Source organism: Sediminispirochaeta bajacaliforniensis DSM 16054 (genome assembly GCF_000378205.1).
Taxonomy (GTDB): Bacteria; Spirochaetota; Spirochaetia; order DSM-16054; family Sediminispirochaetaceae; genus Sediminispirochaeta; species Sediminispirochaeta bajacaliforniensis.
Map to the genome: position 1 here is coordinate 1 of NZ_KB899408.1, position 56,810 is coordinate 56,810.

General features: G+C 49.6%; 56 protein-coding genes and 1 tRNA gene (1 of these 57 running past the window's edge). 36 read left to right on the forward strand and 21 right to left on the reverse strand.

The window, feature by feature from the left end; translation table 11 throughout:
• Positions 1-351: 351 nt before the first annotated feature.
• The 3 genes from F459_RS0103285 (at position 352) to F459_RS0103295 (ending at position 2,023) form a co-directional block, all read left to right on the forward strand.
• Positions 352-918 (forward strand): PadR family transcriptional regulator, encoded by a 567-nt coding sequence (locus F459_RS0103285; protein WP_020611309.1) that lies wholly within the window; start codon positions 352-354, stop codon positions 916-918.
• Positions 915-1,520 carry a GyrI-like domain-containing protein gene (locus tag F459_RS0103290; protein ID WP_020611310.1) on the forward strand — a complete coding sequence of 202 codons (606 nt, stop codon included), beginning with the start codon at positions 915-917 and terminating at the stop codon, positions 1,518-1,520. The genes F459_RS0103285 and F459_RS0103290 overlap by 4 nt, the downstream gene beginning before the upstream one ends.
• A gap of 224 nt (positions 1,521-1,744) precedes the next feature.
• Positions 1,745-2,023, forward strand: coding sequence for a hypothetical protein (locus F459_RS0103295; RefSeq protein ID WP_154651608.1), 279 nt, complete (start codon positions 1,745-1,747; stop codon positions 2,021-2,023).
• Positions 2,024-2,067: 44 nt separating this feature from the next.
• On the opposite strand, the gene F459_RS0103300 is transcribed toward F459_RS0103295, so the two are convergent.
• Positions 2,068-3,186: an IS3 family transposase gene (locus F459_RS0103300; protein WP_020611312.1), complete on the reverse strand. Its 1,119-nt coding sequence runs from the start codon at positions 3,184-3,186 to the stop codon at positions 2,068-2,070.
• 227 nt (positions 3,187-3,413) lie between these two features.
• Positions 3,414-3,487 (reverse strand) — tRNA-Arg (locus tag F459_RS0103305).
• Positions 3,488-3,610: 123 nt separating this feature from the next.
• Between F459_RS0103305 and F459_RS0103310 the strand changes: the two genes are divergently transcribed.
• Both F459_RS0103310 and F459_RS0103315 read left to right on the forward strand, forming a co-directional pair.
• On the forward strand, positions 3,611-4,966 hold the full coding sequence (locus F459_RS0103310) for an amidohydrolase family protein (RefSeq protein WP_020611313.1): 1,356 nt from the start codon (positions 3,611-3,613) through the stop codon (positions 4,964-4,966).
• 153 nt (positions 4,967-5,119) lie between these two features.
• Positions 5,120-5,503, forward strand: a complete 384-nt coding sequence (locus tag F459_RS0103315; protein ID WP_020611314.1) for a YjdF family protein — start codon at positions 5,120-5,122, stop codon at positions 5,501-5,503.
• 18 nt (positions 5,504-5,521) lie between these two features.
• Here F459_RS0103315 and F459_RS0103320 read toward each other — a convergent pair whose 3' ends face one another.
• On the reverse strand, positions 5,522-6,253 hold the full coding sequence (locus F459_RS0103320; RefSeq protein WP_020611315.1) for a GntR family transcriptional regulator: 732 nt from the start codon (positions 6,251-6,253) through the stop codon (positions 5,522-5,524).
• Positions 6,254-6,358: 105 nt separating this feature from the next.
• Between F459_RS0103320 and F459_RS0103325 the strand changes: the two genes are divergently transcribed.
• The 3 genes from F459_RS0103325 (at position 6,359) to F459_RS0103335 (ending at position 8,494) form a co-directional block, all read left to right on the forward strand.
• Complete coding sequence (locus F459_RS0103325; protein WP_245540064.1) at positions 6,359-7,240, forward strand: 4Fe-4S binding protein; 882 nt, start codon at positions 6,359-6,361, stop codon at positions 7,238-7,240.
• 154 nt (positions 7,241-7,394) lie between these two features.
• Positions 7,395-7,685, forward strand: coding sequence for a hypothetical protein (locus tag F459_RS0103330; protein ID WP_169517932.1), 291 nt, complete (start codon positions 7,395-7,397; stop codon positions 7,683-7,685).
• 56 nt (positions 7,686-7,741) lie between these two features.
• The gene (locus tag F459_RS0103335; RefSeq protein WP_020611318.1) at positions 7,742-8,494 is read left to right on the forward strand and encodes a SagB/ThcOx family dehydrogenase; all 753 of its coding nucleotides are present in this window, start codon (positions 7,742-7,744) and stop codon (positions 8,492-8,494) included.
• Here the strand turns inward: F459_RS0103335 and F459_RS0103340 are convergent.
• Entirely contained in the window at positions 8,460-8,678 is a 219-nt protein-coding gene (locus F459_RS0103340; protein ID WP_020611319.1) for a hypothetical protein, read from the reverse strand. The two genes, F459_RS0103335 and F459_RS0103340, sit on opposite strands and share 35 nt — an antisense overlap.
• 60 nt (positions 8,679-8,738) lie before the next feature.
• Between F459_RS0103340 and F459_RS0103345 the strand changes: the two genes are divergently transcribed.
• Together F459_RS0103345 and F459_RS0103350 are read left to right on the forward strand one after the other, a co-directional pair.
• Positions 8,739-10,022: a putative DNA modification/repair radical SAM protein gene (locus F459_RS0103345; protein WP_033301220.1), complete on the forward strand. Its 1,284-nt coding sequence runs from the start codon at positions 8,739-8,741 to the stop codon at positions 10,020-10,022.
• Entirely contained in the window at positions 10,022-10,816 is a 795-nt protein-coding gene (locus tag F459_RS0103350) for a DUF4130 domain-containing protein (protein ID WP_020611321.1), read from the forward strand. Before F459_RS0103345 ends, F459_RS0103350 begins: the two co-directional genes overlap by 1 nt.
• 16 nt (positions 10,817-10,832) lie before the next feature.
• Here F459_RS0103350 and F459_RS0103355 read toward each other — a convergent pair whose 3' ends face one another.
• The 3 genes from F459_RS0103355 to F459_RS0103365 are packed head-to-tail and all read right to left on the reverse strand — an operon-like array spanning position 10,833 to position 13,551.
• Positions 10,833-12,110: an L-serine ammonia-lyase gene (locus F459_RS0103355; RefSeq protein WP_020611322.1), complete on the reverse strand. Its 1,278-nt coding sequence runs from the start codon at positions 12,108-12,110 to the stop codon at positions 10,833-10,835.
• Between the two features lie 2 nt (positions 12,111-12,112).
• Positions 12,113-12,964 (reverse strand): histidinol-phosphatase, encoded by an 852-nt coding sequence (locus F459_RS0103360; protein ID WP_020611323.1) that lies wholly within the window; start codon positions 12,962-12,964, stop codon positions 12,113-12,115.
• A gap of 11 nt (positions 12,965-12,975) precedes the next feature.
• Positions 12,976-13,551 (reverse strand): nitroreductase family protein, encoded by a 576-nt coding sequence (locus F459_RS0103365; protein ID WP_020611324.1) that lies wholly within the window; start codon positions 13,549-13,551, stop codon positions 12,976-12,978.
• A 140-nt stretch (positions 13,552-13,691) separates the two neighbouring features.
• Here F459_RS0103365 and F459_RS0103370 point away from each other — a divergent pair, with 140 nt between their 5' ends.
• From F459_RS0103370 to F459_RS0103405, 8 genes are read left to right on the forward strand one after another with little or no spacing between them, the layout of a single operon-like run.
• Positions 13,692-14,669 carry an AAA family ATPase gene (locus F459_RS0103370; RefSeq protein ID WP_020611325.1) on the forward strand — a complete coding sequence of 326 codons (978 nt, stop codon included), beginning with the start codon at positions 13,692-13,694 and terminating at the stop codon, positions 14,667-14,669.
• A gap of 5 nt (positions 14,670-14,674) precedes the next feature.
• Positions 14,675-15,547 (forward strand): DUF58 domain-containing protein, encoded by an 873-nt coding sequence (locus tag F459_RS0103375; RefSeq protein WP_020611326.1) that lies wholly within the window; start codon positions 14,675-14,677, stop codon positions 15,545-15,547.
• Positions 15,544-16,458 (forward strand): hypothetical protein, encoded by a 915-nt coding sequence (locus F459_RS0103380; RefSeq protein ID WP_020611327.1) that lies wholly within the window; start codon positions 15,544-15,546, stop codon positions 16,456-16,458. Before F459_RS0103375 ends, F459_RS0103380 begins: the two co-directional genes overlap by 4 nt.
• Positions 16,455-17,456, forward strand: a complete 1,002-nt coding sequence (locus F459_RS0103385) for a vWA domain-containing protein (protein WP_020611328.1) — start codon at positions 16,455-16,457, stop codon at positions 17,454-17,456. The genes F459_RS0103380 and F459_RS0103385 overlap by 4 nt, the downstream gene beginning before the upstream one ends.
• Complete coding sequence (locus F459_RS0103390) at positions 17,456-18,430, forward strand: VWA domain-containing protein (RefSeq protein ID WP_020611329.1); 975 nt, start codon at positions 17,456-17,458, stop codon at positions 18,428-18,430. Before F459_RS0103385 ends, F459_RS0103390 begins: the two co-directional genes overlap by 1 nt.
• Positions 18,415-19,005, forward strand: coding sequence for a tetratricopeptide repeat protein (locus F459_RS0103395; protein WP_020611330.1), 591 nt, complete (start codon positions 18,415-18,417; stop codon positions 19,003-19,005). The genes F459_RS0103390 and F459_RS0103395 overlap by 16 nt, the downstream gene beginning before the upstream one ends.
• Positions 18,999-21,011: a tetratricopeptide repeat protein gene (locus tag F459_RS0103400; protein ID WP_020611331.1), complete on the forward strand. Its 2,013-nt coding sequence runs from the start codon at positions 18,999-19,001 to the stop codon at positions 21,009-21,011. Before F459_RS0103395 ends, F459_RS0103400 begins: the two co-directional genes overlap by 7 nt.
• Position 21,012: 1 nt before the next feature.
• Positions 21,013-21,486 carry a Smr/MutS family protein gene (locus F459_RS0103405; protein WP_020611332.1) on the forward strand — a complete coding sequence of 158 codons (474 nt, stop codon included), beginning with the start codon at positions 21,013-21,015 and terminating at the stop codon, positions 21,484-21,486.
• Positions 21,487-21,496: 10 nt separating this feature from the next.
• Here F459_RS0103405 and infA read toward each other — a convergent pair whose 3' ends face one another.
• Complete coding sequence (infA, locus tag F459_RS0103410) at positions 21,497-21,718, reverse strand: translation initiation factor IF-1 (protein WP_171814798.1); 222 nt, start codon at positions 21,716-21,718, stop codon at positions 21,497-21,499.
• Between the two features lie 133 nt (positions 21,719-21,851).
• On the opposite strand from infA, the gene F459_RS0103415 reads away from it, so the two are divergent.
• Both F459_RS0103415 and F459_RS0103420 read left to right on the forward strand, forming a co-directional pair.
• The gene (locus tag F459_RS0103415; RefSeq protein WP_020611333.1) at positions 21,852-22,208 is read left to right on the forward strand and encodes a TraR/DksA family transcriptional regulator; all 357 of its coding nucleotides are present in this window, start codon (positions 21,852-21,854) and stop codon (positions 22,206-22,208) included.
• A gap of 63 nt (positions 22,209-22,271) precedes the next feature.
• Positions 22,272-22,679: a hypothetical protein gene (locus F459_RS0103420; RefSeq protein ID WP_020611334.1), complete on the forward strand. Its 408-nt coding sequence runs from the start codon at positions 22,272-22,274 to the stop codon at positions 22,677-22,679.
• A gap of 6 nt (positions 22,680-22,685) precedes the next feature.
• Here the strand turns inward: F459_RS0103420 and F459_RS0103425 are convergent, their stop codons facing one another.
• Complete coding sequence (locus F459_RS0103425; protein WP_026294866.1) at positions 22,686-23,354, reverse strand: MBL fold metallo-hydrolase; 669 nt, start codon at positions 23,352-23,354, stop codon at positions 22,686-22,688.
• A gap of 24 nt (positions 23,355-23,378) precedes the next feature.
• Between F459_RS0103425 and F459_RS0103430 the strand changes: the two genes are divergently transcribed.
• Positions 23,379-24,347 carry a hypothetical protein gene (locus F459_RS0103430; RefSeq protein WP_020611336.1) on the forward strand — a complete coding sequence of 323 codons (969 nt, stop codon included), beginning with the start codon at positions 23,379-23,381 and terminating at the stop codon, positions 24,345-24,347.
• A 15-nt stretch (positions 24,348-24,362) separates the two neighbouring features.
• Here the strand turns inward: F459_RS0103430 and F459_RS0103435 are convergent, their stop codons facing one another.
• A complete protein-coding gene (locus F459_RS0103435) occupies positions 24,363-25,865 on the reverse strand; it encodes a DbpA RNA binding domain-containing protein (protein ID WP_020611337.1) in 1,503 nt (500 codons plus the stop codon).
• Positions 25,866-25,948: 83 nt separating this feature from the next.
• Here F459_RS0103435 and F459_RS0103440 point away from each other — a divergent pair, with 83 nt between their 5' ends.
• The 5 genes from F459_RS0103440 (at position 25,949) to F459_RS0103465 (ending at position 30,721) form a co-directional block, all read left to right on the forward strand.
• Positions 25,949-27,166 (forward strand): OmpA family protein, encoded by a 1,218-nt coding sequence (locus F459_RS0103440; protein WP_020611338.1) that lies wholly within the window; start codon positions 25,949-25,951, stop codon positions 27,164-27,166.
• A gap of 68 nt (positions 27,167-27,234) precedes the next feature.
• Positions 27,235-27,879 (forward strand): hypothetical protein, encoded by a 645-nt coding sequence (locus tag F459_RS0103450; RefSeq protein WP_020611339.1) that lies wholly within the window; start codon positions 27,235-27,237, stop codon positions 27,877-27,879.
• A gap of 27 nt (positions 27,880-27,906) precedes the next feature.
• Positions 27,907-28,293, forward strand: a complete 387-nt coding sequence (locus F459_RS0103455) for a hypothetical protein (protein WP_020611340.1) — start codon at positions 27,907-27,909, stop codon at positions 28,291-28,293.
• A gap of 11 nt (positions 28,294-28,304) precedes the next feature.
• The gene (locus tag F459_RS0103460; RefSeq protein WP_154651611.1) at positions 28,305-29,453 is read left to right on the forward strand and encodes a hypothetical protein; all 1,149 of its coding nucleotides are present in this window, start codon (positions 28,305-28,307) and stop codon (positions 29,451-29,453) included.
• A complete protein-coding gene (locus F459_RS0103465) occupies positions 29,450-30,721 on the forward strand; it encodes a cytosine permease (RefSeq protein WP_020611342.1) in 1,272 nt (423 codons plus the stop codon). Before F459_RS0103460 ends, F459_RS0103465 begins: the two co-directional genes overlap by 4 nt.
• A gap of 135 nt (positions 30,722-30,856) precedes the next feature.
• Here the strand turns inward: F459_RS0103465 and F459_RS0103470 are convergent, their stop codons facing one another.
• From F459_RS0103470 to F459_RS0103480, 3 genes are read right to left on the reverse strand one after another with little or no spacing between them, the layout of a single operon-like run.
• The gene (locus F459_RS0103470) at positions 30,857-32,647 is read right to left on the reverse strand and encodes an NADH-dependent [FeFe] hydrogenase, group A6 (RefSeq protein ID WP_020611343.1); all 1,791 of its coding nucleotides are present in this window, start codon (positions 32,645-32,647) and stop codon (positions 30,857-30,859) included.
• Positions 32,644-35,766 (reverse strand): NADH-quinone oxidoreductase subunit NuoF, encoded by a 3,123-nt coding sequence (nuoF, locus tag F459_RS0103475; RefSeq protein WP_020611344.1) that lies wholly within the window; start codon positions 35,764-35,766, stop codon positions 32,644-32,646. The genes F459_RS0103470 and nuoF overlap by 4 nt, the downstream gene beginning before the upstream one ends.
• Entirely contained in the window at positions 35,763-36,251 is a 489-nt protein-coding gene (locus F459_RS0103480) for an NADH-quinone oxidoreductase subunit NuoE family protein (RefSeq protein WP_020611345.1), read from the reverse strand. The genes nuoF and F459_RS0103480 overlap by 4 nt, the downstream gene beginning before the upstream one ends.
• 221 nt (positions 36,252-36,472) lie before the next feature.
• Between F459_RS0103480 and F459_RS0103485 the strand changes: the two genes are divergently transcribed.
• Positions 36,473-39,310 carry a response regulator gene (locus F459_RS0103485; RefSeq protein WP_020611346.1) on the forward strand — a complete coding sequence of 946 codons (2,838 nt, stop codon included), beginning with the start codon at positions 36,473-36,475 and terminating at the stop codon, positions 39,308-39,310.
• 1 nt (position 39,311) lies between these two features.
• On the opposite strand, the gene F459_RS0103490 is transcribed toward F459_RS0103485, so the two are convergent.
• Genes F459_RS0103490 through F459_RS0103500 form a run of 3 tightly spaced genes read right to left on the reverse strand, consistent with a single transcriptional unit; the run spans position 39,312 to position 42,056 of the window.
• Entirely contained in the window at positions 39,312-40,262 is a 951-nt protein-coding gene (locus F459_RS0103490) for a hypothetical protein (protein ID WP_020611347.1), read from the reverse strand.
• A 24-nt stretch (positions 40,263-40,286) separates the two neighbouring features.
• Positions 40,287-41,114, reverse strand: coding sequence for an aminotransferase class IV (locus F459_RS0103495; protein WP_020611348.1), 828 nt, complete (start codon positions 41,112-41,114; stop codon positions 40,287-40,289).
• A 3-nt stretch (positions 41,115-41,117) separates the two neighbouring features.
• Positions 41,118-42,056, reverse strand: a complete 939-nt coding sequence (locus F459_RS0103500) for a pyridoxal-phosphate dependent enzyme (protein ID WP_020611349.1) — start codon at positions 42,054-42,056, stop codon at positions 41,118-41,120.
• A gap of 235 nt (positions 42,057-42,291) precedes the next feature.
• Here F459_RS0103500 and F459_RS0103505 point away from each other — a divergent pair, with 235 nt between their 5' ends.
• The 4 genes from F459_RS0103505 to F459_RS0103520 are packed head-to-tail and all read left to right on the forward strand — an operon-like array spanning position 42,292 to position 45,072.
• The gene (locus tag F459_RS0103505; protein WP_020611350.1) at positions 42,292-43,008 is read left to right on the forward strand and encodes a YeeE/YedE thiosulfate transporter family protein; all 717 of its coding nucleotides are present in this window, start codon (positions 42,292-42,294) and stop codon (positions 43,006-43,008) included.
• A 19-nt stretch (positions 43,009-43,027) separates the two neighbouring features.
• The gene (locus F459_RS0103510; RefSeq protein ID WP_020611351.1) at positions 43,028-43,255 is read left to right on the forward strand and encodes a sulfurtransferase TusA family protein; all 228 of its coding nucleotides are present in this window, start codon (positions 43,028-43,030) and stop codon (positions 43,253-43,255) included.
• 19 nt (positions 43,256-43,274) lie between these two features.
• Positions 43,275-43,808 carry a YeeE/YedE thiosulfate transporter family protein gene (locus F459_RS0103515; RefSeq protein WP_020611352.1) on the forward strand — a complete coding sequence of 178 codons (534 nt, stop codon included), beginning with the start codon at positions 43,275-43,277 and terminating at the stop codon, positions 43,806-43,808.
• A gap of 25 nt (positions 43,809-43,833) precedes the next feature.
• Positions 43,834-45,072 carry an FAD-dependent oxidoreductase gene (locus tag F459_RS0103520; RefSeq protein ID WP_020611353.1) on the forward strand — a complete coding sequence of 413 codons (1,239 nt, stop codon included), beginning with the start codon at positions 43,834-43,836 and terminating at the stop codon, positions 45,070-45,072.
• Positions 45,073-45,156: 84 nt separating this feature from the next.
• On the opposite strand, the gene F459_RS0103525 is transcribed toward F459_RS0103520, so the two are convergent.
• Together F459_RS0103525 and F459_RS0103530 are read right to left on the reverse strand one after the other, a co-directional pair.
• Positions 45,157-45,591 (reverse strand): Hsp20/alpha crystallin family protein, encoded by a 435-nt coding sequence (locus tag F459_RS0103525; protein WP_020611354.1) that lies wholly within the window; start codon positions 45,589-45,591, stop codon positions 45,157-45,159.
• A 240-nt stretch (positions 45,592-45,831) separates the two neighbouring features.
• Positions 45,832-46,758 (reverse strand): ketopantoate reductase family protein, encoded by a 927-nt coding sequence (locus tag F459_RS0103530; protein ID WP_020611355.1) that lies wholly within the window; start codon positions 46,756-46,758, stop codon positions 45,832-45,834.
• Positions 46,759-46,931: 173 nt separating this feature from the next.
• Here F459_RS0103530 and F459_RS0103535 point away from each other — a divergent pair, with 173 nt between their 5' ends.
• Positions 46,932-48,755, forward strand: a complete 1,824-nt coding sequence (locus F459_RS0103535) for a methyl-accepting chemotaxis protein (protein WP_020611356.1) — start codon at positions 46,932-46,934, stop codon at positions 48,753-48,755.
• Between the two features lie 70 nt (positions 48,756-48,825).
• Here F459_RS0103535 and F459_RS0103540 read toward each other — a convergent pair whose 3' ends face one another.
• Positions 48,826-49,938, reverse strand: coding sequence for a lysophospholipid acyltransferase family protein (locus F459_RS0103540; protein WP_020611357.1), 1,113 nt, complete (start codon positions 49,936-49,938; stop codon positions 48,826-48,828).
• Between the two features lie 148 nt (positions 49,939-50,086).
• On the opposite strand from F459_RS0103540, the gene F459_RS0103545 reads away from it, so the two are divergent.
• A complete protein-coding gene (locus tag F459_RS0103545) occupies positions 50,087-51,505 on the forward strand; it encodes an MFS transporter (protein ID WP_026294868.1) in 1,419 nt (472 codons plus the stop codon).
• Positions 51,506-51,512: 7 nt separating this feature from the next.
• Here the strand turns inward: F459_RS0103545 and F459_RS0103550 are convergent, their stop codons facing one another.
• Positions 51,513-52,097 (reverse strand): hypothetical protein, encoded by a 585-nt coding sequence (locus F459_RS0103550; protein ID WP_020611359.1) that lies wholly within the window; start codon positions 52,095-52,097, stop codon positions 51,513-51,515.
• Between the two features lie 72 nt (positions 52,098-52,169).
• Here F459_RS0103550 and F459_RS0103555 point away from each other — a divergent pair, with 72 nt between their 5' ends.
• From F459_RS0103555 to F459_RS0103565, 3 genes are all read left to right on the forward strand, one after another.
• Entirely contained in the window at positions 52,170-52,895 is a 726-nt protein-coding gene (locus F459_RS0103555) for a metallophosphoesterase family protein (RefSeq protein WP_020611360.1), read from the forward strand.
• Positions 52,896-53,100: 205 nt separating this feature from the next.
• Positions 53,101-55,002 (forward strand): methyl-accepting chemotaxis protein, encoded by a 1,902-nt coding sequence (locus F459_RS0103560; RefSeq protein WP_245540065.1) that lies wholly within the window; start codon positions 53,101-53,103, stop codon positions 55,000-55,002.
• 28 nt (positions 55,003-55,030) lie between these two features.
• Entirely contained in the window at positions 55,031-56,239 is a 1,209-nt protein-coding gene (locus F459_RS0103565; RefSeq protein WP_020611362.1) for an MFS transporter, read from the forward strand.
• Here F459_RS0103565 and F459_RS0103570 read toward each other — a convergent pair.
• On the reverse strand, positions 56,208-56,810 hold the end of the coding sequence (locus F459_RS0103570) for a sigma-54-dependent transcriptional regulator (RefSeq protein WP_020611363.1). 711 nt of this gene lie beyond the right edge of the window; only the last 603 of its 1,314 coding nucleotides appear in the window; its start codon lies beyond the right edge, outside the window; its stop codon occupies positions 56,208-56,210. The two genes, F459_RS0103565 and F459_RS0103570, sit on opposite strands and share 32 nt — an antisense overlap.

The following is a 56,810-nucleotide window of genomic DNA, read 5'->3' on the forward strand; positions in this document are numbered from 1 at the left end:
AATTGCTCGGCTTCAGCTTCCAGCATGGCATTCAATGTTTCCTCTACCGTTTCTCTAACAAAATTCCCTAAATGGTTTTTGACTTCTTCCTCATTTATCTCGATAATCTTACTGTTCATATAGTCCTCTTTCTGACTTGGTTTTGGTCGTACTTAATCAATCGTCAGATTGAGGACTTTCTTTTTATCAAAATTAGAATTTGCGCAAGATATTGTACGTCATCAAGGTTTTCGGATGCGCTTGCCGAATAGTCAGGGAGTCCCTGAACCATATTGTACCTATAGATCTTCGCTTCATCTCTTGACAAAAGTTATTCCAGTGTTAGAATAGTAGTTATTCTATGGGTAGAATATGAACGATACTACATTGACCGATAGTGAGTTCCTGATTCTCGGGTTGGTTGCAGAAATGCCTCGTCACGGATACGAACTCGAACAGGTTATTGAACGGCGGCAAATGCGTGAATGGACACAGATCGGCTTTTCGTCGATTTACTATGTTCTCGGGAAACTCGAAAAGCGAGGATACATCGCAGCGGGCGAACAAGCGTCGGCGAAAGCGAAGAAAGAGTACGCGATAACCGATTCGGGACTCCAGATTCTCGTGCAACGTACGGCTACTGCATTAGCCGAGGTTCGACCGTCTTACCCCGCCGTTCTTCTCGGGATGCTCCATTGGGATGTCCTCACGAGAGATCAAGCGCTTAGCGGGCTCAAATCCAGACTCGAAGGAATTTCGAAGAAACTAGAACGAATCAACGAGATTCGATTTGAGCAGCAACCAATTCCTGATTTCGTTGACGCCGTCTTCGAATACTCGGCGAGGCAGCTCGAAGCCGAACGAATCTGGATCAGAAATACCTACGATTATATGCGAGCAAAACCGGGACTTCCGCAGACAAAAGGAGAAAACGAATGAATGTCGAATTGTTCCACGAGCGTATTCGAGAACTATACCTGCCTCCCAGTGAGACCTTTTCTGTGGTAGAAGTGCCATCAATTCGGTATGCAGCTATAGAGGGGAGTGGCGATCCGGCTTCTACGAACGGGAAAGAGGCATCAAAATGGTTGTTTTCGATGGCTCATGTTGTGAAACCGTTTATCAAGGAACGGATGGGCAGCAGGTTTGTTGAGCCGCCGATAGAGTGGCAGATTACGGTACATACACCGAGAGATTGGGTATCGAAAGAACGTAACGGATGGCGCTGGCGCGCAATGATCGTGTTCGTCGACTGGATCAATCAGGAGATGTTTGAGGACGCGAAAACCGAAGTAGCAGCTCGCCTCGGTGAACCGCCGAGATCGCTTCGACTGATGGAGATACATGAGGGGAAGTGTGTTCAGATAATGCATGTCGGTGATTATGACGGCGTACGTGATACGTGTGAAAAACTCTATAAACAGTTTCTTCCCGAGAATGATCTTCAACCACGAGATCACTACCATGAGATTTATTTGAACGATCCAGACCGAACGGCGCCCAAGAACCGGAAGATGGTCATCCGGCAACCAGTGCAGTAGTCGAACGGATCTTACGGAAGGATCGGGTTCGATTTTGCGATTCAGATTATCTTATATCCAGGATTCCCGACTGGATGCGAGGATTTTCGGAAATGCCGTCTAACATTCCGCTGCAGTTGACCTGGCTATTGTCATGAATCCTGCTGTCGCTAACGCTCGGCAAGATTCACGCCAATGTACGCCAGGCAACTGAGCTTGGCGTTATGTTCAAAAAGGGAGATGAAATGAAAAAAGCATCATGTATTATAGTCTTATTACATTTAATTGCTATTGCAGTGTTTGCGTTACCAGACTCTCTGCCTCGTAATATGGATTACTCATTTTTTGAAAATGAAAATGTGACTAAAATTGATGGTATTGGAATCACTTACACAACACAAGATTTATCAGTTAACGCATTTAGGCCTGGTGTTGTATATGATCTACAAAAAGACGATGATCCTGTGTTCGGAAAATATGTAATTCTATTAGAAGAAGAAACCGTCTATATCGAAAAAGTATAGTGGACCCCTTCGTCAAGACAGCATTTAGAAAATCTTAATGAGATTTATGCTGCCACTCCAAATACTTCATCCGGCGTGGAAATACCATGCTTGGTATGCGGACGCCTGCTGTTATACTTTTCAATGAACGCTTTTATACCGTCTTTTGCCTCCCTAACTGATTCATATTCTTTGAGGTACACTTCTCCATATTTCAGGGTTCGCCAGAACCTTTCTATTGCAATATTGTCCAATGCTCTTCCTTTGCCATCCATGCTGAATGTAGCCCCGGAACCCAAAACTAATTTTCTGTATTCTTTTGAGGTAAATTGGCTCCCCTGATCGGAGTTCAAGATTTCCGGATTACCATATTGAGTTACCGCCCTTCGATATGCAGAGATACAGAACTCTTGATCCATAGTGGTAGAGATTTCATGACTGAGGATTTTCCGGCTATACCAGTCAATGATCGCTACCAGATAGACAAAACCATGAGCAAGCCGGATATAGGTAATATCTGTAGCCCACACTTGGTTTGGTCGGCTGATACTCAGCTTTCTCAAGAGGTACGGATAGACTTTATGCTCTGACCCTATACCGGGTTTTGAAAGGTTTCTTCCAGGAAAAATCGCCATAATTCCCATGTCGCGCATCAATCGCTGCACTCTTTTTCTGTTGATTTTCCTTCCTTCTCGACGCAGACTGTTGCGTATTTGGCGACTACCAAAGTCGGGATTATCGGTATATAGTTCATCAATCCTTTTCATGAGTTCTATGTTCTTGCCTTTAACAGGCATGCTCTTGTAATAGAGGGAGCTGCGATTCAGAGACACCAGCTTGCACTGCCGTGATATCGATAGCTTTTCATCAGGTGATATCATTTCTCTTTTCTCCAGGACTCCACAAGTTTCAAGTTTTTTTAACCACTCGATCTCGTATTGCTGCTGGCCAATTTTCTTGAAAAGATCTTCCTGTGTTTCTTCCAGAATCTTCTTGGAATCATCTGCCTTTGTAGTAAAAACAGTTGCTCCCTTTTCAAGAAATTGCTTCTTCCAGTTGCTGATCTGGTTGGGATGAACCTGATACTGTGCGGCGATTTCAGAGATTTGCCGTTCGCCTTTGATTGCTTCTATTACAATCTGGAACTTTTGTTCACTGGTAAATTTTCTTCTTCGCTTGGACACTTCATGCTCCGTGTTTCATGGTACAACAAACTTAATCTGTTGTCCAAAATCACGGGTCCATTATATGTAGTACCAGTAACCACGAACCCTCTTTACCGTCCAAGGATCAGAATGCCGTGGCATAACCATAACCTCGTTTTGGGTGCAATATAGGGTGCAATTGATAATATGGAAGTGTAAGCTAATTGGAAACTTTTGTAAATCCTTATTAAGGAATGAAATAATATTACCCCCGACGCGATTCGAACGCGTGACCTACTGCTTAGGAGGCAGTCGCTCTATCCTGCTGAGCTACGGGAGCACAATAATACCTTATTTGTACACGGTTTTTCTCCTGAGTGTCAATGTTTGCTCTTATATCCTTCGTTGACATCTTCTTATAATCATGTAAAGATTGAGTCATCTGATGACTATGGAGGCAGATATGGCAACGACATTAATCGAAAACGGAACAATTCTTACCGTTGACGATTTTAACACGGTCCATAAGAGTGGCTATGTTTTGGTGGAAGATGATCATATTGTGAAGGTCGGGGAGGGGGATGCCGACGAAAGGACCAGGGATGAGGCTTCGAAAATCATCGACGCAAGTCTTATGGCCGTGATGCCTGGAATGATTAATGCGCATACCCACCTTTTCCAATCCTTTTTGCGGGGTTTGGCCGATGACAAACCGTTGCTCAAATGGCTTGAAACGGCGATTTGGCCGGTGGCAAAATCCATGGATAGCGGGAATGCAGGGATGGCTGCCCGGCTTGGCATTCTCGAGAATATTCGTGGCGGTGCAACATCGGTTATCGACCATCAGTATATTCATACCGAACCTGGGGTTGACGATGCGGTATTCTCGGCGGCGGAAGACTTGGGGATTCGCTTCAGGCATGCCTATGGATGGGCCGATATGAACTATCATCCGACTCTTCAGCTTACTGGTGATTATATTATTTCGGAATTGGAACGCTTGTATCATGGATGGCATGGTAAGGCGAATGGTCGGCTTACCTTTGAGCCTGCTCCGCTTATTCCCTGGGGTTGCAGCGATGAAACGATGTTGAAGACATGGGAGCTTGTAAAGGCGTGGAAGGTTGGAAACCATATTCATGTGGCAGAGACCAGGGAAGAGATCGAGATGAACCTCAAGGATCGTGGAAATCGGCATATTGAATGGCTTGATTCCCTTGGTGTCCTCGGCCCTGAAATGCAACTTGTCCACAGCGTTTGGCTTGAGGACAATGAGCTTGAACTGGTGAAAAAGAGCGGGGCCACGGTGGTGCATTGTCCGGTTTCTAACATGTACCTTGCCTCGGGTGCCGCACGGATACCGGAGATGAAGGATCTTGGCATCCATATTGCCCTCGCAACAGACGGCCCCGGCAGCAACAATAATCAGGATATGATGGAAACACTGAAAACCACGGCGCTTCTGGCCAAGTTGTCCACCCTCAATGCCATGGCCTTACTTCCTAAGGATGTTATTCGTTTTGCCTGTCGTGGTGGTTCCCACGCCTTCGGCCAGCCGCAGGCTATCGGCTCTCTTGAGGTAGGAAAAAAAGCCGATATTGTTTTGATCGATTTGGACAGCCCCTTTGCCATGCCGGTCCATCATGCTGATTCGGCGATTGTCTATAACCTTGGTAGTGCAAGTGTGGATACCGTTATGGTAGACGGCCGAATCTTGCTTGAGAAAAAAGAGTTTACCGATATCGATGAGGAAAAGCTTCTCTCGGATGCACGTCAGAGCTGCAGCGAACTTTTCCGCAGGGCAGGGGTTGCAGTATAGGTGGTATGGAAGATAAGATAGGGCACAATCTCAAATAGCATTGGCAAAGAAAAAACACGGCCCTGTAGGTAGTCAGGGCGGTCCTTTCCGGATCCCGTAACCATCCTTGGATGTCCGTCTTTGCCTCTGGAGTGATATATCCGGAGGTAAAGTATGGATACTGTTGTTTCGACGATTTTCTTTAACGGTCAATTCTGGGTCGCACTTGTTGAAAAACGCGGAGAAGATGGAACCCTTTCCGTGGCCAAGCATACCTTTGGCCCCGAACCGACAAATAACGACATCCTTGATTTTTATTTCAATAGCTATCTCTATCTGCGATTTTATGCATGCCAAAGAATTGTGCGGGCAAAAAAGCGGCTTTCTGGGAAAGAGGAAAAGCGAAGTCTAAAGAAATCGCTTGACGTGCATAAAGAGGAGCAGCGGGAAGTTTTGCTTGCTCGCAAAAAGGAGCAAAAAGTGAGGTGCCGGGCCGATGCGAATGAACAGTATCGTAGACAGTGTGAAAAAAGGAAAGAAAAACGGCGCGGACATTGAGATAAGACGTTGAGATGATTAGAGCCACTTTTGGAGAAGCTGCATTTTTACGATAAGGGGATTAAAGGCTACCCGAACGTAACCAACCGGCCGATCCTGGTAGCTGAAAAAACGTTGATACCACACGATGATCGGTAGCGCGTTGCTGGCATCGAAGGCCTCAAGGTCGGCTTCTTCGGCAAGCTGCGGCTCCATGCATACGTTGGCATGAGAAATCATTTGGCCGGCATATTTCCAAAGAAAGTTAAGGATATTACCATCTGCTTCCTCTGTTTCCGGCGGGTTCGTGATGATACATGCGGGAATAAGATTGGCGGTGAGGATAGCAGGGTGTCCGTCGGCAAGGTAGAGCCAGTGATAGCACAGGTACTCGCCTTCGATCCCAAACCACTTTCGTTCCTCCTTGTCCGGGGCCCTTTTCACGACCCTATCGCCGCGCTGGCCGACTTCATATCCTCCTGCCTGGAGCAATTCTGTAAATTCCAGATTCGTATCGATGCGCATGGATAGGTCCAATGCACTGCTGTGGTAGAAATTACCGGCACCGTGGCGTTTGGAGACAATGCCCTCCCTTTCGAGCATCCGCAAGGCCTCCCGCACCGTTGCCACACTTACACCCAGTTTTCTGGCAAGTTCCCCTTCCGGGGGCAGGCGGTTGGGTTGGTTACCATTTGAAGGAGGGAGGGTTTGTATCAATTCCAAAAGGGCCTGTCTCACCAGAAGGAGACGGGAGTAACGATTGGTAATCATTTTGCTTACTGTATCATGGGAGACGAGCGACTGAAAAGCCTAGGAAACGTTACCTTTCCTTCTGCCAGCTGGAATCGATGCTCCGAACATGATATGATTGCCCCTATGAAGGTATTTGTTGTCTACAGCTCTCCTGCAGGCTCGACGGCGAGAATTGCCCGAAGAATTGCCGACTTTTTCAGGAAAGGAGGGACGGAAGAATTTTCTGTCTCTCTCTACGATCTTGGAGCTCTGAAATTTTACAATGAAGGCAACAAGATTTCTCCGCTTCTGAAAGAAATTGATGCAGCTGGTGAGAATGGCCTTCTGTTTCTCGGATCACCGGTATATGTAGGCCACGCTGTTCCCCCTGTTAATAACTTTATTGATCTGTTGCCTTCCGATACTGGTACTGTCTTTGTCCCCTTTGTTACGTGGGGGGGAGTCTCTTCCGGAGTTGCCCTGCAGGAGATGGCAGAAGGTGCCTTATCGCATGGGGTGCGGGTGGGTGGAGGGATTTCCATGGTTGCCCCTCATTCGCATATGTGGAGGGATGATAATCCCCTCGGCAAGGCCCGGCCGAATAAAAACGATATGGAGATGCTTGATCGCTGGCTATTCGATTTTGTACATCGACTTGCCACTTCGGCCCTTTCACCTGAAAGTTCAATAGAGGCGCTTATCCACCCCGACCCTGCCGTTCGGGATAGCTTTTCCAGGGTTGATCTTGCCTCTGCGGCGGGGGAAATGCCCGACAGAACGGTTCGGACCGAAGGGGAGAATGCCTGTACCCACTGCCGAAGCTGCTATGCGGTCTGTCCCACCTCGGCAATTCAATTTGCCCCGCATCCGGTCTTTACCGATCGATGTATCTACTGCTTTAATTGCGTTAAATTGTGTCCGAACGGTTCGATAGTTGCCGATCTTGTTTCCAAGGAGCGTTTTCTTCACAAAACTTCGCTTCTCAGAAACGAACCGGCTTCTCCTCGTTTGGTGCTCCTTTCCTGACCCTTTGATCGGATTTCCGGTGGGATTTCCGGCGGACGATGTCCTCAACGATCTTCGCAGCTTCCCAATATCTTTTCAAATATTACAATGGGCTTTTCTTGCGATACGGCAGTTCTGCTACTATAATAATATGGTACTGGGGGAGGGACTCTGCGTGAATGATCATGATAAACGCATCTTGGAATTTATATTGTCGCACGGTCTGGTCAGCGCTGAACGTCTGCAATTGTGTTTTGAAAGGCGATTGTGCGAAACCTTATCACTTTTTGATTCATCGAAACATCTCATCATGCTTTCCCGTCAGGACATTATGCGGGAAGCGGGGCACTTTTTTATTCGTTCGCTGGAGTCTGTCAGATCGCCGTCCCACTGGCATCTGTATGAGAAAAAAGACTTTCCCGATTATGCTTCGGAAGCTTCCGATCTTCTTGCTTTAAGGAATTAAAAGCGGCACACTGGAGATCGACACAAGGCGTGTTAATTTATTCCAGGAGTGTTGCCATGAAAGATAATTCCTTTGCTGCGGGCCGATCCCTGCTGAAAAGTCGGTGGCCCGAACTTTCCACCATAAAAACCGCTAAAGCGAACGGTCTCCCTTCTCCTCCCCTTCAGGATCCGGCATCGCAGGGCGAGGGGCTGATCAGGCTTCCGATCATGCCGGGAGGTATGGCGAGCGATATCACACTTGTGGAGGCAATGGCAGCACGCCAAAGTCGGCGTCATTTCCCCGGTGGGGGGCTTTCGCTTGATGAGCTTTCCTTCCTGCTTTGGGCGACCCAGGGAGTGCGAAAGGTTTCCTCCCAGTTTAGTCTCAGAAGCGTTCCCAGCGGAGGTGCCAGGCATCCCCTTGAAACCTATCTTTTTATCAAAGCGGTTCATGGCCTTGATCCCGGACTGTATCGGTATCTTCCCCTTGATCACGCTCTCATTCTGCTCCGCAAGGCGGCTGATCCTGATGGCGAGGAAAAAGAGCTTGATGAGGCGTTATTGAAGCATAATTTCGGTGCCGCCGTCACCTTCCTGTGGGTAGGGGCTCCGGAGCGTGGAGAATGGAGCTATGCCTTTGAAGCCCATAGATTGATGCTGATCGATGCCGGTCACATATGTCAGAATCTTTATCTCGCTTGCGAGGCCACTGGTTGTGGAACCTGTGCCGTGGGCGCCTATGATCAGGAAAAGTGCGACCGCTTTCTCGGTCTGGATGGAAAGGAGCGTTTTCTTATGTATGCCGCGCCTGTGGGGAAGCGTGCTTAAGATGCTGGGGGGTCATTCTGTTTACGGCAACCTTAAAGGCAAAGCGCATGATTGTTTCGGTTGAAACCGCCGGACCATACTTTTTTTGCATGATGAGGACGATTGTTTTGAGAGCCTCTTCACTAAGAATGAGATAGATAAATCGATCCCGTTCTTCCGGGGTCATTGCTTCCCAGGTAACCATGAGTTCATCCTATGAAAAAAGCTATTGCATCTTAACACTAAACAGATGTATAGTATTTTCATGGATACCGAAGCGAAGATCAGGATACTTGCCGATGCGGCAAAGTATGATGTTTCTTGTGCCTCCAGCGGAAGTACACGTTTAGGTCCCAAGGGTGGTATGGGGTCCACCTTATCTGCGGGAATCTGTCATTCCTGGAGTTCTGACGGCAGATGTATAAGTTTGCTGAAGGTCCTTTTTTCAAATGCCTGCCGTTACGACTGTTCCTACTGCGTAAACAGGGCTTCCGCCGGTGGTAGACGGGTTTCCTTTACCGTAGATGAGCTTACGAACATTGCAATGGCCTTTTATCGAAGAAATTATATTGAGGGGCTTTTCCTCTCTTCCGGAATTTTTGCCGAACCCGATGTTGTAATGGAGCAGCTTTTACGGGTTGCCGTAACATTGCGGAGCGAATACCGCTTCGGCGGATATATCCATATGAAAGCCATTCCCGGTGCCTCCCGGGAGCTTGTTGCCGCTGCCGGTCGTTGGGTCGATCGCATGAGCGTCAACATAGAGCTGCCAAGCGAACGGTCTCTCAATCGTCTGGCTCCCCAGAAAAAACGTCGGGATATCCTTGGCCCCATGGGATGGATGCGTACCGGAATCGACTACTACCGTGAAGGTATGGAAGAGTTTCGCCATTCCTCGTTTTTGAAAACAAAGCCTGCCTCCTTCGTACCCGCCGGGCAGAGCACACAGCTCATTGTAGGGGCCAGTCCCGAGGCCGACGGCACCATTCTTTCCCTCGCCGACGGCCTCTATAAAAGCTACGGTATGAAACGGGTCTACTATTCGGCCTTTGTTCCAACCGTTTCCCGGGACGAGGGGCCAGGCCTTGGTCTGGGGGCCCCGAATCGTCTCAAGGCTCGGGAACATCGCCTCTATCAGGCTGATTGGCTCATGCGCTTTTACGGTTTTGCCTTCGATGAACTTGTGGGGGACCGTTCCGCATTTCTTGATCCCGAACTTGATCCGAAAAGTCATTGGGCGATTGTGCATCGCGAACGCTTTCCGGTGGATCTCGAGCGGGCCGATTACGAAGTTCTTCTACGGGTTCCCGGAATCGGAGTAAGATCTGCGCGTCGTCTTGTAGTTGCAAGGCGCGAGGGGCCCCTGAATTTTGAGCTGGTGGCGCGTTTGGGTGTGGTACTTTCCCGTGCCAAGTACTTTGTCACCTGCGGCGGTCGGTCCCTTGTTTCCGCGGACTATTCCGAAAAGGTGCTTAGGATGAGGTTGGGGGGAGGTCCCGATGCTTACGGCCAGCTTTCTCTTTTTGATGCTATCAGTGGAGAATTGTGATGCCGCGATTGTCGTACGATGGTAGCTGGAAGGGCTTTCTTACGCTTCTTGCCGAAAGTGAGATAATGGAGCCCGGAGATTGTAAAGATTTGACGATACATAGACAGGGTAGGAACGGCGATCTGTTTTCAGAGGCGGGGGATTTTGTTGCTACGCTGGAAAGGGATGCGAGACGGATTCATGATTGCCTTGGGAAAAAGCTCGGTGCAAGGGCCGCATGGGTTATGAGTCGGGCTCAGGCGGCCGAGCGGGAAGATGTGGATCGGCTTTTATTGCTGCTTTGGCGTTTCCCCGATCGTTTGGACCGTGATGAGCGCCTGGAGCTTCGGGAATGGGCCGAACGGGTTGCCGTTGAGTGTCATCGGTATCAGGGAATCCTGCGTTTTTTCCCTCTTGAAGTCGGAATCATGTATGCGCCTCTCCGCCCCCGCTTTGCCGTTCTACCCTTTCTTGCCACCTGGGCGGCCAACCGATTTCCTCACACACCTCTGCTTTTTCACGATAGGGGCCGTGATCTGTTTCGCTGGACGGTTCCCGCTTCAAGGACGGGCCCTGGAATCAAGGGAAGGGTATCCGGGGAAGGTTGTTTCGATCAGGCCCGTCGTGTATTCAATGTACTGCCTTCGAGACAGGAACTTGAAGCCGTCCCCGGTAGAGGGGATTGTGTGCAGGAGTGCTGGAGCGGCTATGTTCATGCTGCGGCAATTAAGGAACGCCGCAACAGCAACCTGCAACGTTCCTTTTTGCCGAAGGTCTATCGAGAATATCTTCCCGAATTACGGTTTGACTCATAAACACTACACTTTACGCCTATACGCCCGGCGGGGGCTCTTGCTGGTCATGCTGAGGCGTACCATGTTTTGCAAGGGCTTCCAGTTCATCTCGATTGTAAAAGATGGAAAGTCCGCCGGAGGAGGTTTCCCGATAGCGGCTGGATAGGTCTTTTCCTGTCTGGGCCATGGTGTCGACCACCTCGTCGAAACTGATCATATGCTTTCCGTCCGAAAGGGTTGCAAAGGTACCTGCATCGACCGCCCTGGTTGCGGCTACCGCATTCCTTTCAATGCAAGGAACCTGAACCAATCCCTCCACCGGATCACAGGTAAGGCCGAGATGGTGTTCAAGCCCCATTTCTGCTGCGTATTCAACCTGGCTCGGGGTGCCGCCCAGTAACTGCGCCGCTGCAGCAGCCGCCATGGCACAGGCCGTACCCACTTCTCCTTGACAGCCGACCTCGGCGCCACTGATGGAACCATTGTGTTTGACAAGGTTGCCGATCAGGCCCGCTGTCGCAAGGGCTCTTCTGATCCGCTTATCGGTAAACTCAAAATCCTCCTGGAGTACCTTTAGCACCGCAGGGAGGACCCCGCAGGATCCGCAGGTGGGAGCAGTGACAACGATGCCACCGGATGCGTTTTCTTCCGAAACCGCCAGAGCATAGGCAAATAATTTGCTAATTTGCCTGATCATACCGTAGGCATGCCTGCTTTTCATGAAATAGCTCGAGGCCTTTCGTGCGAGATTGAGAGAGCCGGGAAGCCGTCCCTCATTTTCAATACCCCGGGCGATGGTCTCTTTCATCGTGGTCCACACATCGCTCAGAAATTGATCAAAGTCGGTATCTTCATGCTCATAGACATATTCCCACAGCTGCCGACCCTCACGTTCCGCCCAGGGGAGAATTGAACGCATGGTGAGGTATGGATAGGGATCGGTCCTTTGTTCGTTTGCCTGAACCTGCTCGTCTTCGTACAGGAGGGCCCCTCCCCCGATGCTGTAGACTATTTCCTCTGCTATAAGCGCTCCTTCGGTATCAAGAGCCTCAAATCTAAGCGCGTTCGGATGACGGGGCAGCAGCTCGTTCGGTTTCCAAATTAATGCTGTTTTATCGTCGCCTAGAACATCGAGGATCGCTCGGTCGGTCAGGTGTCCTTTGCCGGTTGCCGCAAGGCTACCGAAAAGCGTGACCCTGTAACGGGGAGCACTCGGATAACGGCCTATAAAGTTCTCGGCCGCACGATGGGGTGCCATGGTATGGCTGCTCGACGGACCGATACCGATCCTGTAGAGCTCCCGCAATGATTTCATCTTTATACCTCTTCAAGAGGGACTTCTTGCCATCGTCCTTGTATGAGCATGCGGACCGTTTTATATCCTGCAGCGGTGAGCATGGCCCTGCAGGTAGGGAAGGCATAATCCAGCCATTCGGGACGATGGGCATCGGAATTGATGAGCATAGGAATCCCTCGATCCCTACAGCCTTCAAGGATCCATTGAGAAGGGTAGGGATCCTCCCTATAACCGCGGCTGAGGGCTCCTGTATTCATTTCAAGAGGAATTCCCTCATCGGCGATCACATCCAATGTCTTTCTTACCACATCCTTATACCATGACGCCTCTTCGTCGAAGAAGGGGGTTTTCACATTATGCTTTTTCACCAGATCGAAGTGGGCAAGAAAGTCGAAACCGCCGTCCCGGACAAGAAGAATCACCGCACGGTAGTAGGCCCTGATCATCGCTTCCACGTCGCCTGAAAAGCTTACGTCAATGAGGTGGCGCAGCTCCGCTTCACTTCCGTCCACCGAATAACAAAGACCATCCTTGGGATCTTGGAGCATATGAACGGCTCCTATCAGATAATCCATACCGAGAGAGCCGATCCATGAGCTGGCAGGGGTTGTCACCCCCTCAATAAAATCTACTTCAAGGCCAAGATAGATTTCCAGCTTATCCTCATAAAGGTCCCGAAGGGTACGAACATCGGAAATATATCCGACGATTCCCTTTTCGGTCATGGTCCAGTCGTTGAGAAAGGGCAGGGGGGCATGGCCTGAAAAGCCGAGGGCCTCAAAACCCTTTGCTACCGCAGCTTCAACATAGTCACCCAAGGTTCCCTTTCCGTCACACCAAAGCGAATGTGTGTGATAATTTGCCAATCGCATATGCTTCGTTTCTATCCTATGGTGATATCGTCAAGCCGGCGTTTGGGAACGTGATGCACATCTTCGTTGTCCCTCCAGTAGCGTATCTCGCCGTCAGTTCCTATATCCTCAAGCATCACTTGTTCGACAGGCTTGCCGAGTGCGACAACCAGAAGGATATCGAAACGATTCTGATCCAGTTCAAGTACAGCGGCAAGTTCTTTTTTTCTGATTGATGCTATCATGCAGCCGCCGAGGCCACGGGCTGTTGCGCCAAGAAGAATGGACCAGGCAGCGATGCCGTGGTCGACTCCGGCACTCTGAGATATCTCTTTATCCAGAAGAATAGTGACGTATGCGGTGGGCCGTTCCGATTCGATTGGTCCTTCCCAATCTTGCAGATATCCGGCCCAGGCCAGGGTTGGGTATATGCGTTCGTTGAGACCTTTATCCACGGAAACATGGAATTTTAACGGTTGACGGTTTGCGCCGCTCGGACTTTTACGAGCAAGGTCGATCAGCTGAAGCACCGTAGCCTTCTCAATTGCACGGCTACCATCGAAACGGCGAAAGCTGCGACTTTTCGCAATTAATTGGTCGATATCCACAATCACTTCCTCCCCGATCTTTATACATAATTCTTACTCTGATCATATCGTTTTTTAGGGGAGATTGAAAGGGCGATTATGTAATGAGGCTTTCCGACGTGTTGCCTTGAGGCCCTTTGATGTACTATAACAGAGCGATGATGGCCCAAGAATTGGAAAACCGCGTACAAAAATCTTCCGAGGAGTTGCAAAAGCTCCGGGAAGAGATAGGAAAACGGATTATCGGTCAATCGGAAATGGTTGATGGTATATTAATGGCCCTCATGGCCGGAGGCCATGTTCTGCTTGAGGGTGTTCCCGGTTTAGCCAAGACCCTCGCGGTACGAACCGTCGCCGAAGTTTTCGACGCCGGTTTTAAGCGCCTCCAATTTACTCCCGACCTCCTCCCTGCTGATTTGATCGGTACCTTAACCTATCGTCAGAATTCAGGAGAATTTGTGCCTCGTAAGGGGCCCATATTTACCAACATTGTTCTTGCCGATGAAATCAATCGTGCACCGGCTAAGGTTCAATCTGCCTTGCTTGAGGCCATGGAAGAGCGGCAGGTTACCATTGGCGATACCTCGCATCCCTTGCCCGATCCTTTTTTCGTTTTGGCGACGCAGAACCCGATAGAGCAGGAGGGAACCTATCCGCTTCCGGAGGCCCAGCTCGACCGCTTCGTTATGAAGCTGCTGCTCGATTATCCCACAGACCATGAGGAGCTTGAAATCCTTAGAAGAATGGGCAAACAGCAAGAGCTTCCGGTTCGGCCTATTCTTCGTCCCGAACACTTGCTTGCCCTCAGGCAAACCGCCGAAGCGGTGATGATCGATGAGCGGATCGAGGAATATATCGTCTCTATTGTCGCCGCAAGCAGAATGAAGGATAGCAATCCAAGAAGCCACAGCCGGTTTATCGATTTCGGTGCTTCACCACGGGGTACCCTTGCTCTCTACCGGTGCAGTAAAATTTCGGCTCTCTTTGAGGGACGGACCTTTGTTATTCCCGACGATGTGAAATCCGTTGCCTATCCGATTCTGCGTCATCGGCTGGTTCTCTCTTATGAAGCAGAGGCTGAGGAGATGCGGGCCGATGATGTAATACGGCTTCTGCTCAAATACGTTCCCGTTCCCTGATTGTCATGGATAGTCTCGAGCTTTTTGCACGAATAAAGAACCTTCCTCTTGTTTCTTCCCGACTCGTCGAGGGGGTTTTGTCGGGCAATTATCGGTCGCTGTTCAAGGGGCCGGGGCTTGAATTCGACGAGGTTCGGGAGTATGCCGAGGGGGATGATTCTCGTTTTATCGATTGGAATGTTTCGTCACGAATGGGGCAGCCCTACGTCAAAACATTTCGGGAAGAGCGGGAGATGGCACTCTTCCTTGTCATTGATGTTTCTGCGTCTTTGGGTTTTGGTAACGGAAAATTGAGCAAGCAGGAGACGGTTGCAACCCTTGCCGCTTTGCTCGCCTTTAGTGCGGTTCACAATAACGACCGGGTTGGCGCGGCCTTTTTTTCCGATCGAATAGAAAAATGGGTCCCTCCCCGAAAGGGTCGCAACCAGATTTTCCGTCTTGCCGGCGATATCATGGAAGTGGAACCCAAAGGGAAAGGATCCGACCTCGCCCTTGCCCTCAGAGGGGTTCATGAGTCTGTAAAACGGCGGGGGATCTGCGTCATTATCAGTGATTTTCGAACTGCGCCCTGCTGGCGGGAGATGAGCCTTGTCGCCAAGCGTCACGACGTTATTGCAATCCGCATTGAAGATCCCAGCGACAAGGATTTTCCCGTACCAGGCTTTGCACAACTTCGCGATCCCGAAACGGATGGAGTTTTACCCGCTTTCGGGGCATCGTCACGCTTCCGCCGAGAGTATCGGGAGTTCTGGGAAACACACCGCATCTATTGGGACAGGGAATGCCGGAGACGGGGAATCTCAACCCTTACGGTTTCGACCGACGATGATCCTATTGAGAGCCTATTTGCGTTTTTCCGGCGGAGGAGACGGCGGTGAAACAATTGTTGCTTCTGCTGTTTCTTGCCCCGATGTTGCTTCCGGCTCAAGAGATTACGGAGTCGCCTCTGGTCGTCAGCCGACAGCTCTTCCTCCCTGCCGAATACTATGTGGGCGATAGTGTCGAGCTTCGCCTCACCCTGGAAGGGGTTGATCCCGATTCATTGGAAATCCCTTCGGCCCTTCCCGACGTACCGTGGATCGAAATACGGGATATTTCCATTGGAAAAGATTCCGTTGGTTCCGAGCTTACCATTCATTTTACCACCTATATGCCCGGTACCAGAACCCTCCCCTCCATTATCCTTGGGGAAGGGAAGGTTCTTGAGGGGGTAAAGATTCATGCTTCATCGATTTTGGATGACACAAATGCCCCCTTTTCTTCTGCGCGTGGTCAACTTTTACTACCGGGGACCTCTGTCGGCTTGATTTTGTTTGGGCTGCTTATCTTCCTCGGACCTGTTCTTACCTTGCTTATGGCAGGGAAAGGCAGGAGATTCTTTCGTAGTATCATGGAACGGCACAGGGGCCGCCGACCTGCTCGTATCTTTTACAAACGATTGAGGGAGCTGGAGGATAACTTCGATAAAATCGCCGGACGTGATTTCTACTTTACCATGACCGGGATCCTTCGCTCCTATCTTACCCAACGCACCGGAGAGGACTTCCTCTCTGCTACCAGCAGGGAGTTCGGCTTTTTGTGCGATCGCTTTTTTGACGATCAGGCTCTTATCGCGGCACTGACAGAGATGGACCACATATCCGACGGCGTAAAATTCGGTGGAGAACGGGTACATGCTAATCGTAAGCGCCATGATCTTGCATTGCTGAAAGATGTGGCCTCCTATGTGGAACGTCGTGCCGAGGGACGTCACTCTTCGAACCGGCGTAATGGACGGGGCGACGTATGATCACCTTTGATCAACCGGGAATTCTCCTGTTTTTGGCGGTGCTTCCTCCTGCAATGTTTCTTACCTACGGTTGGAAAAGACGGGGAGGCTTGCTTCCTCTCAGCTTTACCATGTGGGAACGTGATCGCTTCGAGTCACCCCTCTTCTTTCATCGGTTTTTGCTTTTTCTTGCCAATGTATCACTCTGGCTGGGAGTGGCTTCACTTATTGTGGCCCTGGCCGGGCCTCGGCTGGTGGAGCGTGAGAAGATCTACCTTCATCGCGGAGTAGATATCGTTTTTGTGCTTGACCAATCCCCCAGCATGATTGTCAGGGACTTTGGCGGTGATACCCGTTTCGATACCGCAAAACATGCAATTCGAACCTTTGTAGAGGGGCGGGAACACGATCCCCTCGGTTTGGTAATCTTTGGAGATGAGGCTGCCCTTGTAACCCCTCCGACCCTCGATTATACATCCTTTCTTTCACGAATGGACTCCGTACGGGTGATGAAATTGGGACGCGGTAGCGCCCTCGGCCTTGGAATGGCCGTTGCCACTGTCCATCTGGAAAAGAGCAGTGCCGAGAGAAAAGTGATGGTCATAGTTTCCGATGGAGAAAATAATGCGGGAGAGATCACACCTGAATCGGCAGCCAGAGTCGCAGCCTCTCTCGGCATCCGAATATATGCGGTCGGAGTAGGCGGTGAGGGTAGTGTTGCAATCGAATTTACCGATCCTGAAACGGGAAAAAGTTATAGAGGAACCTACGAGGGAAAGGTTGATATGGATCTTCTGAAAACGGTAACGGAAAGCACTGGCGGGCAGGCTTTTCTCGCCGGATCTCCAGGAGCCCTGTCACAGGTTTTTCGGGAAATTGATGCCCTCGAATCTGTAGAGCTACGATCCACAACCGATATTTCATCAGAGCCTGTACACCATCTTCTCATTCGGCTTGGCTTATGGCTGCTCGTTTTTTATGCATTCGTCAAGCGTCTTTTTTTCAGGGAGGTGCTGTGATGGTGCAGAATCCGGGGAGTGCCTTTCTATTCCTACTTTTTCTTCCTCTTTTCTGGAGTATCGGTCGTAGCCTTGTTGTCGGAAAGAGACTCTTCCGTTCCTTCCGCGACGGTTCCTCTCCCCGTTCTTTATACGATGTGTTTCTTATTAAATGGTTTTTTTCTTCGTTTTTCTTAATTCTTTTCCTTTTGTTTACCATTCTTGCTCTCATGGGCTTTACCGGCACAGGAATCGATTCGGAACAGTTTCCCGAAAAGAAAGATGTGGTTTTTGCCGTCGATCTTTCTCGAAGTATGCTTGCCTCCGACGTAGTCCCTTCACGTCTGGAACGCACGAAGGTGCTTATCAGAACGGTTCTGGACAACAGTTCCGGCAATCGTTACGGTTTGGTGGTCTTTACTGATCTTGGTCTGGTGATGGTTCCTGTTACCGAGGATTTACAATCATTGGTGTCGGCGGTCGATGTCCTGAGTCCTGATTTGCTCTCTTCCGCCGGTACCAATGTGGCTGCCGGTATTTCCACTGCAGGCCAGGCGTTTCCTGGGGGAGAGAGGCGGCAACGTCTGATTGTTGTTTTTTCCGATGGAGAAGAACATAGCGGTGACCCCAAAGAGATCACAGCCTCATTACGGCGGGATCATCACATTACGACCAGTGTTATTGCTCTTGGGAGTGCTGATGGAGCGGTCGTTCCGGCTGCCGATGGTGGGGCCATGCAGGATGAAGAGGGAAATCCTGTACGCAGTAAAGTGAATACCATTCTCCTCCAGTCTGTTGCTGCGACAGGAGAAGGGAGTTTTATCGACGGTGGCGATGCCGATGCACTGAAGCAATTGCGCAAGCTGCTTGGCTACAAACCGGGCAGTGGCGTCCGTCTTACCAGAGATACCCTTTATCGTCCTTTTCTCGCCCTTGCCCTGCTTTTTCTTCTTTTACATGTTTTGGTGAGGATGGTACCATGGCGAAAAAAATGACACGGCTCGTTCTTCTCTTTTCGCTTCTATGGCTTCTCACCGCTTGTGACAGCCCCGAGACCCACCTTGCCGTACTTCAGGGAAATTATGCCTTTGCCCGGGGAGAGTATCACGAAGCGACCTTTAAATATCTGCAGGCATTGGATTTCGATAGGTGGAAAAATCGTGTTCACTACAACCTTGGGAATGTTTACCATGAGCTTGGTGAAGATGATGCAGCACTTCAGGAGTGGGAACTTGCTTCCTCCGATCAGGATAAAGAGCTTTCTTTTCGAATTGCCTTTAATCAGGGGGTCCTTTTTTTCGGCCAGGGGCACTATCAGGAGGCCTATGATGCTTTCCGCCGGGCTCTTATCTTCCATCCCGCTTCTGTCGATGCCAAAATAAACCTGGAACATGCATTAAGAAAAATTTCCCGCAAACGCCAGGAGCAGCAGACGGAAAGCCCCCAGGCCGCCTTACCTGAGGCAAAGGGAGAATCCGAGCGGATTCTCGACTATGTACGGCGGAGCGAGTCCTTCACCTGGAGTTCGGCTCCTGAGGCTGACCACGATAAGGGGGCGCAGCAGTGGTAGCTCGTGTAGGGAAAAAGGTACTTCCGTTTGTTTTTTTCTTTTTTACGGGAATATCTGCCTTCGGTGCACTTCTCCCTCTTGCAGTAACCCTTGAACCAAATCCCGTCGGAGTTCGGGATAATACGACCCTTGTTGTAGACCTGCCGCTCTCTTCCTCTGCCGGTGTCGATGCCATCGCTCCGGATCTCCCCTCCGGAGTTTCCATCTGGCGTGGCCCCTATATCCGTTTCTATCGCGGAGATGATTACGCACAACAAGGCGTGGATCATTTTGTGCGGATAAGCTATACGTTGCGCGCCTCTCGAACGGGACGCATGGTGATTCCCTCTTTTCGTTTTTTGGCGGAAGAGGGAGAGTTCGAAACACCGCCTCTTCTTCTTGAGGTCGGCCTTTACCGTTCCGGACACCTGCAAATACCCTTTGAGCCCTATTGGGAACTTGGCCGACAGAGCGTGTATGCCGGAGAAACCGTACCGGTTACCTTGAAGGTTCCCATGCAAAGGGAGGTTCGTCTCGTCGACGATGTTTCTGTCCGGCCTCCGAGAGAGGGATTTTTTGAAGAAACCGGCCGGGTTGGGGCAATCGATCGAAGTGAAATCGAGGGATTTTCATTTTATACTCTACCTGCCGCAGGCTATCTTTTAACACCTGAACGTTCGGGGAATCTCCAAATTCCTTCGGCTTTCGTTACCATCGACGGGATACGGGAGCAGGCCGACGCCCTTGATCTCAATGTTCTTCCGCTACCCGATGCTGTTGCCGCCACAGGCGCCGTAGGATCATTTGAGTATAAAGCCGCCTCGGACAAAGGCCCTTTTCAGGAAGGTGATCGTTTTTTTGTAACGGTGACCCTTTCAGGAAAAGGCAATCTGCCTTATCTTTCGATTCCTGAACCGATTCTTAAGGGTGCCAGCTTAATCTCTTCAAGTGAGAAATCCGAGATAGATGCCGATGCCGACGGATTTGCAGGCCGTCGTATCGTTCGCTTTGAGTTTCTGGTTTCGGGAAAGGGTACTATTGAAATATCGTATCCTCCGTTTCCCTTTCTCATCCCCTCCTCGGGACGCGTTTCGATGCGATATCTTCCCTCTTCGACGGTCAGGGTGGAGGATTCCGAACACTTCGGAACAGCAGAGGGCGAAACCCCCTTCAGCTTTGAACCTCTTCCTATAGCCGGTTTTTCCGTAACCAATGAGGATTCATATCGTAATCTCCGAAGCTATCTCTGGTTACTTCCTGGCCCGCTTCTGTTTCTTGTTTTCTTGATTTTTGGGCGAAAGAGGCGTTCCATCGCCACCGTTTCTATCCTATTCTTTTTCATGTCCGCAGCCGGAGCCGTCGATGAAGTTCCTCCTATATCGGATGAAAAAGCACTGGCTGCATATGCTGCCGGTGATGATGAGGCTGCGTATCAAGAATATCTTCTTTTACTCGAAACAAGTCCGGATAATTCGAGATTATGTTACAATTGTGCCGTTACCGCTTATAGGGCCTCCCATGTCGGCAAAGCAGTTTTTTATGCAAGACAAGCCTTTCGAACCCACCCTTCTGATGGAAAGATGAAAGAGTTGGTGAACGCAATCGAAAAACGTGAGGGCTTTGGTTTCCAGGCCCCTCTGCCATTTTCTGTCCATCCGGATCTTTTCTTTTTCCTTTTGATGTTGTCGATAAATGGCGCCGGTTTTGTGGCTGTTTTTTATCTTCTTCATCGAAAAAACTTGACTTTCATTGTCGCAGTGTTACTTTTCACTATTGGAGTGGCTTCTGCCATTGCGCTTGGATTCTCGGCTGCCGATTGGGGTCGGCAAGTTGTAGTGGCTCAGGCTGATCTTCCCGTTCTCTCGATTCCCGATTCGGGAGCGGGGACCTCATTCGTCCTAAGGGAAGGAGAAGCTGTTACGCTTCTTGGTAGATCGAGGGACTATCTGTTCATCGAAACCGGTATTAATACCAGTGGGTGGGTCCCGCTGGATCAAGTGCTAATTCTTGGACCTATGGAGCGTTGATATGGATTTCGGTGAGATACTGGAGAAGTGGGAAGCTGGCCGAAAACAGCAGACGATAAGCAAACGGAGAGAGCCGGTAGATAATGGCGGCTTTGCACAGCAGATTGAGTGTTATCTCCCCAAAGAGGCCGATTGGGAGCAATTAATCGGAGAGAAGGAATTACCCGATACCGATCCGGTCTTGCGTCGTTCTACTCTTCGCCGGATAGCCCCTGAAGCTGAAATCGACCTTCATGGAATGACCCGTGATGAAGCAGTGACCGCCCTTGACCGTTTTTTTCGTGAGGCAGCCAGCAGAGATCTGCAAAAGGTCCTCATTATTCACGGCAAGGGCAATCACTCCGACAAAGACGGAGCAGTGCTTCCTGATGTTGTAAGGGAATACCTTCAATACTCACCCATAGCCGGTGAATCGGGACAAGCTGACCGTTCGCTTGGTGGAAGCGGAGCAACCTGGGTTATTCTGAAGGAATAGGATGGGAAGGCTACCGTTCCCGGTAAATGATCCTGCCTCTGGTGAGGTCGTAAGGGGAGAGGGCCACCCGTACTTTATCGCCGGGGACTATTCTAATATAATGTTTTCGCATTTTTCCGGAAAGATGTGCGAGAATCAGGTGTCCATTTTTCAATTCGACCCTGAACATGGTATTGGGTAGGGATTCTTTTACGATCCCTTCTACTTCAATTGCTTCTTCTTTCGCCACAATGCCTCCTATAGCCGGACTTTATCCGCCATATAGTAGGCCTAGAGTTTCTTCTTGTCAACCTGTTGACTTTTTCCCCGGATTCAGTAATATGTCGGGACTCGACAGGAAATCACAACAGGAGAGGGGGAGATATATGGATAAAGTTTTTGAAGAGAAAATGAAAGACTCGCTGTTGGCAATGAAAGAGGAGCTCGTTCGATCTCTTATCTCCGAGAGCGAAGATTTTGAGGCACTTGTTCGCGATATGGATCCAAAGGATCTTGTCGATGTTGCTGCCGACGATATCGATCGGAAGACCCTTGAAGCTCTTAATGCTCAGGAGGTAAAAAGGATCAGGCTGATCGACTCGGCCCTCTCGAGACTGAAGAACGGGCGTTACGGGCTCTGTATGCGTTGCGGAAAGAAAATTCCCACCGAACGGCTTGAGGCTATTCCGTATGCACTTATGTGCATTGAGTGTAAATCGAGCGACGAGCGAAGATTACGCTGATCTCTTTTTTTCCTAAACATTTTTATTCCGTATCCGAAAAAGAAAGTAGAAGAGGATACGGGAATGGAGATCAGCACGTATGCCGGTTCGCCGGTCGTTTCGGTTTCAAAACTGCTACACGCTCGCTATTCGTCCGGCAGGGTTTCAATGCCTGTCAGCCGAAATCAGTATCTATATGCCCGGTTTAAAAACGTCACCGGGATTCCTACCGAAAGTGGAGTAGGTGGCTTTCCCCTTGCCAAATTACGTTCGATTGATGTCCTTATTGAGCGATTGAAGCAGATCAAGGGCGATAAGGTACAAGTCGACGTTTCCGGGCAAGATAATAGTGAAAGCGAAAAACGGATTGATGCGATGATTGATCAGCTTGCGGACAGGTTGCACAATGCCGCCTTAGCTTCTCAGCAGACACCCTATACAGCAGTTTCATCGGAGGCGCTTATGGGTATTGTCGTTAATATGAATCTTTAAGACAGTTTACTGAACATAAGGGTTATAGCCTCTCTCCCTCTCAATGGTGGTGAGCGGTCCGTGACCAGGAAATACCCGGGTTCTGTCCGGTAACGGCATCAGCTTCTCATTGATGCTTCGAAAAAGAGCCTGACTGTCGCCTCCGAACAGGTCCGTCCTTCCCACTCCTTCGAAAAAGAGTGTGTCCCCTGAGAAAAGCATATCACTCTCTTCACTGTAGAGACAAACACTGCCCTTTGTGTGGCCAGGGGTATGCATGACGCTGAGATCGCAGTCGAAAACCGATTTTCCTTCCTCGAGAAACAGATCGATATCGGGAATGGGCTTGTACAATTCCTGAAAAAGGGTTTTCCCTTCGATCCCCATTTGCTGGAATGCCGCTTCATGAATCTCTCTGGCCCCGCTCCCGAAAAAAATGGCATCGTCTTCATGGGCCGCAATATCAAGGTGTATATCCTGTTCAACATAATAATCTATAATCTTGCCGAGTGCCGAGACATGATCCAGATGGCCGTGGGTAAGAATGATTCCCCTGGGGGTAAGGTTTTTTTCGACCATATGGGATATTATTTTTTCGTGATCTCCGCCGGGATCGATAATAACGCACTCTTTTTTCCAGCGGGAGTATATGTAACAATTGGTATTCAATCTTCCTACAATAATTCTTTCTACCATGATAGTATTCAGGGTAAGGGATAAATGGTGATTTTGCAAGCTTCAGCTTTTCTTCATCTCTTTGTGATCGTGCTCATAGCCCTCTGTTCCTATGGCATTGTGCCGGGTATTGGAGCCTTTTTTGTTCGGAGAAGATGGCGGCGGTTTCGGGATGGGCTTTTGTCCGCCGCTTCATATCCTGTTCCTGATTATCGCTTACTTCATAGCGGGGAGAGCGGCCGGGCCGGGTGTTTCCGCTTTTACGGGACACTTCGTGCCCTCCGGGGAGAGAGTGGGGCCTGGGTCGATAACGGCAGGGTCTCGCTTCGAGTTGAGCTTGAAAGGGTTAGAGTCTACATGATTTCTGCTCCTTCTTCGCTTTCTCACCGGGAAGGCTCTTCAGCCTTTGACGACGAAATGGTTCCCATAGAGGTTCCTTGGCGACGAATAAGGACCCTCCCCGAAGGAACCAAGGTCTTTGTTGCCGGAGAACTGGATCGACAAGCTGCCGGAGCCATTTTTCTCAGCACACAGGAAGTTCCTCTCGTTGTTATTGTCTATGATGGTCCGGACGAACACCTCCTCTCTCATGCGCTAAAAACCGGACGAGAGCGGAATGGATACTGGAATTTTCTGACTCCCGGGGCTCTTACTACAGGTTCATTTACGCTTTTTGTCTACTTTTATCTTTTACTTCGCGCACCCCTGCTTCGCTTTCCCGCAATAATGGCTTTAACGGTAAGCCTCCTTCCCTTGACCCCTGTTTTACCTCCCGCCGTCATCGGCTATTCATTCTACCGTTCCCTCTGGAAGCGTGCCTTTTTGCTTCGTACGGAACGGGATCTCCTTACGTTGAACGAGATTTCCGAGGGAAGAAAAGCCCAGCCCAAAGAGGCCGAAGTAAAGAATCGGACCTCTCAACGGCTGAAACTTCTGGCATTATTGATACTTGCCCTTTCGGTGGGAGTTGAACTCTTCATGATTTTCATGTTTCTTGCCGCGGTAATTCGTTAAGAGTAAACAGTTTCGTTATTTCTTTCTTGAGTAGTTAACGGTAATCTTCCGGCCCCGATATTCCATTCCGTCCATTTTGGCAATTGCTTCCTGGCTTCTCACTTCGGATATTTCAACAAAAGAGTAATTGTCCAGTACCTTTACCGAACCAATTTCCGCTTTTTCCAGCGAAAGTGTTGAACGAAAAAGATAAACCAGGTCCTTCGGATAAACCTTCCGGTTTTTCCCAATACTGACAAAGATGGTTTTCATTTTTTCTTTACGCTTACGGTCGCTTTTCTCTTTTTCATTCGGCAGATTAAGCTTGGCTCCGGATTCTTTGAGGAGATAAGCGGCAAAATAAGAACGCATAAAAAAAGGAACGTGCTTTCGCAGAAGCGATCGATAGTTGTTGAGTATTTCCGGATCTTCGTCAATTTTAATTGCGTTAAGGATATTTTCGATATGGCCTTTAAGCACCTCTTGATTCGACGGCATAGCCTTCTCTTCTAAACTCATAATCCGTGCTTCCTCCATTGTTGTTAGTGTTTTTACGCACTCCGCATTGTCGGTATCGCACACCGTCAATAGCTCTACCTCCGCGGGGTCTTTACCTGTATCGGCGACAAGCTTTTTAATCGTGCCGATTTCGGGAAGTGTACCGGCGAATAGTATAGTACCTATTCCCTGCATCGGTATATTTTCCGTGCTTCCCCCCGAAATGATGCAAGCATCGGCCTGCTTGTCCACCCCCGACACCTGGAGCAGTCGACGAAGGGTATGGGCTTCTTCATTGTTTTCACATATAAGGAGACAGTTTTTTACCCTTCCCCGACCGAGAAGTATGCGTGCGGCAGCTTCTGCCTTATTACGGCTGCATGTGTACAATTGCATACGCAAAAGATAATCTTCCCTCTGGGCCCTTGTAAGGCTTGTACTTCTTCTCTGAAAAGCGGCGAGGAATTCGAGCTTTTCCGGGTGGGGGGCAAAAATGACCGTTTGTATGCGGCTCGGGATCTTTGAAAGGATAAATTCTGCGTCCTGTTCAAAGCCCTCACGAAGGGGCTCATCCGGGACATCGAGCACCAGGGTGGAAAGGGAAGAAAGATCAAGATTTCCCCGTCTGAGATGGTCAATGATTCGTTCGGGTGTGCCGACAATGATATTGAGGCGTCTTGATATGAGGCGGAGTTCTTTTTTGGCCTGGCTTTCGGTTCCGAGAACTGCAAATTGCTGACTCTTGAATTGCTTGCTTGTCAACTTTCGGAGGAGGATATCAGAGCGGAGAAGTTTGGTACGATCGGCTGTGAGGATAAGGGCATACAGCTCCCGGGCTGGCCGCTCATTCCGAATAAGAGCGGGGAACAGAAGCGCAAGGGCTTTGCCTTCCTCGTCTCCGGCTTCGATCAACAGGTCCTTTTCGCTGGGCAGTTCGGGAAACAATTGACGCTGGATCGGACTTGTGGTGTGGAGACCTGCATTTTTGACGAGGGATAAGATCCTTTCGCCGGAATGATGATCGTTTGCGGACTGAAACACTGTGCTATCCTATACGATGTACGATGTAGTCAAGAATATCGGCACCACTATGCTTTGTCAAGAAAAGTGAAAAGGAGATATCGATGACGGAAAGATATGGAAAACTAACCTTACTTTTACCGCTGATGTTTGTGCTTTTGGGAATTCTCCCCGTTTCTGCCGTCGAATTTGCATATAAAAGTGCTCTGGATGATCAGTACCGCATACTTTCCAAGGTCGACGAACGAGTATACATCAACGGTACATACAGTCATCATGCCAATATTCTCAACAAGATCTCGGCGAGAGTCGTCGAGGTTCAGGATGATAAGGCAAAGATAGAGGCAACCTTTCTGACCAGTGAGAGCCGGGAAGGGAACGTGACGGTATATGAGCTGAATCAGGAATATGAATCGACCTTCTGGCGCTCCCGGCTCGGCCGGTATGAGATAGCTCCGATATACTATATGCCTGTGGTTCGTGATGTTCCCACCTTTCCCGGTCGGGATCTTAAACCGGGAGATAGCTGGCAGGCAGACGGAGAAGAGGTCCACGATCTCAGACAGGGATACGGAATCCCCGATCCTTTTCTTTTTCCGATGACTGTCAATTACCGTTACCTTGGAGAAGGTACATACGAAGGAAAGAATGCAGACCTGATCTCAATCCAATATTCGATTGCCCAGCGGGCGGATTCCTATTACGATCGTTACCCCCTCTACCCCCGAAGGATTACCGGCTATTCGGACCAGATTATGTATTGGGATAGGCGGGAGGGGCAGCCTATGGCCTACGAGGAAAACTTTTCCATCGTTTTTGACCTTTCCAATGGAGATAGCTATGAATTTACCGGAACCGCGACGGCTAAGCTGGTCCGTTCCCGTTCCATGGATAAAGAGACGGTAAAGGATGAACTTGAACGGCGCATTGCCGAAAACGGGATTCCCGATGCCGGGGTCCGGGTTGGGGACGACGGAGTCATCATCAGCCTTGAGAACATTCAGTTTAAGGCGGATTCTGCGGTTCCGCTTCCCGGTGAGATGGACAAGCTCAAGCGAGTTGTTTCTTTACTAAAGCTCTACCCTGACAGGGATATTTTGGTGACTGGTCATACCGCCCTTGCCGGTACAGCCGAAGGAAGAATGGCCCTCTCTTTAGAGCGGGCCCGTACCGTTGCGACCTTTCTAAAGGATGAGCTGAATATCGACGACGACCGTCTCATGATAGAGGGCAAAGGCGCAGGAGAGCCGGTCGCTCCCAACGACACCGAAGAGGGAAAACGGAAGAATCGTCGAGTCGAAATCACGATCCTGGAAAATTAGTGCTTTTTTTCTCGATTTTTCCCTGATCCTCCGCTATCTTTTAGGACATTGATATACAGGAGGAGTATATGAATCACTTTAAGCGGCTTACATTGATGTCGCTCCTTGTCCTTATTGCGCTCTTGCTTTCGTCGTGCCTGGGTGTCGAGATGGACGTTAGCATCAACAACGATGGATCAGGAACCGTGGATATGGCTTTCCACATCAGTCAAATGTTCTTTCAGATGGATCCCGAACAACAGGATGTGCCTATTCCCATCACCAAAGAGCAACTGGAATCTTCTTACGAAGGTGTGGAAGGGGTAACTGTTGTCGATGTTGCCGAAGAAGATACCGAGGACAGGAAGACCATCACTGCGACCCTTGCCTTCGACGATTTTTCCGACCTTTCGAAGGGGGAGGAGAATATGTTTGAAGGAGCTACTCTTACGAAAGAGAATGGGCGTACCGTTTTTAGAACGGTCCTAAAAGATGCCGTCGAGCCTGGAGAAGAAGGGGATATGACTCCCAGTGATCCGTCACAGGAAGAGATGATCAAGCAGTACTTTGAGGGGTATTCTTTTCTGTATCGGGTACGGGCGCCGAAAAAGATCAAATCACATAGCATCGGTGAACTTTCCGACAACAATCGCGTGCTTACCTATGAGATCCCCATGTACGATTTCAACAGCATGCAAAACAGTGAACCCCTTGTCCTTGAGGTGAGCTGGTAGTATGGTATCTCCAGACAGGAGGTGACTATGCTTGGTTCCGGAGGGGATGCCCTCGAACGGCAGGTTCGTAAACTTGAGAAAGAGCGAGATATCGATCCTGCCGTAAAAATGGTGCGTCTTCGCGAACTCTTTTCCCGTTGTGCTCGGACCGTTCCTTCCGAGCTCCTTGAGGAGTTCTTTCTTCGGCTGACGGAAACGACTGGAAGGAGTGGAGATGATGGCGAGGAGCGCTTTTTCGATCGTCTCTATGGCGCTGCCGACCTTTTTGTCCTTGATTACGACGACCGGGAAGACCCTCTTTTGTTCGAGGACTGGAAACTGATTGGAGAGCTGGTTTCCGATTACGGAAGTGACATCGACGATGAAAGCCTCACGTATGTTATGAGTCGTGTTGTTGATCACGGGGCGTTATAATGGAGGTAGATATGTCGGTCATGAAAAACGAACTGAGTAAGGCGAAGCACGATTTGGAAGCTCTGCTCGTTTCTTTGGGAGAAAAGAGCCGCCTTTTGGGGGCCGGAAATCTTGCTGTAAAAATTTCCGATGAATCGGGAGCCGATGAACTACGTCTGAGGGCTCTCTCTTCGAGGGAAAGGCTTGAGAAGATCGACAAAGAGATTCGCAGGATTCGTGCTCTTCTTTCGGAAAAGGAAGATGTGGAGCGGCGAATTGAGGAGCTTGTCGCTTCGGAGAAGGAGCTTAGTGAACGACGAACCCGTCTGTACGGAGAGATCGGCAGAAAGGGCTTTGAATCCTACCAGAAGGGAACCTTGACAGACGAAAGGTTTTCCATTCTCTTTTCCGAGATCGGGGAATATAGTGATCGTGAAAAACAGGCTTTGGAAGAGCTCCGTGACCTTGAAGCGTCAAAGGAACGGAGTCCGCTTCTCAAAAGGATTACCTTTGGAGCAAAAATCACCCTGGCAAAGAATAATCTCACGGGCCTTCGGAAAGAGCAGGATAAGGCTTATTTCAAGGCCGGAGAGGCGCTTTTCGGACAGGAGTTTGCCTCCGCCATTGTTGATCCCCAATTACTTACCCTGATTGCTACCTTTCGGGAAAGTGAACGAAGGGAAGAAGAGCTGCGGGGCGAACGGAGTGAAGCCGAAAAGAAGCGGCAGGATCTCGTAACGCAACTTGCCGATGCAGGTGCCGATAAAAATAGCACCAAATGTCTCAGGGATCTGGAGCAGAAAAGGGCCGAGGGTGAAACGGCTGTTGCGGAATCCGATAGGGATTATGGTGCCACCTTGCTTTTGATGCCGGAGCTGCGGGAACTGATTCGAAAAGAGGGAGATACTTCACTTTTGGAAGAGGTTGCGGAGCTTGAAAAAAATGAGGAGTTCCTGAGAACCAGGATCGCCGCCCTTGAGGCCGGGATAGAGGCTGAAGAGAAACGGGAAGAGCTTGAAAAACAGCGTACGCAGCTCGAGAAGGTAAAGCGTAAGCGGGAAGAACTTGATACGGAGATGAAGGAAATAAAAAAACGTATTTCCGAGGGGGAGAAGGAGCTTAATCGGCTCCTTGAAGTTGCTGATGTAGACCACTCATCTGCGTCGGACGTGAGCGAATGATCGAGAAAGGAACTCGTACACTCAGCGGTTTCGGTACCGCCCTTCTGTGGGCGGGGGTTGCCGTATCTGTGTCGGAGATCTGGGCCGGAAGTCTCCTGCAGGATGCCGGACTTTTTGCCGGATTGCTTATCATTGTCATCGGTCATCTTTTCGGCGGGCTTGTTTTGAGCGCTTCCGGTACCATGGGGACGCGATATGGCATTATGTCCATGCAGAGTACCAGGATGGTTCTTGGAAATCGCGGTTCAATTATTCCAAGCCTGCTGAATGTGTTTCAGCTGGTAGGATGGGCGACGATCATGCTTGCCCTCAGTGGTTCCATCGGTGCCAGCGTCGGCCATAACCTCGGCGTTCCTTTTAACAGCAAGGCTTTTTGGGTTCTTCTTATCGGTGCAGGTACCCTTGCATGGTCTTTTCTTGTCGGTAGTTCGAAGCTGCAGTGGGTCCACACCGTGGTAATCATCGGCCTTGTTCTTATATCTGCCTTGATGACGTGGATTGCCCTTAATCCGCACTATTACACCATGAAACCTGCGGCCGCCGAATCTTTTTCCTTTACCCGCGGTATGCGTTTAATGGATCTTGTTATTGTTATGCCCATAAGTTGGGTACCTCTTATCTCCGACTACTCTCGTTTGACCAAAAGCGAGCGAGGTGGATTTTGGGGATCTTTTTGGGGATACGGCATTGTTTCCTGTTGGATGTACGGGATAGGCCTTGTTATCAGTTTGGCTACAGGAACTGAGGACCCGGCAGCCAATATTCTACGTTTGATGGGGACCCTCGGTTTGACGATCCCTGCCGTCGTGCTGGTCTTTGCATCGACTATGACAAGCGATTTTCCCGATATCTACTCTTCGGCCTGCAGCCTCTTTAATATCAATTCGAAAATCAAACCGGCTTGGACCATGTGGGGAACCGGAATTCTTACGATTATTCTCGCCCTCTTTTTTGATCTTTCCAGATTTGAGACCTTTCTGAATGTGGTCGGCGCCTTTTTTATACCGCTTTTTGCTATTTTACTTACCGATTATTTCCTTATCCGGAGACAGGATCTTACCGGACTTGATTTTACCGTCGGATCGGGGATGAATTTTTCCGGTGGATTCAGGATAAGCGGGCTTTTGGTCTGGGGGATCGGAACCTTCATCTATTTTTTTGCCCGAGCGGTCGACTGCCCCCTGGGGGCCAGCATTACCGCCTTTCTTGCTTCTTCTGTTATCTATCTGCTGCTTGAAAAGCGAATAAATCATTCCAAGAACGTATAGTGTATTCTTGACCGCCTTTTCTTTACTACCCTAAAGAGCGGGGATACCGGCGATCGGCCACCACTATTCATAAGACTAAGCACCGTCCTCCTATCGATAAAAAGCCCTCCCCGTGAAGGGGAGGGTGATAACTCTTTAGACCAGCTCGCGTTGGTGGTAGATAGTGTGAAGCAGATGATGGCTTTTCTCGCCCAGGGGCTTGCCCAAATACTCTTCGTAAAGCTGGATGATTGCAGGATTGAGGTGACTTGCCCTCAGCTTCTTCCCTTCATCCTCGCGGTATATTGCCGCAATTCGTGCCTGGCGAACGGCATCGTCGGTAAATCGGGGCTGGCCCCCTCCTCCTATACAACCGCCGGGGCAGGTCATAATTTCCACAAAATGGTAATTCCTTCGTCCTTCCCTGATTTCGGAAAGAAGGGTGCCTGCACGTGAAAGCCCATGGGCCACCGCAACTTTCAGCTCGACACCTTTGAGGAATTCCCACTCCTTTACGGGGTTTTCGACGGTAAGGGAGGCCTCTTTGATCCCTTTCAGCCCTGAAACCTCTTTTATGTGTAAATTATCGGTCGGTAGGGGGGTACCTGTTACAATCTCCCAGACCGTACGTAGGGCGGCTTCCATAACCCCTCCCGTATTAGCGAAGATATCGGCGGCTCCTGTTGAAATACCCAAGGGAGCATCCATGGCGCTCTCTTCCAGGGAGACAAAATCTATGCCAGCCTGCTTAATAAGCCGTCCCAACTCTCTTGTAGTGAGCACATAATCGACATCGCTGAAGCCGCTTGCGTTCATCTCTGGTCGCCCTGCCTCAAATTTCTTTGCCGTACAGGGCATTACCGATACAACGATGATTTTTGCGGGATCGATGCCTTTTTTCTTTGCATAGTAGGTTTTTGCCACTGCTCCGAACATCTGCTGAGGTGATTTGCAACTGGAAATATTGGGAAGAAAATCGGGAAAGTAGTGTTCCGCGTACTTTACCCAACCCGGTGAACAACTGGTAAACATGGGCAGCGGTGGGGCTTTTTCGTCGGGCCCTCCGGTAAGCGCCGCCTGCAGCCTGGTCAGCAGTTCGGTCCCTTCCTCCATAATGGTGAGGTCCGCGGCAAAGTCGGTGTCGAATACTGCATCAAAGCCAAGTTTTCTCAGTGCCGTTACCATCTTGCCGGTGACAAGGGTCCCGGGGGGCAATCCGAAGCACTCTCCCAGGGCCGCTCGAATAGCAGGAGCCGTCTGAACGACTACGTGGAGCTCAGGATCATCCAGAGCATCCCATACCTGCGGGATGTGGCTTACCTCGGTAATGGCGCCGGTCGGACAGACTGCGGCGCATTGCCCGCATTGGACACAGGTCACTTCACTCAAGGGGCGGGTGAAAGCTGGCCCAATAATCGTTGAATAACCGCGGCCCTGCGGGAAGAGGGCCCCAATCCCCTGGATCTCTCCGCAGGCGGTAACACAGCGGCGGCATTTTACGCACTTCCCGGAGTCCCGTTCCAGTGCCGGGGTGCTTACATCGACGACCGTCTTGGGCTGCTCGCCCGTCCATTCTGGTTCTTCCACACCAAGACGACGGGCAAGGGTTTGAAGCTCACAGTCTTCTCCCCTACTGCAGAAGCGGCAATCTCCTATGTGCTCACTCAAGAGAAGTTCGAGTACGGTTTTTCGCGCTTCTCTGACCCGTTTCGTATTGGTGGTAACCACCATCCCTTCCGCGATCGGGGTGGAACAGGCGGTAAGTAAGGTTTTTGCTCCCTCAACCTCCACCAAACAGAGCCTGCATGCCCCAAGGGGGGGGTAGTGTTCCAGATAGCAAAGTGTCGGAATCGATATGTCCGCCGCTTTTGCCGCTTCGAGAATCGTGGTACCTTGGGGCGCCGTTATGGTTTTGTTATTGATATGGATGGTTATTTCCTTGTTCATACTTGCTCCTTTCCGTAATCGCAGCGCAAACATCGGGCACACTGCCTGATCGCCACGCTCTCGGTCCAGGTTTTTTCCACCTCGTCAAAGTTGTTTTTGCGCCGTTCGATCTCTATGGTCGGGATTTTTTCTCTCGGATAGGGGACCGGATCCGCCGTTGGATCATAGTCCGTATCCAGTTTCTTCTCTTTGCGCCAGAAGGGATCGCTGGAACCGAAAAGAGCAGCGTCTATGCCGACTGCCGCCTTTTCTCCGGACGCAATGGCGGAGACTACCGAATTGGGGCCGGTTGCCGCATCCCCTCCCGCAAAAAGCCAGGGAATTGCAGTTGAGCCATCTCTTTGGTTTGCTGCGATGAATCTGTTGCCGCCTATAGGTATTTCCGTTGCACCAGCAAAGGTCTTTTTATCCAGAGCCTGACCTATTGCAATAATTATCTGGTCGGTTTCGATCTCAAATGGCTGTGCCTCGTCATCGGTGGGGCGCCTTCGTCCCGATCTGTCGAACTCGCCAAGGGTCATACCGTGGCATCGTATGGCGCGAACGGCTCCTTTCCCGTCGGTAAGTATCTCGGATGGTTGGGTGAGCGACATAAGCTTTACCCCTTCCAGTAAGGCCTCTTCGATCTCTTCGGCATAGGCCGGCATCTGCTCCCTGCTTCGGCGATAGAGCATCGTCACCTCTTTTGCCCCCAGGCGAATTGCAGTTCGTGCCGCATCGACGGCTGCATTGCCGCCTCCTACCACCACAATCCGTTCTCCGACAGAGACGCTTCCTCGTATGTTATAGGTTCGCAGGAAGTCGATACCCTGAACCACGCCTTCGGCCGCTTCTCCCCTGATACCGAGACGGAGGTTACCGGGGGCGCCGACGGCGATGAAAATTGCCTCGTATCCCTCATCTCTAAGGTCTTGTAGGCTGAAATCCCTTCCCAACCGTTTATCGGTTACGATATCCACTCCAATCTGTTCTATCATACGGATTTCTCTGGCAAGGGTTTCTCTGGGGAGCCTATAGGCGGGAATGGTCTGAACAAGCATACCGCCGGGCCTGGACTGGGCCTCAAAAATACGAGGGCGATAGCCAAGGCGGGCAAGGAAATAACCACAGGAGAGCCCTGCCGGGCCGGCGCCGATGATAGCCACCTTTCTTCCTTCCCGATCGGCATCTTCCCGTACCTCCGGCCGCTGGACCGTTACCTCTTGGTCGACCATGTAGCGCTTGATAGCCCTGATTGCCACAGCCTCATCAATTCCCGCTCTTCTGCATTTGTCTTCGCAGGTATGGAAACAAACCCGAGCGCAGACGGCCGCAAAGGGGTTGCGTTCCCGGTGGAGCCGTAGTGCCTCGGCATAACGTCGCTCTTTGACGAGGGATATAAATCCGGGGATATCAACTCCGGCGGGACAGGCGCTCTGACACGGGGCTCGCACAAGGGCTGGGCACACCCCAGCCGTGCAGTGGTGGTCCCTTATATGTTCCTCATACTCATGTCTGAAATGACGGATTGTTGAGAGTACCGGATTGGGAGCCGTCTGTCCGAGGCCGCAGAGGGCTGTTTCCTTGATTTTCGTTCCCAGTTCAATGAGACGATCTATATCCTCCATCTCCCCTTTTCCGTTGCAGATACGCTCCAGGATTTCCAGCATCCTTTTGGTGCCTACACGGCAAGGGGTACACTTTCCGCATGACTCTTCCTGCACGAATTCAAGAAAATAGCGGGCGACATCCACCATACAGGTGTCGTCGTCCATGACGATCAATCCTCCGGAACCCATAATTGCACCAAGTTCCTGGAGTGATGCATAATCCAAAGGAACGTTTAGGTATTCTCTGGGGATACAACCTCCCGAAGGTCCTCCTATCTGAGCGGCTTTGAACTCCTTGCCGCCGGGAATACCACCCCCGATATCGAAAACAACCTCACCAAGGCAGGTCCCTATTGGCACCTCGACAAGTCCGCTGGTGGAGATTGCCCCTGCCAGGGCAAAAACTTTGGTCCCTTTACTCTCCGCCGTTCCGAAGGAGGCGTACCATTCTGCCCCCTTCTTTATGATTCCGGCGATATTTGCGTATGTTTCCACATTGTTGAGAAGACTGGGCTTTCCCCATAGGCCCTTGTTTGCCGGAAATGGAGGCCTCGGCCGTGGCTCTCCCCGTCTTCCCTCGATGGAAGCGATCAGCGCCGTTTCCTCTCCGCAGACGAAGGCTCCCGATCCCATTCTGATCTCGATATCAAAATTAAACTCGCTGCCGAGAATGTTTTCTCCGAGAAGTCCCGACTCCTTTGCCTCCTCGATTGCATGGCCGAGCCGTTTTACCGCCAGGGGGTATTCGGCGCGGACATATACGACACCGTGATCGGCACCGATGGTCTTCCCCGCTATTGCCATTCCTTCGATAAGGGCATGCGGGTCTCCCTCCAGAACACTTCGGTCCATGAAGGCACCCGGATCGCCCTCATCGGCATTACAAAGAACATACTTTTCCTCTCCCGGAGATTTGCGGGTAAAATCCCACTTCAGCCAGGTAGGGAAACCTGCCCCTCCCCGACCTCTGAGACCCGATTTTTTGAGGGTATCGATTACCTTGTCCGTATCATCTTCACTCAACACCCTAGCAAGAGCCGAATAAGCCCCACAGGCAATTGCATCTTCGATGGAATCGGGATCGACAACCCCACAGCGGGAAAGTACGATCTTTGCCTGTCCCCGGTAAAAATCAACCTCATCAACCATTACAACCGAACGTTGCTCAGCTCTATTATAGTGGAGGAGATGCTCTATTGGGGCGACGGTGTCGTTCTTCCCTGCCTTGTAAAGGGATTCGCAGATTTCCCGGCAATCTTCCGGATGCACCCCTTCATAAAACAGGCCTTCCGGCTCAATCATAACAACGGGGCCTCTTGCACAAGGGCCTAGGCAGCCGGTTTTTTTTACCGACGCATCAACGGCCAATTCTTTCAGGTTGGACTCCAGAGCCTCCATTACCTCGATGCTGCCCGATGCCAGACAACCACCTCCTGCACAGACCCGAATCAGATGGGTTTTTTTCCTTTCTGATGCACAGAGTTGCGTTTGGACCTGAGTAAGTTCATTGCTGTTCCCTATTCGTTTCATACCGCCTCCTTGGTCCGATACGGAAAAAGGATGTCCCGGACCGTTGCCGGTTTCACACGTTGATGAACATCCTCATCGATCATGACGACTGGAGAGAGTCCGCAGGCCCCGAAACAACGTCCAATTTCCAGGCTGAAGAGTCTGTCTTCGGTCGTTTCTCCCACATCGATGCCGAGGACATCTTGCAGGGCGGAAAGCACTTCCTTCCCTCCCCGGACATAGCATGCGGTACCGAGGCATACTCGGACGATGTGTTCCCCTCTGGGGACGGTGGAAAAGTAGGAATAGAATCCAACCACTCCCGCAACTTCACTGTAGGGGATTCGCAAGCGCCGGCTTATCTGCTTCAGCACTTCCTGATCAAGGTAACCGAAAAGGTTCTGAGCGTTTTGCAGGACCGGAATCAGTGCCCCCCGGGTGTCGAGAAACGAGTCGATAATCGCATTTGTCTGGTCGATCATCTCTTTTTGTGTTAATACTTCCATGCAGCCTCCTTCATATGCTTCGAATTATTGTGAATAGCAACGTAGGTGGTACAAGGTTAAAGCGAATTGCAAGTGTCAAATAGCAGGTATTTCATAATAAATCTCACTGAATAAAGATAAATGTGATTTTTATGTGAATAATGATATTTTATCACGGTTTGGCCCATAGGGGTAAGAAAAATGGTTCTTCTCCGTGCAGGCAAAACATGGTATAAAAGATTGTGGATATTTCCCGGATTGAAAAATTTATTGAGTATGTACCCGATGCAGTGTTTATTATTGAACCTGATGGTATGATTGCCGCTCTTAATAAACGAGCGCTTCGCCTGACCGGTCTCGATTCGACTGCTCTTATCGGTATAAGTTTTTCCGATCTTTTGTTACCGGAACATGTTTCACTTCTTAAGCAACTCTATCTCTCGGGAGAATCTGCTTCCTCCGATATCCAGGGACGCATGAATACGGTACTGTTGGGACGTGAAGGTCACCGGGTACACGTCAACCTACGGGCCCAGGGTTTCCGCGACCAAATGTTTTCCGGCTACATGGTGGTTTGCCGGGAGGTGGGACATCATCTTGAGATTGAGCGACAGCGTTCACTTCAGCACGATCTTGCAATGGCGCTTGTTGGTATACAAAATATTGAAGAAGCCGTAAACCTGGTACTCGATACAGGGGTGAAGATATCGGAGTGTGACGGAGGCGCTCTTTTCCTAAGAGGGGCAGAAGACGGCAGATGGGAACTATCTTCCTTCCTAAATATTGAGGAAGAGGAGATTACTTCCTTGTCCTTTGTCGAAGAATTAAACCGGTTACCGGATGGAATTCGGCAGTGGATTGTCTTTGGAGAACGAGGCAGCGATGCCGTTTTGTTGCCTCCGCCCGCCATGCGTAGACTCGGTATCCGTTTTGCGATGACAATTCCCGTTATTTCCGAAACCAAACCCGGGGCCGTCCTCTTTTTCTTTTCCCATCAGGCAAGGCAGATGGATGTCGAAGCGAGAAGAAGTCTGGAAATTATCGCCAGCCAGTTCGGCTCGCTTGTCGCCAGGCTCCATTCGGAGCGCAAATTTCGTTCGATGGAAGGATTCGGCCGCTCTTTGATAAAGTCAATGCCAAGTGGGCTCATCACCAGAAATCATGACGGTATTATTACCCATTTCAACCTTGCTGCCGAGCAGCTGCTCGGGATTAAGGGTGACACTGTTATTGGAAAAAGGGATTTGCCTGATACTGTTTTCTTCTTTGACGAGAAGGGTAACATCATTGAACACTTTGATGCTCCTACCTTCCTGGTGTTGAAGAGCGGAAAACCGCTGAGAAATGTTTTGATTCGGGCTATTCGGCCGGACGGCAGTACTGTTTGGCTTTCTGTTAATGGAGAACCCCTCTTCGGCAAAGATGAAGAACCTGTGGCTGCAGTCATCACCATGAAAGATGTGAGTGATCACCTTCGACTGGTTGATGAGCTGGAGCAGGCTCGGCAGATGGCGGTAACGGCCAGCGACAGTAAGAGTCGTTTTCTTGCCAATATCAGCCATGAAATCAGAACTCCCTTGAGCGGTATCATGGGTATGACAGATCTTTTGCTTTCAGGTCCGCTGACCGAGGATCAGCGGGAGAATCTCTTCCTTATGAAAGAGGCGGAGGAGCTGCTGCTTGATATCATTAATAAGGTTCTCGAGATTAGTAAAATCGAATCGGGAAAACTGTCCCTTGAGCTTGAACCATTTCGACTCCGCGGCGCCATTAATAAGGCTGCGCTTCCTATTTTTATGGGGTGTAAAGAGAAGGGAATTGTCCTTGATATTGATGTATCTCCTTCGATACCTGATAGGCTTATTGGTGATGGCTCGCGCCTGACACAGGTTCTCACCAATTTTCTCAGTAACGCCTTGAAGTTTACCGAATCCGGCACCATTACTTTGACGGTGGTTGAAACATCTCGAAACGAAAACGGTAAAGTCGAACTCTTTTTTTCGGTCAAGGATACCGGTATCGGCATTCCTTCCGATGCGCAAACAACCATTTTTGATGATTTCAGACAGATCGATTCAGGACCGGCGAAGAGGCATCAGGGAACGGGACTTGGACTTGCCATAAGCAAAAAACTTGTGGAACTAATGGATGGTTCCATCGGCGTGGAAAGTGAGGGAGGACAGGGCAGCCGTTTCTTCTTTTCCGCGATGTTCACCCTTCTTGACGAGGGTGAGCCGGAAACGGGAAATGAGGCGGAGCATGTTTTCCATGAGAGAAGACTTCGTGTGCTTCTTGCGGAGGATAACGAACTAAATCAGCGATCCATCAGTTATTTCCTGGAGGAAGCGGGGCACTTCGTTACTATTGCGGCGAACGGAAGAGAAGCCATTGAAATATTGAAAAGGGAGCCCTTCGATCTCATTCTGATGGATGTACAGATGCCTGAGATGGATGGAATGGAAGCCACCGGTATCATTCGGTCCCATACCGATCGTCTTTTTAATCCCAATATCCCCATTATTGCGCTTACCGCTTATGCTCTAAAAGAGGACGAGCTGCGTTTTATTGCCGCAGGGATGGATCGCTTCGTGACAAAGCCGGTAAAAAAGGAACTCTTGTTTCTGGCCATCTACGAGATGACCGGGAATACATCGCTTCCGGTGGAAGATGAGGCAGGTTTACGCTCTTCCGATCCCTCAATCGTACCGGGGAGCATTTCGGATCGAGAGTCGGAAGAGCTGTATGAATTCCTTCGTGACTATCAAAATGACCTTGATATCGGGCGTCAAATCCTGGATGTCTTTATTGATGAGTACCCGGCGAAAAAGGAAACCTTGGGGCAGGCTCTTTTGAATAGAGATATCGAGCTTCTTGCCGATCAGTTGCACAGTCTTACCAACAGCCTTTCGGCGTTAAGGATTTTTGGGCTGGGAAATGAGTGCCATCTGGCCGAGGCTTTAACGAAAGACGGTGAACTTGAGGAGGTCGAACGGAGGGTTGCACAGCTGCTTCCTCGTTTTGATAGGGTTCATGAAAATGCGATTCACTGTCGTCAGATCATTGACGATATCGATATGTAGTTCATATTTCCTTGCCGATAAGCAGCTGCGCCTTTGCCGACGCAAGGGTTTGGTAGGCTTGGGCATAAGATTGTGCAAATGAGGCTTCATATATTGTCTCTTCGTAGTATGGATCCTTTTCCCCGTTAAAGACGAAGATCGGATATGCAAGGGCCTTGAGTATGTGTTCCCTGTTCAATCCTTTTTTTTGCAGATAGTCATAGAAGCGAAGCTTTTCCAGGGGGAGATGGTTGCCGTTTTTATCGTAAAGGAAACCAAGGCCATCTCGTATTTGCTCAAACGGGCCGTTTGAATAATGGAATACGCGACTGAAGGGTCTTTTCGCATCGACAAGCCCCTCTTTTCGCAGGTTTGTCACCAGGTCGGTTATCAGGGCGTGGAATTCTGCTGCCGAAAGTTCCGTCCTGAAAATCATAACGGCGATGTCGGTTCCCTCGATATTTTTATGAAGGATCGCCGGTATATCATAGTTGATGATAAAAAAATCATGATAGCGTTTTATGGTCTGCCCGTTTACATGAAGGAGATCTTTTTCCGGTACCCAAAGGCCGAAGAGTTCTTCTCTACTCATTTTCAAGCGACGCATGGCATCAAAGGCTCCGAGGATATCGGCGTCTTCAAAGGAAATCCCGAAGTGTTGCGAGAATCGGGCCTTCATAAAATGGGTGAAAAGGCTTTTCCCATTTTTGGTGAAAAGCAGTTTTAATCGATAATGTTTTTCAATGACTCTCGTTTTCGATATGAATTCTCCGGGAAGATTGGCAAGATAGATAAGTTTAATCTTGTTGGCAACCTCGGCCTTCAGCCCTATCACCTTCATGATGGCGCTTTCAACCAGGATTCCATTACTCTCAGGTCGAAGATAGACAAAGATATCCTGACATTCGTCTCTGTCACACTCTTCGGATAGCGGAAGTACTACCGTCGGAAGTCGTTGCGATCCGTGCTCCATTACCTATAGTGTAGGCTATGCCGCTTATTTTAGCAACGATTTGATGCGTTTCAACTCCTCGGACTCGAAGCCTTGTACAGCCTGATGGATGCTCCGGACCCTGGGGAACTGTGAACCCGTCCTCTTCCCGTCTATCTGGCGTATGGGCATTGCACCCATACTGGTACTACTGATGAAGGGTTCCTCATATCGGCCCTCAAGGAGATCTCCAAGGGTGATCTTTTTAAATTTGACGGTGATGTCCTCTTTTTGTGCCGCTTTCAGGATCAGTTTTCGTGTCACTCCAAAAAGGATATCATCCTCGGCGGTGATCAGGGTATCCCCTTGGAAGGCGTAAAAATTACTTCTTGTCCCTTCTGTTACCTCTCCTTTTCTATTTACCAATAAAGCATCCAGAGCTCCGACGGCCGCAGCCTCTCTTGACGCTATGTAATTGAGCAAAAGGCAGTTTGATTTTGCCCTGGGGAATATCCGCTCTCCCCGATAGCTGATGACCGATACACCTGTGTTGTACCATTCTGTCTGGTATGTCGGCAGGGGGGAGAGGAACAGAAAGAGAAGAGGGGTGGTCCCTCCTATCATCTGAATCTTGAGGGTGGCCTCATGGCTCTTGTTTTTCTCGATCAGAAGATTGATGTATTCCAGCAGCTCCTGCCGCCGGTAAGGATGCGTCATGCTCAAGATCTTTGCCGAATCCATGAACCGTTCGACATGGTCCTCTACAAAGAGTGCAGCACCTTCCAGAACCTTTAAAGATTCGTAGACACTGAAGTTGAAGAAAACCTCTCGTTGCGTTATCGGGACGACCGCTTCCTTCTCATCGATAAGCTGTCCATTGCGAATTGCGTACATACATTAGCTCCATTCCGGGAAGGAGACGTTTCCCCCCGAAAGTATGATGCCTACCCGTTTCCCGGTAAGCTCAGGCACTTTATTTTCAAGAAAGGCGGCAAGAGGAACTGCCGCCGAGGGCTCTACCACCAGTTTCATACGCTCCCATATGAGCCTCAGAGCATCGAGAATCGCTTGTTCCGATACGGTGACAATACCGGCCAGATGCTGTGAGAGGATGGAAAATGTATTGGGACCGAGGGCTGTTCGAAGCCCGTCGGCAATGGTATCCGTATGTTCCGGGCGAACCAGCTTTCCCGTGGTAAGGCTTCTCCACGCATCGTCGGCCTGTTCGGGTTCCACCCCGTACACCTTCAGGCCCGGATGAAAGAGGGCTGCGGCCCTGGCAGAGCCACTTGCAAGCCCTCCTCCTCCGACAGGCACAAGCACGGCCTCCAGCTCAGGTGCCTGCTCGAGTAATTCCAGCAAGGCGGTTCCCTGACCCGTGATAACCTTCAGGTTTTCGGAGGGATGGATGAAGGCAGCCCCGGTTTCTTCTATAACCTTCTTCAGCCCCGCTTCCCGCGCCTCAAGGGTTGGGGAGCAAAAACGCACCTTTCCTCCGTAGCCCTTTACCGCTGCAACCTTTACCGGCGGAGCGTTCTCCGGCATAACAATGTGAGCCGGTATCCCGGCCATCTTTGCCGCCAGGGCCACCGCCTGGGCGTGGTTGCCGGAGCTGTGGGTGGCCACGCCCCTGGCCGCTTCTTCTTTCGGCAGTGAAAACACAGCATTGATCGCTCCCCGAAATTTGAATGCCCCCACCTTTTGGAAGGATTCACATTTCCAGGCGATCTCTGCTTTACATATTGCATCAAGACTGCTCGACGTACATATCGGTGTCAGGTTTGCATAACGACGAATCAACCTGTGTGCAGCAACAAAATCCTGGGTATCGATCATATAAACTATACTATCCTTAGCTTCCTTTTCAATCAATCGCTATTCATTTTCTGGTTCGTCAATCTTCAATAAATAATATAGGAGAGTTAAAATATACCTTGACAACTATAGTGAATGAACGTACAATTTCCTCGAAAAATGTCGGTTTAATTGTGATATTGGGTACAATATCCAACAAAATAACCGTAAAAACAGTTTGTATTTATCAAAAAATGCGTTGTAAGGGGGACAAACGGTGAGTGACGAAAAGAAGCCCGATCAGCAGAGTACCGGGCAGAGTTCGATCCGCCGGTCGACTTCTTCCCGAAGTAGTGGGAGAAGTAGAAAGAAAAAGAAAAACCAACTGCCGATCGGCATTGCCGTTCTTGCGGTTGTGGTTCTTATCGCAATCCTGCTTGGAATGAAAAATGAATTGCTTGCATTTTTCTGGATTACGGGAATTGCTTTCGGGTATATCCTGCAGCGTGCTCGTTTCTGCTTCACCGCGGCCATGCGGGATCCAATGCTGACAGGTGGAACGAGTCTTACAAAGGCCGTATTGATAGCCTTTGCCTTTACCTCGATCGGTTTTATTGCGATTAAGTATGGGGCCTTTGCGCGGGGTTTACCGATTCCCGGGCAGGGATATGTGGTGCCCGTTAGCTTTGCGACGGTCGTCGGCTCTTTCATGTTCGGTATCGGGATGGTCATTGCGGGTGGCTGTGCCTCCGGTACCTTGATGCGTGTTGGCGAAGGATTTCTTATGCAGGTCCTTTCACTCTTTTTCTTTGTCATCGGTTCGCTGTGGGGGGCCCATGATTTCGGTTGGTGGAAACTTCATGTGATCATGAAGGGGAAGGCGATATTTCTGCCTGATCTGTTTGGATGGATCGGCGCAGTTATCATTCAGTTGCTTGTCATTGTGCTATTGTGGATAGCCGCGGACAAGTGGGAAAAACATAAAAACGCTTAAATTGCGGGAGGAATAGAACATGAAGGAAGTAGAACTTGATTGTTATGGTGAAGCTTGTCCGGTACCCCTGGTAAAGGCACAGAATAAATTGAAGGAACTTGAGGTTGGTGATGTGCTGATTGTCCAGCTTGACCATAGCTGTGCCATGAAGAATGTTCCCGAATGGGCACGCAAAGAGGGCCACAACGTCGAAGTCGAAGAGATTGACGACGGTGAGTGGGAAGTGGTCATTGAGAAGATGAAATAAACACCCGGAGGGTAGTCCTTTGGCAATTAAGGATAATGAGTATTACAAGAAATTTTTGAAAGAGGCGTGGCCCTATGTTACCGGCGCCGTGCTCCTTTCTCTTTTCCAGATTGTCACCCTCGCGGTAACCGGAAGCCCCTGGGGGGTTTCCGGCATCCTTGCAAACTGGGGCGCATGGCTCTATCAGGCCGTCGGCGGCAGTGTGGATAAATGGTACTATTTTGCAAGCGAAGGGGCCCAGCGGACCCTTGAGAACGGAATCTTGAACCACGGCGGAAGCATGCGTAATTTCGGCATCATTTTCGGAGCACTTCTTGCCACCTTGCTTGCATCCGGTTTCAAGATCAAGAAGATTAAGTCATGGAAGCAGGTTGTTGCCGCAATTCTCGGTGGCCTTTTGATGGGCTACGGTGCCCGAATCGGCTTTGGTTGTAATATTGGTGCACTTTTTAGTGGTATTGCCTCTTTCAGCCTTTCCGGTTGGGTCTATGCCGTGTTCCTTTTTATTGGGGCGATGGTGGGCAGTAAGCTTCTTGTGAAATTTTTCATGTGATAGTAAAACGAAAGGACAGCAGCATATGCGAGAAAAAAAGCGTGAACAATACGATGTTGTGATCATTGGAGGTGGAGCCGCAGGCCTTACCGCCGGAATCTACTGCGGGAGGGCACGCCTTAAAACCCTGATTATTGAAAAAGCCCTCGTTGGTGGTTTGGCTACCTATACCAACGAGATTGCGAACTTTCCCGGTTTTCCCGAACCTCTACCGGGCCTTGATCTGATGAACCTTTTTAAAAAGCAGGCCGAAGGTTTCGGAGTCAAATTCAAGGGAACAGATGTCAAGAGTGTGAATTTCGAGGGTGACGTGAAAATCGTCGAGACCTTCAGAAACATCTTTGAAGCAAAGGCTGTTATTGTAGCGGCCGGAGGACGCCCCCGGGTTACTACTGCCAAAAATGAAGAAAAGTATCTTTTCGATAAGGGCATTAGTTTTTGTGCAACCTGTGATGCCGCCGCCAATACCGATAAAACCGTCATGGTAATCGGAAGCGGTGATGCCGCTATCGAAGAAGGCATGTTTCTTACCAAATTTGCAAAGAAAGTTATTGTTTCCGTTATTCATGACGAAGGCAAGATGGACTGTAACGAGATTGCCAGGGAGCAGGCGCTTTCGAATCCAAAGATGGAGTTTAAATGGAACACCCTTGCCGATTCTTTCGAAGGGGAGGAGCAGCTTGAGCGTGTCGTTCTGAAAAACCTCAAAACCGGAGAACTTGATCCGGTGGCCGTTGATACCTGCTTCGAATTTATCGGCTATCTGCCCAATACCGAGATCTTTGAAAACATCCTGAAACTGAGCAAGCAGAAATATGTCATCACCAACGAAAGGATGGAGACGGGAATCCCCGGTGTTTTTGCGGCCGGTGATGTGCGGGAAAAGGAACTCAAACAGGTTTCTACCGCCGTGGGCGATGGTGCCATTGCCGGTGTCGGAGCGGAAAAATATATCGCCGAAACCGAAATGTTTGAAAAGCAGATCATGCAGAAAGAAAAGGTCGGCTTGATCTATGTTTACTCCGCCATCAATGCACCAAGTCGTGAATTGCTCCCTGTTCTCCAGGAGACCGCCGAGAGCTATGATGGTAAGATCAAGATGAATGTGATTGATCTCTATAAGGGGAAGACCCTCTGCGATAGGCTTAGCTGCGATATTGAGCCCATGACCATTTTTTATACGAAAAACGGAGAGGTCGCGGCCGTTAGTACCGATTGCTCGACGCCGGCGGTAAAAAAACAGTTGGATGCACTTTTGGCATAGATGCCGACTGCTTTAACTGTTTTCCGACCCCCAAAAAAACAGCCCGGCAAGCATGCACGGGCTGTTTTTTTGTTTCTTTTATGATTATGCCGCCTGTACCTTTATCTTCCGGGGTTTTACCTCCGGAAGTTTTTCAAGGATGATGGTAAGAATTCCGCTGTTGAAGGACCCGCTTATCTTTTCGCTATCTACATCCTTGGGAAGCACGAAACTTCGAGAAAAGGAGCGTTCCCTTCGCTCTCTGATAAGATAGTTTGGGGCCTTGTTTTCCTCTTTCTCCCGATTCGTTTCATCCTCTTCTGATCTCTGTGAACCGATGGTCAGAACCCTGTCGTCGATTTTTACCTCAACCTCGTTTTCACTCAGCCCGGGAAGTTCCGCTTCGAGCCGGTACTGATCGGGCTCCTCAATGATATTAACAGCAGGACCATTCTGCAGCCACCGATCGTTCGGGGTGAAAATGGAATTAAGCATCGTGTCGAAATCAAAGGCCGGTTTGTAATTGATCATGTATCTCATTGTAACTCCTCCGTTTACAAGAATGTTCTTTACACAGTATATAAAGCATGAACCGTGCCAAAAATAATATAAAAATAGAAATCATTTATTTACTTGTAATATAAATAATTACGTAGTATCTCTTGCTCTTTGACATGTTTTCGTATAATGAATTGTGTCATAATTACACAATGTGTCGTTATTGCCTATTTGTTGGGTCAAAATGGCTTTACTGCTATTTCAAGGGTCGGGGTGATGGGCCTATATGCCTGCCACCCCTTCGATAGATAGAATGGTTTTGAGGATAAAGCTATTGATCGGAAGATCAAGTCCCTCTTCTTTGCCGAGTTTCAGGAGAATTCCGGCAAACATCTCAACTTCCGTTTTTCGCCCCGCTTCAACATCCTGGAGCATCGATGTCTTATTATCGGGCCCCAGGCTATCCAGAACCGTATACCAAGCAGCGATATCCGTCTCATCGAGTCCTATTCCCTTCTTTTGCGCAACAAGAACGACCTCTTTCATGGTATCATTCATTAAGGCGTGTGCCGGACTTTTGCGGTCCTGGAAAAAACGGTACGATGCTCCGGTGATCGCCGATATCTGGTTCACTCCGATATTGATCATGAACTTCCACCAAAGCGATTTTAGGATATCATCCGAGACCTCAAGACCGATGCCCGATCCACGACAAACGGTTTCGATCTTTCCGATATCCCGATCTTCTTGAACGTCCGTTCGCCCTTTTTCTGGCCTTCCAATGACAAGCCTTCCGCATGTTGTATAATGCACCTTCCCATTTTCTCGCAGGGCATCCATACCGAGCGCGACACAGTGAACAACATGGTTCTGGCCCAAACGGGCGGCAATAATTTCTTCACTATCGACTCCGTTCATAACCGATATAATGGTGGTTTGTTCCCCCACAAAGGGAAGGGCCGAAGCAAGAGCCTCTTGCAGATGATGATATTTAAGGGACACAATGAGGAGGTCGGCAGGAGAGCCTTCATTCGGTTCCCTGACTTCGGCTCGGAGCTTTGCCCCATTTACTGTAGGTAAGGCCTTTTTGAGTCGTTTCGCTCGATCCCCATCGGCAATAAAGAAACAACTGTTCGACGGCACCTTCGACAGCTCGTAAGCATAAAGCGATCCGAGCGCACCTGCTCCCAAAATGGCTATCCGTGTCACATGAATCCTCCGTATCAATAAACTCCCCTGCAGTATACACAATGACGTGTGGTCGGAAAACCTTGATGTCCGCTACTGTTTCGAATCCTGGTGATGGTTCATTGGTGGATCCTTACCAATTATTAACACCCTCTTCATAGAGTTATGATTCTAAACCCTTATCAAAGATAACAATGAGTATTGCCAAGAAGATTGTCCTCGGTTCTTTGCTCATCGTTATGATTATGGGAACGGCGTCGGTCGCCACCACCATCAGATTGCAAAAGGCTGCAATTTCAATCCGTGAGGTTGCAGAGCTTGGTGACTGGCGATTACTCGGAGAACAATACAGGGCTCAGGTCTATCGCCTTTTGAGTTCCGCACAGTCACTGCTTCTTCGCGAGGACGAAAGGATTCCTGCGGATGATGTGATGGCATTGCGTCTTTCCGTAAGCGAAATACGAAAACTCCATACCACCCTTGCAAAGGTTTCTTCTGAAATACCGCAGCTGCGGCCTGAGGTATCGGCTCTTTCCGATGAAGCAATCTCCTATATCGATCGCATCGACAAAGAGGTCATTCTCAGGCTTTTCGCCCGGGAACGTGTTGACCCCAAGATCGTAGAGTCGATTGCTCATGATAATATTGATACCCTTGAAGTCAAATTGAGGGATCTTGAAGGCGCAATTAGGACGATCATTGTTGATCGAACCACAGATGAGGAGCGTCAGGCTGCAGCAGGTATACACTGGACAGTGGGGGGCCTTGTACTCACGCTTTTATGTGTGATGCTTATTACGTTTGTCTTGACGAAATCGATAGCAGGTCCGGTTAAGAAGATGGGAATGTTACTCTCATCGCTTGCCGATGGTGGTGCCGATCTTGCTTTGCGTCTTCCCGATCGTGGAAACGATGAGATAGCCCGTATGGGAGGAAGCTTTAATCAATTTATGGAATCCCTGACGGAGATGGTGTCTCAGCTTTCCGGTACTGTTTCCGAGGGTGTTTTTATTGGTGAAACCCTTCAAAAGATTACCCAACAGGAACAAGAAGCGGCTTTTGTGCTTCGCAACGGGCTCAATCGGGTAGAATGCAACCACGAAACACTTGGTGAGCGTATACAAAATACACTTGGCGGCGCACGATCTATTCGTGATCTTTCCGGCGATATCGCCGGGCAGCTCGGCTTGCAACATGAGCATATCAACACAACAATGGAACAGACTACCATCCTTGTTTCCGATATTACCATGCTGTCGGAAAGGAGTCTTGCCGGTATCGAACTGCTTGGTCTCTTTTCCCGAAACCTCGAACAGGGTATGAACTCTCTTTCTCGATTTGAAGAGGTGGCGGGAAAGACAATGGATGCTCTGGACAGGATGGGATCGTCTCTTTCCGCCATTGAAGATATAGCAGGACAAACAGATGTTCTTGCTATTAATGCCGCCATAGAGGCTGCTAATGCAGGAGAAGCCGGTAAGGGATTCGGTGTGGTTTCGACCCATATCCGTTCTCTTTCAGAAGAGGTCGGGAAGGGGGTCGGCAGAATCTTGGAGAGGCTTTCGGAAGCGAAAGAGAGCCTTACAACGATGAGGGCATTAATCGTCACCAACAGTGGTATTTTTTCCCAGCTCGAGGCATCGGCGGATAAGGTTGTTGCCACATTTCAGGAGATGCATCAAAAACTCGGCGTTGTGGCGGAATCCGGGGAAAGTGTCGGTGTCCAGACCCATCAACTGACGGAACGGGCGCGATCAATTGAACGGATGGCCATGTCTGCCGATGCAAATGCCGCAAAAATTGTTCAGGAATTTGAATCGATGAAAGAAAAGGGTTCGGGGATTGAAAATGATCTTACAGAGATGGTCGCCCAAGCTGCTGGCCTTGAGCATCACGCAGCAATGTTATTGGAAAGTTCCAGTCGAAACGCTTCCGTTGCCGACACCCTTTCGGGGCTCATCGGCAAATTCACCTTTCCCGAACTCGATGGCCAGGGAGCGAAAGAGCAGACGGGGTAGTCGCCGGTAGTGTTCGGAATGTTGGTGGTGGTGCAAAGCACTCTGTCATCACCAGGATTAGGAACACCATCTATCCAGTAATAAGCCGTTTACGCCGTTCCCCTGTTTTCGGGTCATACGCAACAGAACGAACCTGTACCCTTTTCCATCCTGCTTTTGTGAGCTCGTCGCAATAGGCAATACACTGGTCGAGCTCCTGCAGAATTTCCTTGTAAGCATCGTTGCCCAGACGATAGGGAATGTAATGATCGAAGGCGCCGGTGAGGTTTTCCCTCATTGCCTCGGCGGATTTTTTGGTTCGCTTGATCGGGTAGCTTTTTCCTTTCCGAAAGGGGTCCATATCCTTTCGTGCATGTTTCCACATGGGACGAAAAAGATTTGGTTTGTGGACAAATTGGGCGAGGGCCGGCATTGCCGATGGCGTGGGTACCGGTTTTTTCGGTTCCTTGGCTTGCTCCGGCATGATGAATTCAAAGGAGTATAGTTCCCGCGCCCATCGGCTGTATCGTTCCTGCTCTTCCGGTTCGAGGAGGGCAAAGATCTTATCGGCAAGTTCCCTGGACACCTTTTCCAGGCGTTCTGCCCGCTCTCGCTTATTTCCTTCATGGCTGATCGGCGGTATCACTTCGCCGAATCTAAGGACCAATTTGGGCTTACCGAAAAAGAATGCCGCGCGCCCCTTTAAATAGGCGCCGCTTATTCCTGCAGGCAGCATCGGCGCACCGGTGAGTTGGGAAAAATAGAGGGCCCCTACCTTGTTTTCAAAATTTCTTTTTTCCCACATTCCGCCCGATGGAAACATGAGTACGGCGCGTTTTGCCTTGAGATGATGCATGATGGTATTCATTCCCGTTCTGTCGGTATACCCACGTTTGATGAGTGTCATTCCGTACAGCTTCATCATTGCCAGTTTCATGAATTCGACACGAAAATCACCTGGGCCGACCATCTCAATATCGCGTGGAAACAATCCGAGGATCATCGGACCGTCGAGATTTGAAAGATGATTCGGCAATACCAGGAGTGGACCGTTATCAGGTACATGCTCTATGCCTTCAATGGTCAGGTCCACATGATGGTGAAAGAACCAATGTAGTATTCGCTTTGCGAAGCGGCGTCTGAGGCGTAAAAGCTTTCCCTGGAAGGTTTGGCGGTGCGCAACATCGATGTTGTCTGGAATCATAGAGTTCCTCAATGGAAGTAATATATAAGGTATTGTGGCTATCAGCGGATGAGTTGTCAACTCAAAGGGCCTGTTAGAATTTTGTTAAGATATGGTACTGATAATTGCTTCCTTGAGGAAAGCAAGAAAGAGCCGTACAATCGTGGACATGAAAAAGCGCAATTACATCGCTTACGGTTTAGGCGATCTATACGGCGGTGGTTCCTTTTTTATCATAAGTACCTTTTCCATGTATTTTCTGATCAATGTAGCGGGACTTAATCCTCTTCTCGCCGGCCTGGTACCTGGTTTCGGAAAGATCTGGGATTCTGTTTCAGATCCGCTTATGGGGTATATAAGCGATCACACAAAGAGCCGTTTGGGGCGTAGGCGAGTTTTCTTCCTCATTGCCATACTTCCCATTGCCGTTACATTTACCCTCCTGTGGCTGCCCGTTTCATTTTCCGGTCAGCTTACCACGTTCCTCTATTATGTCTTTGCGTATCTCTTTTTCTACAGCTGTTCGACCATGGTTTTGGTCCCCTATTCGGCCTTGAGTGCGGAAATGACCTTGGATTTTACCGAACGTAATCGTCTGACCGGCACCAGAATGGTCTTTTCCATGATCGCAACGCTGATCGGCGGGGTTGTGGTTCAACCTCTGATCAATGCCTTTCCTAGTCAGGAACATGGACATCTTGTAATGGGGCTTGTTTTCGGTATCTTTTTTGCGGTTCCCTATCTTTTTGTATTTCTTGGAACCTGGGAGCTTCCCGTTATCCAAAAGCCTCTTGACAAAGGAAAATCTGTTTTTCGGAATTTCGGTTCGATCTATCAAAATCGCTCCTTTCGCATTCATATCATTATGTATATCTGCTCGTATGCCGCCATGGATATTCTGATGGCTTGGCTGAAATTCTATCTGATAGACTATCTGCGTAGACCCGATTTCATAACCGTTGGGCTTGGGACGATTCTTGTGAGTCAGATGGCAGCGCTCCCTCTATATGTTGGATTGGCCGATAAACGGGGACACGCAGTTTCTTACCGGATGGGATTAATGCTTTGGGGCCTCGCCATTGCTATGATGGCGTTTCAAACGCCCGATGGTTCCGTTGTCGTCTTATTTCTAAATTGTCTGCTGATCGGTGGCGGGATGTCCGCCGGGGTTGTCATTCCCTTCCAGCTGCTTCCCTTTGTTACCGATGTGGACACCCTGATGACCGGTGAACATCGTGCCGGTACCTACGCAGGTGCCATGACCCTTATCAGAAAGCTCATACAGGGAGCCTTTGTCCTGCCAATGCTTGGCCTGTTGCTCAATAGTATTGGTTACACCCCGCATCCCGCCGATGTTGAACTCGTGCAATCTGCCTCGACGATTTTCTGGCTCAGGGGCCTTTTCATTGCGTTCCCCCTGTTGCTCATTCTTGTGGGTATCAAAGCGAGTACCCGTTTCCCTATTACACCCGAAAGTCATGCCCTTCTTCGTTCCGAATTAGAGAGAGTAGAAGCGGGCGGAAGGCGGGAGGATGCCTCAGAACGGACAAAGGCGATATGCATGCAGCTTACCGGAAAACCCTATTAGGCAGGAATTACAGTTTTTTTAGTTGCTTAAGCATGAAGAGCTTGTTTGTTTCTACATATTGCTTCAGCTCCTCAAAATCATCTTTCATTTCCGTATCAGAGCCCGAAAGGACCAATACATTTGCCCGCCATCGGTACCAGAGGTAGTGGCGTTGACGAATATTGATCACCCGCATGCGCCGAAGCTGGTTATCGAGGTAATCCATTAATTGAACATGATTTTCCTGCCCGGCAATATAATAGAGAGCAGTATCCGTTATGACCATTACCATCCGGGTGAAACCCTCCCGTACCGCGGCATCGTTTCGATATCCTTCTATCTTTATATCTTTGCTTCCGAGGGTAAGATCATATCCTGCTCTCCTGAGTTCTTTCCGTAGGGTAATGACGCCGTCTCGTACCTCCTGAAGAACGTCGGGGTTACTTTTACTGGATTCGAGTCTATGTCGCCACTGCCTGAGCATGTTTTCATAGCGGGGAAACAGCGTGGTTCTGCTGAGAAAAACGGTTGTTTCCGATAGGAGTCTCCATGTTGATGAGAATTTTTCCGCAAGTTCGTTTGTAAGGCGCCGAAGCACTCCTTTATCTTTCATAACTCCAATATCCGCATCCTTATCCCTTTTTGCAAGAGGAATTAGCGTATAGAATGATGATGAGGAGAAAAAATGAAGATACTTGTTCTTTCCGACATTCATGGAAATCGGGAGGCTCTCGAAACCGTTCTTTCCGAATGCGAGGGGGAGTATCAGCAAATCTGGTGCCTCGGTGATATCGTCGGCTATGGCCCCGATCCCAATGATTGTATTGAGATGCTTGCCGGAAAGGACGTTGTGGCGGTAATGGGAAACCATGATCTCGGTGCCGGAAGGGGCGAGAAATGGGATCTCTTTTCTCCGGTGGCGCGAACCATGATTGAATGGACGGCCGAGCGGTTGAGCGGACAAAGCAGGCACTATCTCTCAAAACTACCGGAGATCGCTTACCGGGATGGATATACTCTCGTCCATGGCAGTCCTGCAGGGCCTGTGTGGCGCTATATTCTGGATGGTCACTCGGCAGCCGAGGCTTTTTCTCTCATGGATACGCCTGCCTGTCTGTACGGGCATACCCATGTTCCGGCCCTTTTTAGTCTGAGTAAGCGTGTCCTCCGCTATCATCAGCCCCGTTACGGAAAAAGGATGAGGCCGCCGGGGCAAATGTGGCTTGCCAATCCGGGAAGTTGTGGAATCCCTCGGGACGGCGACGGCCGTGCTGCGTTTATCTTGCTCGACACAGCGTCGGGATTTCTTACTTTTCGGCGTATTGCCTATCCCAAGAATCGAACCGTGGAAAAACTGAAGCGACTGGGGGCGCCGTACCAACTGATTCAGCTTTTAGAGTCCGGAATTTGATGCACTGTTTTACGTTGTTGTATTTTAGATACCAACAAAAACGCCTTGAGAATTTTCTCAAGAAACGATATAATCATTAAAATTGTCCATTTTCTTATATCATTAAAAGGGGAATGCTGTGTCTATACGGGGAAAGCTTATATTATTAGTTAGTGGCATCATCGTTGTCTTCCTGTTGGCAATCGGAGTCTATACTATATCAAGGATGCCTTTGAAACATATCCAGCAGGAACGTTATGTTTTTGATGACCTGAGGACTCGATTGATGACGTTACGTGCTGAGATGAACCGTCTCGACGCAACCAGCATAGAGCAGCAATGGAAGCAGGTTCAGGAAGCAAAAGCGGCGGTTGATGAGACATTCAAAACAGTAAAAAATCTTAAAACGCTGCCTTCCTTAAACGCCAAAATTGAAAAGTCGGTTTCCATTATCCTTAGGCTCGACGAGTTGTTCCGGGAAAAATATAGCGAAACAGAAAAGCTTGTGGGGCAGATGATGGATGCTGCGAAAGATGTCTTTGTCTTCTCGGGTTCCATTGAGATGCTTGATTTTTATACCAATGCCAGGGCAAAGTCCCATCCGAAGATCCAACAATACCAACTTCTGATCTCCAATTTTATCTCTGCGATTTATGTTGCCGATATGAACCTCAATTCTGCAGTTGAAGTTATTGGTGAACAGTACAGTATGATTGAAGATGAAGTGGCGAAGATTGAAAGGAAGAGTACCTATACGGTTCTCGGCATTATGGCGCTTCTCTTTTTGGTTATGGTTTTTGTCGCCGTACGGATTGCAAATGCCATCGGAAAGGGCGTTATTAAAATTGAGCGTGCCATTTCCGATTTGACCGATGGTGATTTGACGGTCCGTGCCGAGGTTATCTCGAAGGATGATCTCGGTCGCCTCAGTGCCGACCTGAATCGTTTTATCGAGGCCCTTTCAACCACCGTCGAGAATATCAAGATAACCAGCGGAGAAAATATTACCGTTAAAGAGGACCTTGTGGTTACTATCAACGAGACATCGGCATCGGTTCAGCAGATGAGTGCCGGGGCCTCTTCAATCAAGGACCAGATGTCCAAATTGGATGTCCAGATTCGGGAGTCCACGAAAGAGGTCGATGTCGTTACCGAGGGAATTGGTGGTCTGAGCGATGCTCTGAATGATCAGGTAGCCATGGTGGAAGAGTCCACCAGTTCGGTAACGGAAATGATCGCTTCAATCGGTAATGTTGCGGATATTACCCAGAAGAAACGGGCGGCCACCGAAAAATTGGTACAGACGGCCCAGACCGGCGGAAATCAGCTTGATGCGACCACCGCTATTATTGAAGAAATAAACGGCCGGATAGGGGAGATTCGCGGAACCACCGATATCATTCAGAATGTAGCTGCCCAGACCAACCTTCTGGCCATGAATGCCGCCATTGAGGCTGCTCATGCCGGTGAATACGGTAGAGGCTTTGCCGTTGTAGCTGAAGAAATTCGAAAGCTTGCAGAGGCCTCTTCCCTTAATTCCAAGCAGATTGCCAAGGTCATCAAAGAGATGATTGCGCGCATTCAAGAGGCGAGCGATGCCGGTTCCGCTACAAAACGCGCCTTTGCCGATATCGATACCGAGGTCAGGGGAGTGGCAAGCAGCCTTGATGAGATCAACTCCAGTATGATGGAGTTGCAGGCTGGAGGGCAGCAGATTCTTGAAGCAATGACGAGTCTTCAGGATGTTTCTTCGAAGGTCCGTGAAGGCGGTGATCAGATGGGTGATGCCGCCGGTACCGTCAAGGACGCCATGGCGCAGGTCGATCGTATCTCCGCCGAGGTCTTGGGTAGCATCAGTGAAATTACTGCCGGTCTTTCCGAGGTTGGTAATGCAATGATGACTGTCAGTGACCTCACTGAAAAGGTGAGCGGTATCTCAGAGGCTATGGATGAAGCGGTTCGCTTTTTCCAGACCGAAGAAAATGAGAGGGTGGAAGATGCGGAAGAGCTTGAGAGTTTCGACGAAGAGCATGATACTCAATCTGCACGTGAAATGCCGGACTTAGCCTCCGAAGAGGTCGAAGAGGAAGAAAAAAGTAATGGAGCCGAAGAGAGGAATACGAAATAAGGGTTCCGGTATTCAATAAAGGAATAAAGTGAACAATAGTATATCCACCCTTAAGCTCCGGCTTTCGGCGATGATGTTTTTGCATTATTTTGCCGCCGGAGCTTCATTTCCTCTTATGAGTCTTTATCTCAATCAGGATCTTGGTTTCGGAGGAGCCGGAGCGGGGCTGATTCTCTCTTTTGCCTCCTTGGCTGCTTTTATTTCGCCTCTTTTAGGTGCTTTTGTAACCGATCGAGTCATGTCTGCCGAACGTCTTTTTGCCTTGGTTGAATTCTTGGCCGCCGTTGCAATCTTCCTTTTATATCTTCAGCGGTCCTTTCTCCCTGTCTTGCTTTGCTATTTTTTCTATATGAGCCTTTTTGTTCCCGCAACCGCTATCTCCAATACCATTGTATTTCACCATTCACCGGATAGGGGAAATTCCTTTGGAGGAATCAGGCTATGGGGAACGATCGGGTGGGTCTGCTCCGGATGGCTCTTTAGCTTTTTCTGGCTTCGCCTCGGCAAGTGGTCTGTTTCCGATGCGCTGGTAGCCACCGCCGTGATCGAACTGCTGTTGGGAGGGTATGCGTTGACCCTTCCTTCTTCCCGTTCCTCTGCACCGAGGAGAAAAGAGTTGTTTCCCCGTGCGGCTTTCAAGGTTTTTACGAATCCCGGAGTCGTCCTTGTCGGGATAACTGCTTTCCTGATGCAAATAACCCAGCGTTGTTACTATTTCGGTACACCACCCTATCTCCGTTCCCTTGGCTTCAGCGATGCCGTTATGCTGCCCGCCATGAGCCTCGGACAGGTTATGGAGTCGGTTAGCATGCTCTTCCTTGTGGTCCTTTTTCGTTTTTTTTCCTATCGAACGGTTATGATGCTTGGGGTGACGATGGAGATTTGCCGTTTCCTCGCATTTTATCTTGGCACAAGTCCCGCTAGTGCACTCCTTGGCATCGCATTCCACGGCCCTTCGTTTGCCTTCTTTTTCACCGTCTCCTTTATTTATATAAATACCTTTGCAGATAAAGAGTCGAGAGCGGGGGTACAGCAGCTTTTTCTCTTGATTATAGAGGGCTTTGGCACTTTGGCAGGTAGCCTGCTTTCCGGCTTTGTCTATGATCGCGCTACCGGAGTGGATGGCATCGTCGATTACCACCACTTTTGGGGAGTGCCGCTTGTGTTGGCTTTTTCCGTTCTTAGCCTGACTGTACTTTTGAGGCTCATTCCGGGATTGAAATCCCGTACTCATTGATTTTGTTCAGAAGCGTTCTGCGGGTGATGCCCAGTTCTGCGGCACTTTTTTCCCTGTGTCCGTTATTTCTCAGGAGGGCTTCCAGAATTGCCTCCCGCTCCAGTTCTCGAAGACTGCCTTTGGGAGCTTGGGACTCTTCTTCCTGATGAAGGGGGAAGTCTTTAAGTTCAAGCATCGGCGGCTCTGCAAGGATCATCGCTCGTTCGACCATATTTTCCAGCTCTCGAATATTCCCGGGAAAAGAATAGCGTTGCAACGCTTTCATTGCATCATCGGAGAAACCCGTGATTGTTTTTCCCATGGATGAAGCAAATTTGCTGCGAAAGGTCTCGGCCAGAAATGGAATATCCTCACGTCGTTCTCTCAGGGCGGGAAGCCGGAGATGGATGACATTCAGCCGATAGTAGAGATCCTCCCTGAAGCTTCGTTCCTTTACCATTGTATCAAGATCCTTGTTTGTGGCGGCGATGATTCTGATATCAAGAGGGATTGTACCGGTTCCGCCCACCCGCGTAACGGCTTTTTCCTGAAGTACCCTCAATAGCTTTACCTGAAGGGCAAGAGGCGCTTC

Excerpts from the sequence above, each read along its gene's own strand:
- F459_RS0103415 (WP_020611333.1), top strand. The coding sequence starts at position 21,852 with ATGGATAAAGTTTTTGAAGAGAAAATGAAAGACTCGCTGTTGGCAATG.
- F459_RS0103510 (WP_020611351.1), top strand. The coding sequence starts at position 43,028 with ATGAAGGAAGTAGAACTTGATTGTTATGGTGAAGCTTGTCCGGTACCC.
- F459_RS0103385 (WP_020611328.1), top strand. The coding sequence starts at position 16,455 with ATGATCACCTTTGATCAACCGGGAATTCTCCTGTTTTTGGCGGTGCTT.
- F459_RS0103350 (WP_020611321.1), top strand. The coding sequence starts at position 10,022 with ATGCCGCGATTGTCGTACGATGGTAGCTGGAAGGGCTTTCTTACGCTT.
- F459_RS0103535 (WP_020611356.1), top strand. The coding sequence starts at position 46,932 with ATGAGTATTGCCAAGAAGATTGTCCTCGGTTCTTTGCTCATCGTTATG.
- F459_RS0103325 (WP_245540064.1), top strand. The coding sequence starts at position 6,359 with ATGAAGGTATTTGTTGTCTACAGCTCTCCTGCAGGCTCGACGGCGAGA.
- F459_RS0103560 (WP_245540065.1), top strand. The coding sequence starts at position 53,101 with ATGCCTTTGAAACATATCCAGCAGGAACGTTATGTTTTTGATGACCTG.
- F459_RS0103315 (WP_020611314.1), top strand. The coding sequence starts at position 5,120 with ATGGATACTGTTGTTTCGACGATTTTCTTTAACGGTCAATTCTGGGTC.
- F459_RS0103290 (WP_020611310.1), top strand. The coding sequence starts at position 915 with ATGAATGTCGAATTGTTCCACGAGCGTATTCGAGAACTATACCTGCCT.
- F459_RS0103320 (WP_020611315.1), bottom strand. The coding sequence starts at position 6,253 with ATGATTACCAATCGTTACTCCCGTCTCCTTCTGGTGAGACAGGCCCTT.
- F459_RS0103375 (WP_020611326.1), top strand. The coding sequence starts at position 14,675 with ATGGATAGTCTCGAGCTTTTTGCACGAATAAAGAACCTTCCTCTTGTT.
- F459_RS0103490 (WP_020611347.1), bottom strand. The coding sequence starts at position 40,262 with ATGGAGCACGGATCGCAACGACTTCCGACGGTAGTACTTCCGCTATCC.
- F459_RS0103520 (WP_020611353.1), top strand. The coding sequence starts at position 43,834 with ATGCGAGAAAAAAAGCGTGAACAATACGATGTTGTGATCATTGGAGGT.
- F459_RS0103500 (WP_020611349.1), bottom strand. The coding sequence starts at position 42,056 with ATGATCGATACCCAGGATTTTGTTGCTGCACACAGGTTGATTCGTCGT.
- F459_RS0103550 (WP_020611359.1), bottom strand. The coding sequence starts at position 52,097 with ATGAAAGATAAAGGAGTGCTTCGGCGCCTTACAAACGAACTTGCGGAA.
- F459_RS0103370 (WP_020611325.1), top strand. The coding sequence starts at position 13,692 with ATGGCCCAAGAATTGGAAAACCGCGTACAAAAATCTTCCGAGGAGTTG.
- F459_RS0103460 (WP_154651611.1), top strand. The coding sequence starts at position 28,305 with ATGTCGGTCATGAAAAACGAACTGAGTAAGGCGAAGCACGATTTGGAA.
- F459_RS0103540 (WP_020611357.1), bottom strand. The coding sequence starts at position 49,938 with ATGATTCCAGACAACATCGATGTTGCGCACCGCCAAACCTTCCAGGGA.
- nuoF (WP_020611344.1), bottom strand. The coding sequence starts at position 35,766 with ATGAAACGAATAGGGAACAGCAATGAACTTACTCAGGTCCAAACGCAA.
- F459_RS0103295 (WP_154651608.1), top strand. The coding sequence starts at position 1,745 with ATGAAAAAAGCATCATGTATTATAGTCTTATTACATTTAATTGCTATT.
- F459_RS0103470 (WP_020611343.1), bottom strand. The coding sequence starts at position 32,647 with ATGAACAAGGAAATAACCATCCATATCAATAACAAAACCATAACGGCG.
- F459_RS0103495 (WP_020611348.1), bottom strand. The coding sequence starts at position 41,114 with ATGTACGCAATTCGCAATGGACAGCTTATCGATGAGAAGGAAGCGGTC.
- F459_RS0103450 (WP_020611339.1), top strand. The coding sequence starts at position 27,235 with ATGAATCACTTTAAGCGGCTTACATTGATGTCGCTCCTTGTCCTTATT.
- F459_RS0103430 (WP_020611336.1), top strand. The coding sequence starts at position 23,379 with ATGGTGATTTTGCAAGCTTCAGCTTTTCTTCATCTCTTTGTGATCGTG.
- F459_RS0103425 (WP_026294866.1), bottom strand. The coding sequence starts at position 23,354 with ATGGTAGAAAGAATTATTGTAGGAAGATTGAATACCAATTGTTACATA.
- F459_RS0103335 (WP_020611318.1), top strand. The coding sequence starts at position 7,742 with ATGAAAGATAATTCCTTTGCTGCGGGCCGATCCCTGCTGAAAAGTCGG.
- F459_RS0103455 (WP_020611340.1), top strand. The coding sequence starts at position 27,907 with ATGCTTGGTTCCGGAGGGGATGCCCTCGAACGGCAGGTTCGTAAACTT.
- F459_RS0103405 (WP_020611332.1), top strand. The coding sequence starts at position 21,013 with ATGGATTTCGGTGAGATACTGGAGAAGTGGGAAGCTGGCCGAAAACAG.
- F459_RS0103355 (WP_020611322.1), bottom strand. The coding sequence starts at position 12,110 with ATGAAATCATTGCGGGAGCTCTACAGGATCGGTATCGGTCCGTCGAGC.
- F459_RS0103480 (WP_020611345.1), bottom strand. The coding sequence starts at position 36,251 with ATGGAAGTATTAACACAAAAAGAGATGATCGACCAGACAAATGCGATT.
- F459_RS0103340 (WP_020611319.1), bottom strand. The coding sequence starts at position 8,678 with ATGGTTACCTGGGAAGCAATGACCCCGGAAGAACGGGATCGATTTATC.
- F459_RS0103525 (WP_020611354.1), bottom strand. The coding sequence starts at position 45,591 with ATGAGATACATGATCAATTACAAACCGGCCTTTGATTTCGACACGATG.
- F459_RS0103465 (WP_020611342.1), top strand. The coding sequence starts at position 29,450 with ATGATCGAGAAAGGAACTCGTACACTCAGCGGTTTCGGTACCGCCCTT.
- F459_RS0103545 (WP_026294868.1), top strand. The coding sequence starts at position 50,087 with ATGAAAAAGCGCAATTACATCGCTTACGGTTTAGGCGATCTATACGGC.
- F459_RS0103395 (WP_020611330.1), top strand. The coding sequence starts at position 18,415 with ATGGCGAAAAAAATGACACGGCTCGTTCTTCTCTTTTCGCTTCTATGG.
- F459_RS0103310 (WP_020611313.1), top strand. The coding sequence starts at position 3,611 with ATGGCAACGACATTAATCGAAAACGGAACAATTCTTACCGTTGACGAT.
- F459_RS0103420 (WP_020611334.1), top strand. The coding sequence starts at position 22,272 with ATGGAGATCAGCACGTATGCCGGTTCGCCGGTCGTTTCGGTTTCAAAA.
- F459_RS0103345 (WP_033301220.1), top strand. The coding sequence starts at position 8,739 with ATGGATACCGAAGCGAAGATCAGGATACTTGCCGATGCGGCAAAGTAT.
- F459_RS0103285 (WP_020611309.1), top strand. The coding sequence starts at position 352 with ATGAACGATACTACATTGACCGATAGTGAGTTCCTGATTCTCGGGTTG.
- F459_RS0103390 (WP_020611329.1), top strand. The coding sequence starts at position 17,456 with ATGGTGCAGAATCCGGGGAGTGCCTTTCTATTCCTACTTTTTCTTCCT.
- F459_RS0103360 (WP_020611323.1), bottom strand. The coding sequence starts at position 12,964 with ATGCGATTGGCAAATTATCACACACATTCGCTTTGGTGTGACGGAAAG.
- F459_RS0103555 (WP_020611360.1), top strand. The coding sequence starts at position 52,170 with ATGAAGATACTTGTTCTTTCCGACATTCATGGAAATCGGGAGGCTCTC.
- F459_RS0103440 (WP_020611338.1), top strand. The coding sequence starts at position 25,949 with ATGACGGAAAGATATGGAAAACTAACCTTACTTTTACCGCTGATGTTT.